This window comes from Cupriavidus malaysiensis (genome assembly GCF_001854325.1).
GTDB classification, from domain to species: domain Bacteria; phylum Pseudomonadota; class Gammaproteobacteria; order Burkholderiales; family Burkholderiaceae; genus Cupriavidus; species Cupriavidus malaysiensis.
In genome coordinates this window covers 4063623-4119798 of record NZ_CP017754.1, presented here as the reverse complement: position 1 = coordinate 4119798, position 56176 = coordinate 4063623, and the positions used below count along the sequence as shown (strand labels likewise).

The following is a 56176-nucleotide window of genomic DNA, read 5'->3' as shown; positions in this document are numbered from 1 at the left end:
GCCGCGGTGCTGCGCGCAGGTTTCGTCGTGGTCAACGTCAATCCGCTGTACACCCCGCGCGAGCTGGAGCACCAGCTCAAGGACAGCGGCGCCGAGGCCATCGTCATCCTGGAGAATTTCGCCACCACGCTGCAGCAGGTGCTGGCCAGCACGCCGGTCAAGCATGTCGTCGTGGCCAGCATGGGCGACCTGCTCGGCGGCCTCAAGGGCGCCATCGTCAATTTCGTCGTGCGCAACGTCAAGAAGATGGTGCCGGCCTGGGAGCTGCCCAACTGCGTCCGCTTCAACGACGTGCTGCGCGAAGGCAGCCGCATGCAGCGCAAGCCGGTCTCGACCGGCCCGGACGATGTCGCCTTCCTGCAATACACGGGGGGGACCACCGGCGTGTCGAAGGGAGCGACGCTGCTGCACCGGAACATCGTTTCCAATGTGCTGCAGTCGGAGGCCTGGATGCAGCCGGCGCTGAACAAGGGCGGCCAGATCGACCAGGTGATCACCATCACCGCGCTGCCGCTCTACCACATCTTCGCGCTGACGGTCTGCTGCCTGCTGGGCATGCGCAGCGGCGGCATGAGCGTGCTGATCCCGAATCCGCGCGACATCCCGGGCTTCGTCAAGGAACTGCAGAAGTACCGCTTCCACATGTTCCCGGCGGTCAACACGCTGTACAACGCGCTGCTCAACAGCCCGGACATCGGCAAGGTCGACTTCTCCAACCTGCGCGTCGCCAACGGCGGCGGCATGGCGGTGCAGGAGGCGGTCGCCAAGCAATGGCTGGCCAAGACCGGCTGCCCGATCATCGAGGGCTACGGCCTGTCGGAGACGTCGCCCTCGGCCACCTGCAACCCGACCGACACCGATGCCTTCTCCGGCACCATCGGCCTGCCGCTGCCTTCCACCGATATCGCCATCCGCGACGACGACGGCCGCGACCTGCCGCTGGGCCAGCCCGGCGAGATCTGCATCCGCGGGCCGCAGGTGATGGCCGGCTACTGGAACCGTCCGGACGAGACCGCCAAGGTCATGACGCCGGACGGCTTCTTCAAGACCGGCGACATCGGCGTGATGGACGAGCGCGGCTACACCAAGATCGTCGACCGCAAGAAGGACATGATCCTGGTGTCGGGCTTCAACGTCTATCCGAACGAGGTCGAGGGCGTGGTGGCGGAATGCCCGGGGGTGCTGGAAGTGGCAGCGGTCGGCGTGCCGGACCAGCACTCCGGCGAGGTGGTCAAGCTGTTCGTGGTGAAGAAGGATCCGGCGCTGACCGAAGCGGACGTGATCGCCTTCTGCAAGGAACGCCTGACCGGCTACAAGCGGCCGAAGTATGTCGAGTTCCGCAGCGAGCTGCCCAAGACCAATGTGGGCAAGATCCTGCGCCGCGAGTTGCGCGACAACCGCCAGGCGGCCTGACCGGTACGTCGGCGCCGGCATCGCGCCGGCGCCGCCTGCAGCCGCGGCCTCGGGTCAGGGCGCGGCCAGGCTGGCCTTCAGGCGGCCGAGCAGCTTGAACAGCGCGCGGCGGTCGGATTCGCCCAGCCCGCCGAACAATTCCTCGACCCACTGTTCGTGGGCCCGCGCCATGCCCGAGAATGCCGTGCGGCCGGCCGGGGTCAGCCGGATCAGGTAGGCACGGCGGTCGCTGGGCAGCGCTTCGCGCGAGACCAGTCCCTCCTGCTGCAACTGGTCCGTGATGCCGGTCACGTTGCCGCCGGTCACCATCAGGCGGCGCGACAGCTCTCCCATTTTCAAGCCTTCGGGGTGGCGGTCCAGCTGGGCCATCAGGTCGAAGCGCGGCAGCGTGCAGGCGAACTCCTGGCGCAGGCGGGAGCGGATATCCCCTTCCAGCAGGTTGGTGCAGGTCAGCAGGCGCAGCCACAGGCGCAGCGCCTCATGGCCACTGTCGTCGGCACGGGTTTCGAGGTCCAGCGCCGGTTCGGCGCTTGCCTCGATATCGGGAGGATTGGGCATCTTGTACGGCAAGAGGGCACCGCCGGCCGCCAGGCGGCCGCGTGCTTATTTGATGCCTCAAGTATATATGCGCCGACGGCGCAGGCGCGTCAATCCACCTTCGCGCCGGAGTCCTTCACCACCTTGGACCACTTGGCCAGCTCGGCGCGGATGAAGGCGGCGAACTGCTCGGGCGTGTTGCCGACCGGATCGGCGCCCTGGGCCTGCAGCTTGTCGCGCATCGCCGGCGTGGCCAGCGACCTGGCCACCTCCTGCTGGATGCGCACCACGACCTCATGAGGCGTGCCTGCCGGTGCCAGCAGGCCGAACCAGGAACTGGCTTCGTAGTTCGGCAGCTTGGCCAGCTCCGCGATCGTGCCCACGCCCGGGAGCGCGGCCGAGGGCTTGGCGCTGGTCACCGCCAGCGCCTTGAGCTTGCCCGCCTTGATCAAGGCGATCGAGGAGGGCAGGTTATCGAACATCAGCTGCATGGTGCCCCCGGCCAGGTCGGTCAGCGCCGGTCCGCTGCCCTTGTAGGGGAAGTGCACCATATAGGTATGGGTCTGCGTCTTGAACAACTCGCCGGCCAGGTGAATCGAGGTACCGTTGCCGCTCGAGGCCATATTCAGCTTGCCGGGATGGGCGCGCGCGTAGGCGATCAGGTCGTTGACCGTGTTGATCTGGTTCTGCTGCGCGAAAGCCGGGTTCACGACCAGCACATTGGGTACGGCGGCCACCTCGGTGATCGGCGCGAAATCCTTGACCGGGTCGAAGGGCAGCTTGCCGTAGAGCGACTGGTTGATGCCGTGCGTGCCGACGGTGCCCATCAGCAGCGTGTAGCCGTCGGGCGGTGCCTTGGCCACCAGGTCGGCGCCGATATTGCCGCCCGCGCCGGGGCGGTTGTCGACCACGACGTTCCAGCCTGGCAGCTTGGACAACTCGGCCGCCACCGCGCGCGCCAGGATGTCGGTGGTCCCGCCCGCCGGGAAGGGCACCACCAGCCGGATCGGCTTGCTCGGATAGGCGTCGGCCGCCGCCGGGCCCGACACCCCGGCGAGGCTGGCGACGGCGCCGAGCATCACCGCCAGGATGGTTCTGCGACTGCTGCGCATAGGTCTGTCTCCGGAATCGGTCTCTTCGGACCGGGTTGTGGATGCACAGCATTGTAGGCAGCCCGGCGCACGGCGCGGATGCGGTGATGCCCTAGGTGGCCTTGCCGGCCGCGCCATGAAAAAAGGCACCCGAAGGTGCCTTGCAGGATGAAGCGATGGTTCTTGTTAGAACTTGTGGCGCAGGCCGACGGCGACGCCGACCATGCTGTCCTTGCCCGTGGCGGGTGTATAGCCGTTGGCGAAGTTGATCGACAGGTTGTCCAGGCCCAGGCCGGCGTTCTTGGCATAGGCGCCCATCACGTAGACGTCGGTGCGCTTGGACAGGTTGTAGTCCGCGACCAGCTGCACTTGCCAGGGATTGGGCGGATTGACCGAGGTGGTGGCACTGGTGGCCATGCTCTTGAAGTTGTCGTAAGAGTAGCCCAGCGTCAGGCCCAGCGCGGCGGTTGCCTGGTAGTTGATACCAGCCCAGTAGTAGTCGTCGCGGTACTGCGAGAGGGCCGATGCCAGACCAGCGGGTGCCTGGGCCTGGCCCCAGCGGTAGCCGGCCATGACCTTGATGGCGCTGCCGAAGGAGTAGCTGGCGGCCACGGCTGCCTTGCGGATCGTGCCAGTGGCGCCGCCGGCGCCGTTGAGTGACGGGTTGTACTGGTCGTAGGCCACGCCGACGCCGAGCGGGCCGGCGATGTAGGAGGCACCGAGACCGTAGCCGCTGTCACGGCGGAACTGGCCCGGCGCTTCGCCGGCGCCCAGCGCGCCATTGCCGAACGACCAGTGGCCCTCGGCCGTGACCGGACCGAAGGTGCCGGTGTACTTGGCGGTGTTGTCCGAGCGGAAGTTCAGGCCCAGTTGCTGCACCACCGGTTCCCACATCGTGGCGTAGCCGGTCGGCGAGAAGTTGGCGAGCACGTCGAAGATCGTGGTGTACTGGCGGCCCAGGGTGATCTTGCCGAACTGGTTGTTGTTCAGGCCGACGAAAGCTTGGCGACCAAACAGGCGGTTGCCCTGCTGGCTGGCGCCGTTGTCAATGCCGAAACCGCTTTCCAGCACGAACAGTGCCTGGTTGCCGCCGCCCAGGTCTTCCGTGCCGCGCAGGCCCCAACGCGAACCGGACAGGCCGCCGCCGCTGGCCATGCGGAACAGGTTCGCCGAGCCGCCGCCGGCCTTCGGCATGTTGCTGACGTACTCGATCGGCGCATCCACCACGCCGTACAGGGTCACGCTGGATTGCGCTTGAGCCGCACCGGCACATGCGCACAGCGCCGCTGCCGCGATAAGCGATTTCTTCATGCTCGATGATCTCCATTTAAGAATTATTGGTGTCATACGGCGAGACCTCCTGTTTCCTCTCCACTCGCCGGCACGACAAACTTCGTAAGAAGTTGCCAAGTAATGTAACAAACAACCCCTGATTCACCAGTAGAGGCTCCCCTCCCTTGTCTGCTTTTCACAACTCAGGGTTTTGGAGCACCGGGCGGGGCAGGGCTCGGCCCGGTGCGGGCTGCGCGCCAGGCGGCGCGCGCTGGCGACGCGCTACAATACGGGTAATCCCGAGGAATGACCGGGCCCTCACGACGGCCTGGATCCCCCACGCTGGTGGGGCGGTCCCGCGGCAAGCACAACGACAATGGACACCCTGATTCGAGAATTCGACGTCGCGCTGCGAGCGATCGCCGGCGTGACGCGGGCCGCGCGCCCGAACCCCGCTGATACCCTGGCGCCGGACGACGCGGCCCTGTCCGAGGACGAGCGCCGCCATGTGGCCGGCCTGATGCGCATCAACCATGTCGGCGAGGTCTGCGCCCAGGCCCTCTACCAGGCGCAGAAGCTGACCGCGCGCACGCCGGCGGTGCGCACGCAGATGGATACCGCGGCGCGCGAAGAGGAAGACCACCTCGCCTGGTGCGCCGATCGCCTGCGCGAGCTCGGTTCGCGGCCCAGCCTGCTGAATCCGCTCTGGTATGCGGGCGCCTTCGCCATCGGCTGGGCGGCCGGCCGTGCCGGCGACCGGGTCAGCCTCGGCTTCGTCGCCGAGACCGAGCGCCAGGTCGAGCAGCACCTGAGCGGCCACCTCGAGCGCCTGCCCGCGGCCGACTCGCGCTCGCGGGCCATCCTCGAACAGATGCGCGACGACGAGGTGCGCCATGGCGACGCCGCCAGGGAGGCGGGCGGCATGCCGCTGCCCGACCCCGTGCGGGCCGTCATGCGCCTGGCCTCGCGCGTGATGACCACGGCCGCCTACCGTCTCTGACGGCGCCCGGCCGGTGTCCCTGCGGGCGTGCCGGCCAGGACGCCCGCCGGGGTGAATTGCAAAACGTTGTATCCTTCCAATCGGCCCGCGGACCCGGATTCCGCCGGCCAGCCGCAGTTTCTCCCTCGGCAGTTCTCAGGTGGTTTCTCCGCATTCCTCCCTAAGACCTTCATTTCATTAGGAATTCACCATCAAGGTGCGTGAAGTGTGCGCGCTAAGTCATTGTTCTGATTCAGAAAATCCGTGTTTGCTGCGGCACGGCGAGCCTTGACCCGCCAAAACGCTTCCTCTAAAGTGGGAAATAGTGTGAGGAAGTGTATTTTTGTGTGAGGGATCGAGGGGTTTGTGGGATCATTTCCTGCAAGCTGAACCCGGAGAGCTTGGGCGGTAGCCGGCGAAAAGGGCGCCGGTAACATTCGGGGGCGAAATTGTTTCAGGGAGCTTCGGCGCTGTCGCTGGATGCCAAGGGCCGGATGTCGATTCCGGCGAGGCATCGCGAGGCGCTGCAACAACAGGCCGAGGGCCGGGTGACGCTGACCAAGCACCCGGATGGCTGCCTGCTGCTCTTTCCTCGTCCCGAATGGGAAACCTTCCGTAGCCGGATTGCGGCGCTGCCGATGGATGCGCACTGGTGGAAGCGCATCTTTCTGGGCAACGCCGCCGACGTGGACATGGACGGCGCAGGCCGCGTGCTGATCGCACCGGAACTGCGCAGTGCCGCCATGCTCGACAAGGAAGTGATGCTGCTCGGCATGGGCAGCCACTTCGAAGTCTGGGATGCCGCGACATACGCCGCCAAGGAACAGCAGGCGATGGCGCAGGGCATGCCGGAAGCATTGAAGAATTTCTCTTTCTGATTAGGTCATGAGCCCAACCGCAACGCCGGGAACCACCGCCCTGCGCCATCGCACCGTGATGCTGGACGAAGCCGTCGAGGCTTTGCTCTGGCGCTCGGATGGCGTCTATGTGGACGGTACCTTCGGGCGCGGGGGGCATAGCCGGGCCGTGCTGGCCCGGCTCGGACCAGCCGGCGCCCTGGTCGCCTTCGACAAGGATCCGGCAGCAATCGCAGAAGCGGGCACCATCCAGGATGCCCGCTTCTCCATTGAGCATGCGAGCTTCGCGGAGATGGGCGCGTGCCTGTCCGGCCGCGCACCGGTGGCGGGCGTGCTGCTCGACCTCGGCATCAGCTCGCCGCAGATCGACGAGGCGTCACGGGGATTCTCCTTTCGTTTCGAGGGGCCGCTGGACATGCGCATGGACACCACGCGCGGCATCACCGCCGCCGAGTGGCTGGCGCAGGCGGATGAGAAAGACATCGCGAGGGTGATACGGGACTATGGGGAAGAACGGTTTGCTGTACAGATTGCAAAGGCGATTGTTGCTCGCCGGAGCGAACCCGGCGATGGCGGACCCATTGCCACTACATCCGACCTTGCCGCGCTCGTGGCGAAAGCCGTCAAGACTCGCGAGAAGGGTCAGGACCCTGCGACCCGCACCTTTCAAGCTCTACGGATTCACGTCAATCAAGAGCTTGCGGACCTCGAAAGAGGCCTGAGCGCGGCGTACGAGTTGCTGGAGGTCGGAGGGCGCCTGGTGGTGATCAGCTTTCACTCGCTGGAGGATCGCATCGTCAAGCGGTTCATGCAGGCGCACGCCCGCCCCCAGCAGGACGCCGATCCGGCCCTGCGGCGCGCGCCGCTGCGCGCCGCCGACCTGCCCCAGCCCACGCTCAAGCTGCTCGGCCGCTACAAGCCCAGCGAGGCCGAGGTCGCGGACAACCCGCGCGCGCGCTCGGCGGTGATGCGCGTGGCGGAGAAACTGCCGCCGGCGGGAGTGCGCGCGTGAACCGCCTGGCCTTCTTCCTGCTCGTGGCCCTGATGCTGTGCGCGCTGTCCCTGGTCGGCGCGCAGCACCAGGCTCGCACGCTGTTCGTTGCACTCGAGCGGGCGCAGAGCGAGGAGAAGCAGCTCGACGTCGACTGGTCGCGCCTGCAATACCAGCAGAGCGCGCTCAGCAAGAGCGCGCGCATTGCCGATGCGGCGCGCAGCCAGCTGCAGATGTCCCCGGTCACCCCCGGGCGTACCCAGTACCTGTCCGGCATCGTGCTGGCGCCCGCCAGCGGCGTTGCGGCGGCGCCGGCCAGCAGCGCGGAGGGCCGGCCATGACCATCGCCCGTTCCGGCCAGGGCGTCGGCGCGCGTGCGCGCGCCGACGGTGCCAACGGCCGCGCGCGTCCGCGCAGCGGCCAGTTCTCGGCCAGTCCGGTGCTCGGCCTGAGGCTGCCGATGTGGCGTTCCAAGTTCGTCGTGTTCCTGATGTTTGCCGCCTTCGTGGCGCTGGCCGCGCGCGCGCTGTGGATCCAGGGGCCTGGCAACCAGTTCTACGAGGCGCAAGGCAAGAAGCGTTTCCAGCGCACGCTCGAGCTGCCGGCCACGCGCGGCAAGATCCTCGACCGCAACGGCCTGGTGCTGGCCACCAGCCTGCCGGTGCGGGCCATCTGGGCGGTGCCGGAGGACGTGCCGGAGCAGGTCGAGCTGGACAAGATCCAGCGCCTGGCCAAGCTGCTCGGCATGTCCGAGAAGGAATTGAGCAAGAAGCTGTCCGAGGACAAGAGCTTCGTCTACCTGAAGCGCCAGGTGGAGCCCGACGTGGCGGACAAGATCGCCGAACTGAAGATCGACGGCATCCACCAGATGCGCGAGTACAAGCGCTTCTATCCCGAGGGCGAGGCGATGGCCCACGTGGTCGGCTTCACCAATGTCGAGGACAAGGGGCAGGAGGGCGTCGAGCTGTCGCAGGAGTCCGTGCTGGCGGGCAAGCCCGGCGCGCGCCAGGTGATCAAGGACCGGCTCGGCCGGGTGGTCGAGGACGTCGGCGTCCTGAAGACGCCGCGCGACGGCGCCGACCTGCAGCTCTCCATCGACGCCAAGATCCAGTACCTGGCCTTCAACGAGGTCAAGGCGGTGGTCGAGCGCAACAAGGCCAAGGCCGCCAGCGCCGTGGTGCTCGACGCGCAGACCGGCGAGATCCTGGCGCTGGCCAACTGGCCTACCTATAACCCGAACGACCGCACCCGCCTGTCGGGCGAACAGTTGCGCAACCGCGTGTTGACCGACACCTTCGAGCCGGGCTCGATGATGAAGCCGATCACCGTCGGCCTGGCCCTGCAGCTCGGCCGCGTGACGCCGTCGACCGTGATCCAGACCAGCGGCAAGTTCACCTACGAAGGCGCGACCATCTCCGACACCCATAACTACGGCGCCCTGACCGTGGCCGGCGTGATCCAGAAGTCGAGCAACATCGGCACGATGAAGATCGCGATGCAGCTCAAGCCGCAGGAGATGTGGGACATGTTCACCAGCGTCGGCCTCGGCCAGGCGCCCAAGATCGGCTTCCCCGGCGCGGTGGCCGGGCGCGTGCGGCCGTGGAAGAGCTGGCGCCCGATCGAGCAGGCGACCATGTCCTACGGCTACGGCCTGTCGGTCTCCCTGTTGCAGATGGCCCATGCCTACACCATCTTTGCCCATGACGGCGAGCTGATCCCGCTGTCGATCTTCCGCACCAGCGGTCCGGTGGGCGGCGAGCGCGTGCTGTCGCCGGAGGTGGCGCGCCAGGTGCGCGCCATGCTGGAAACCGTGACGGCGCCGGGCGGCACCGCGCCGCAGGCGCAGGTGATGGGCTACCGCGTCGGCGGCAAGACCGGCACGGCCTACAAGCACGTCGGTCGCGGCTATGACCGCAGCAAGTACCGCGCATCCTTCGCCGGCCTGGCGCCGATGTCCAACCCGCGCGTGATCGTTGCGGTCAGCGTGGACGAGCCGTCCGCCGGCAGCCACTACGGCGGCGCCGTCGCCGGCCCGGTCTTCGCCGCGCTGACCAGCGGCGCGCTGCGCGCGCTGAACGTGCAGCCGGACTCGCCGATCCGCCAGCTGGTGGTGACCGACGGGGTGCAGGAAAGCGAACCCTGGAGCGGATCCCAATGAGCGGCAAGGCCATGCTTCCCATCGAACTGGCGGCCGAGGCCGACAACGCGCTGGCCTGGCTGCGCGCACATGCGCCCGCCACGGCCAGGTTGACCGGCGACACGCGCCGCCTGGCGCCGGGCGATGTGTTCTTCGCCTACGTGCTCGGCAACCAGCGCCTGTCCACCGACGGCCGGCCGCATATCGCCCAGGCCATTGCCGCCGGCGCCTCGGCGGTGATCTACGAGGCCGACGGCTTCGCCTGGCAGCACGGTCAGGCGGTCGCCCATCTCGGCGTCGACGGCCTGCACCGCCTGGCCGGCCCGGTTGCCGCCGGCTGGTACGGCAACCTGGCGCAGCCGCTGGCGGTGACCGGCATCACCGGCACCAATGGCAAGACCTCGTGCAGCCAGTGGCTGGCCCGGCTGCTGCAGGCGGCCGGCACCCCCTGCGCGGCAATCGGCACGCTCGGCACCGGTTTCCCCGGTGCCCTGAAGATGACCGGCTTCACCACGCCCGATGCGGTGCAACTGCAGGCCAGCCTGGCCGAGCTGCGCACAGCCGGTGCGCGCGCCGTCGCCATGGAAGTGTCGTCGCACGGCCTCGAGCAGGGGCGCGTGGCCGGGACCTGCTTCGATGTGGCGGTGTTGACCAACCTGACCCAGGACCATCTCGACTACCACGGCACCATGGCCGAGTACGAGGCGGCGAAGGCGCTGCTGTTCCAGTGGCCCGGCCTGCGCACCGCAGTGGTCAACCGCGACGACGCCATGGGGCGCCGCCTGCTGGCCGGCGGCGGCGCCAAGCTGTCGGCCCCGCAGGTGATCGAGTACGGCATCGACGGCCCGGCCGGCGCCAGCCTTGCCGGCCCGCGCGGCCAATGGCTGCGCGCCAGCGCCGTGCAGGCCACCACCGGCGGCACCAGTTTCCACATCGACGGCAGCTTCGGCAGCGCCGAGGTGGTGACGTCGATGATCGGCGCCTTCAATGTCAGCAACCTGCTGGCCGTGCTGGGTGCCGCGCTCGCCAACGGCGTGCCCTGGGACGCCGCGCTCGCGGCGCTGCGCGGGCTGACCCCGGTCGAGGGGCGCATGGAGCTGTTCGGCGGCCACGACGGGCCGCTCGCCGTGGTCGACTACGCACATACGCCGGACGCGCTGGAGCAGACGCTGGCCGCGCTGCGGCCGGTGGCGCAGGCACGCGGTGGACGGCTCTGGTGCGTGTTCGGCTGCGGTGGCGACCGCGATCCGATCAAGCGTCCGCTGATGGGCGCCGTGGCCGAACGGCTGGCCGACGAAGTGGTCCTCACCAGCGACAACCCGCGCAGCGAAGACCCGCAGGACATCCTGGAGGCCATTGCCGACGGCATGCGGGAGCGCGCGCGCGCGCGCCTGATCGAGGACCGCGCCGCCGCCATCCTCCACGCCATCCGCCATGCCGGCGCCGCCGACGTGGTGCTGGTGGCCGGCAAGGGCCATGAGGCCACCCAGGAAGTGAATGGCCGCAAGCGGCCTTTCTCCGACCGCGAGCATGTGCGCCTGACCCTGGGCGCGCGCGGAGTCTCGGCATGAGCAGCATGAACACCGAACGTACCGAACCCAGCGAAGCGATGTGCTCGCTGGCCCAGGCCACTGCCTGGATCGACGGCGCCAGCGTGCGCGGCGATGCCGCGCGCGCCTTTACCCGCGTCCATACCGACAGCCGCACCGCGGCGCCCGGCGACCTCTTCGTCGCACTCAAGGGCGAGCGTTTCGATGCGCACGATTTCCTGCCCGAGGTGGTGGCGCGCGGCGTGGCCGCGGTGCTGGTCGCGCGCGAGCCCGGCCTGGACGTGCCGGCCATCGTGGCGCCCGACACGCGGCTGGCGCTGGGTGCGCTCGCCGCGGGCTGGCGCCGCCGCTTCCACCTGCCGACCGTGGCGGTGACCGGCAGCAACGGCAAGACCACGGTCAAGGAGATGATCGCGGCGATCTTCGCCGCCGCGGTCGGCGCCGAGCAGCGCCTGGCTACCGGCGGCAACCTGAACAACGATATCGGCCTGCCGCTGACCGTGCTGCGCCTGCGTGCGCAGCACCGGCTGGCCGTGCTCGAACTGGGCATGAACCATCCGGGCGAGACGGTCTACCTGGCCGGCATCGCCCAGGCCACGGTGGCGGTGATCACCAACGCCCAGCGCGAGCACCAGGAATTCATGGTCAGCGTCGAGGCGGTGGCGCGCGAGCATGCCGCAGCCATCGCCGCGCTGCCGGCCGACGGTGTCGCCGTGATCCCGCACGACGCGGAAGGCGGCAGCACGCATGCGCCGATCTGGCGCGAAGCTGCCGGCGCGCGCCGCGTGCTGAGCTTCGGCCTGGCGACCGGCGCCGACGTCGGCGCGGAGATCCGGCTCGAGGACGGCGTGCAATGCCTGCAGGTACGCTCGCCGGCCGGCGCATTCGAGGTGCGCCTGCCGCTGCTCGGCGCGCACAACGCCCGCAACGCGCTTGGCGCGATCGCGTGCGCGCTGGCCGCCGGCGTTGAAGTGGCGGCGATCCAGCGTGGCCTGGCCGGCTTCAGCGCGGTCAAGGGACGCCTGCAGGTCAAGCATGGCCGGCGCGGCGAACTGGTGATCGACGACAGCTACAACGCCAATCCGGACTCGGTGCGGGCGGCGATCGACGTGCTGGCCGGCTTCGCCACCCCGCGCCTGCTGGTGCTGGGGGACATGGGCGAGGTCGGCGACCAGGGCGTGCCGTTCCACGCGGAGGTCGGCGCCTTTGCGCGTGAGCGCGGCATCGGCGCGCTGTGGGCGACGGGCGAACTGGCGACCCATGCGGTGCAGGCCTTCGGGCCGGGTGGACGCCATTTCGCCCGCGCGGAAGACCTGCTGCAGGCGCTGGCGGCGGATGAGGAAGGGGTGGTGACGCGGGCAGCCGCGGTGCTGGTGAAAGGATCGCGCTTCATGCGCATGGAACGGATGGTGGATGCGCTGGTCGGATCCCCCATCGCACAGTGAGACGCCGGATCCACCGGCGGCTGGCGAAAGGAATACGGAAACACGATGTTATTGGCTCTGGCCCAGTGGCTGCAAGACGACTACGGCTTCCTGCGGGTCTTCAACTATCTGACCTTCCGCGCGGTGATGGCCAACCTCACCGCGCTGGTGATCGGGCTCGCGCTCGGCCCGTGGGTGATCCGCAAGCTGACCGACCTGAAGATCGGCCAGGCGGTGCGCACGATCGGCCCGCAGACCCACCTGGTCAAGGCCGGCACGCCCACCATGGGCGGCGTGCTGGTGCTGCTGTCGATCGCCATCTCCACGCTGCTGTGGTGCGACTGGGGCAACCGCTTCATCTGGGTAGTGATGCTGGTCACGCTGGGCTATGGCGCGATCGGCTGGGTCGATGACTACCGCAAGGTGGTCTATCGCGATCCGCGTGGCATGTCGAGCCGCGAGAAGTTCTTCTGGCAGACTCTGATCGGCCTGGTGGCGGCGGTCTACCTGGCCTTCTCGGTCTCGGAAAGCAGCAACGTGAAGGTCTGGCACCTGTTCCTCGGCTGGGTCGAGGGTGGGATGTCGCTGGACATGCCGTACAAGTCCAACCTGATCGTGCCCTTCTTCAAGGAGGTGAGCTACCCGCTGGGCGTGGCCGGCTTCATCGTGCTGACCTACCTGGTGATCGTCGGCTCGAGCAACGCGGTCAACCTGACCGACGGCCTCGACGGGCTGGTCATCATGCCGGTGGTGCTGGTCGGCGGCGCGCTGGGTGTGTTCGCCTACGTGATGGGCAGCGCGGTGTACAGCAAGTACCTGTTGTTCCCGCACATCCCCGGCGCCGGCGAACTGCTGATCTTCTGTTCGGCGATGGCAGGCGCGGGGCTGGCCTTCCTCTGGTTCAACGCCCATCCGGCCCAGGTCTTCATGGGCGACGTGGGCGCGCTGGCGCTGGGCGGCGCGCTCGGCACGGTGGCGGTGATCGTGCGCCAGGAAATCGTGCTGTTCGTGATGGGCGGCATCTTCGTGGTGGAAACGCTGTCGGTGATGCTGCAGGTGACCTGGTTCAAGATCACCAAGCGGCGCTACGGCGAAGGACGGCGCTTGTTCCGCATGGCGCCGCTGCATCACCACTTCGAGCTGAGCGGCTGGAAGGAGACGCAGGTCGTCGTGCGCTTCTGGATCATCACCATGCTGCTGGTGCTGATCGGCCTGTCCTCGCTGAAGCTGCGCTGAGCGGCGCAGCGGGACGGAAATTCAGGTAATCAACAGGAACGAAGGCAGGGAAACAAAGTGTTCGGCGAGTTGCAACAACCTCATGTGCTGGTACTGGGCCTGGGCGAATCGGGCCTGGCGATGGCGCGCTGGTGCGGCCGCCACGGCTGCGCCGTGCGCGTGGCCGACACGCGCGAGGCGCCCGCCAACCTTGTCTTCCTGCAAGCCGAGCTGACCGGCGCGGAGTTCGTCGGCGGCGCTTTCGGCGAGACGCTGCTCGACGGCATCGGCCTGGTGGCGATCAGCCCCGGCCTGTCGCCGAACGAGGCCGGTACGGCCGCCCTGCTGGCGGCGGCGCGCGCGCGCGGCATCCCGGTGTGGGGCGAGATCGAGCTGTTCGCCCGCGCCCTGGTGCAGTTGCAGGCCGACACCGGCTATACCCCGAGCGTGATCGCCATCACCGGCACCAACGGCAAGACCACCACCACCGCGCTGACCGGCCGTCTGGCCGAGCGCGCCGGCAAGAGCGTGGCCGTGGCCGGCAATATCAGTCCTTCCGCGCTCGACAAGCTGGCCGCCTGCATCGCCGCCGGGGCGCTGCCCGAAGTCTGGGTGCTGGAACTCTCCAGCTTCCAGCTCGAGACCACCCACACGCTGGCGCCGCACGCGGCCACCGTGCTCAACGTGACGCAGGACCACCTCGACTGGCACGGCAGCATGGAGGCCTATGCCGCCGCCAAGGCCCGCATCTTCGGCACCTCGGGCCGTTGCGTGCAGGTGCTGAACCGCAATGACCGCGTGACCATGGCGATGGCACGGCCCGGCTCGGTGCCGGTCAGCTTCGGCACCGACCTGCCCGAGACGGCCGGCAGCTACGGCATCCTGCGCGAGGGCGGCATGCCCTGGCTGGTGCTGGCGGAGGCCGACAGCGAGGCCGAGGAGTCCAGGCCGCGTCGCCGCAAGTCCGCCGCGGGCGCGCCGGAGGAGGCGCTGCCGGTTCGCCACAAGCGCCTGATGCCCGTGGACGCGCTGCAGATCCGCGGCCTGCACAATGCCACCAATGCGATGGCCGCGCTGGCACTGTGCCGCGCCATCGGCCTGCCGCTCAATGCCCTGCTGCACGGGCTGCGCGAGTACCAGGGCGAACCGCATCGCGTCGAGCACATGATGACGCTGGACGAAGTCGAGTACTTCGACGACAGCAAGGGCACCAATGTCGGCGCCACCGTGGCCGCCTTGTCCGGGCTGGACAAGCGCGTGGTGCTGATCGCGGGCGGCGAGGGCAAGGGGCAGGATTTCTCGCCGCTGGCGGCGCCGGTCGCGCAGTACGCGCGTGCGGTGGTGCTGATCGGGCGCGCCGCCGGTGAATTGCGCGCGGCGCTGGAGCAGAGCGGCGCGCAGCTGGTCGACGCCGGCACGCTGGAAGAGGCGGTCACGCTGGCCGCGCGCCTGGCCCAGCCGGGCGACGCCGTGCTGCTGTCGCCCGCCTGTGCCAGCCTCGACATGTTCCGCAACTACGTGCACCGCGCCGAGGTGTTCCGCGCCGCGGTGGAGGAACTCGCCCTGTCCCGGGGGATCATGCCATGAGCGATTCGCAGGTCAAGCGCAGCGGCTTCATCGGCGCCACCATCGGCAATGCCTGGGGTGGCCTGCGTGACGCGGTATCCGGCGTCAAGCCGACGCGCTCGCGCATGATGGAATACGATCAGCCCCTGCTGTGGGTGTCGATCGTGCTGCTCGCCTTCGGCCTGGTGATGGTCTACTCGGCCTCGATCGCGCTGCCCGATGCGCCGCGCTATGCCAACTACGGCGAGGGCCACTTCCTGCTCCGCCACGCCTTCGCGCTGTTCATCGGCCTGTCGTGCGGCCTCGTCGCCTTCCAGATCCCGGTCAAGGTGTGGGACCGCTACGCGCCCAAGCTCTTCATCCTCGCCCTGCTGCTGCTGGTGGTGGTGCTGATCCCCCACGTCGGCAAGGGCGTCAACGGCGCGCGCCGCTGGATTCCGCTGGGCGTAATGAACTTCCAGCCCTCCGAGCTGATGAAACTGGCGGTGGTGCTGTACGCGGCCAACTACACCGTGCGCAAACAGGAGTGGATGCAGACCGTCGCCAAGGGCTTCCTGCCGATGGGAGTGGCGGTGGTCGTGGTGGGCATGCTGCTGCTGCTGGAGCCGGACATGGGGGCCTTCCTCGTGGTGGCCGCGGTGGCGATGGCCATCCTTTTCCTGGGCGGGATCAACGGCAAGCTGTTCGCCGGCCTGGTCGGCGTGGCGATCGGCGCCTTCGCGCTGCTGATCACGGCATCGCCCTGGCGGCGCGAGCGGATCTTTGCCTACCTGAACCCATGGGAAGAGAGCAACGCGCTGGGCAAGGCCTACCAGCTCACCCACTCGCTGATCGCCTTCGGGCGCGGCGAATGGGCCGGCGTCGGACTGGGCGGCAGCATCGAGAAGCTGCACTACCTGCCCGAAGCCCACACCGACTTCATCCTCGCCGTCATCGGCGAGGAATTCGGTTTCATCGGCGTGCTGGTGGTGATCGTGCTGTTCTACTGGCTGGTGCGGCGCGCCTTCGGCATCGGCCGCACCGCGCTGCAGCTCGACCGCACCTTTGCCGGCCTGGTGGCCAAGGGCATCGGCGTGTGGGTCGGCTGGCAGACCTTCATCAATATGGGCGTGAACCTCGGCCTGCTGCCGACCAAGGGCTTGACGCTGCCGCTGGTCAGCTACGGCGGCTCGGGCATCCTGATGAACTGCGTGGCGCTCGCGATCCTGCTGCGCATTGATTATGAAAACCGTGTATTGATGCGCGGAGGGAAGGTATGACCGGAGCGCGGCAATACACGGTTTCGGTGGAGGCTAACTTCCTGCGTGAGCAGGAAGTTAAGCGCAGCGGCCGTAGCCAAAACCTCGTTGCGATGCGCGGAGGGAAGGTATGACCGGAGCGCAGCAATACACGGTTTCGGTGGAGGCTAACTTCCTGCGTGAGCAGGAAGTTAAGCGCAGCGGCCGTAACCAAAACCTCGTTGCGATGCGCGGAGGGAAGGTATGAGCGCGCAGCGCACCCTCCTGGTCATGGCCGGCGGCACCGGGGGGCACGTCTTCCCCGGGCTGGCGGTCGCACGCACGCTGCGCGAGCAGGGCTGGCGCGTGGTCTGGCTGGGCAACCGTACCGGCATGGAGGCGACGCTGGTGCCGAAGCACGATATCCCGATGGAGTTCGTGCAGTTCGGCGGCCTGCGTGGCAAGGGCCTGGTGACCAAGCTGCTGCTGCCGCTGAACCTGCTGCGCGCCTTCTGGCAGAGCCTGGGTGCGCTGCGCCGGGTACGCCCGGACGTGGTGCTGGGCATGGGCGGCTATATCACCTTCCCCGCGGGCATGATGGCGGCGCTGATCGGCCGGCCGCTGGTGCTGCACGAGCAGAATTCGATTGCCGGCCTGGCCAACAAGGTGCTGGCCAAGGTGGCGGACCGTGTGCTGTGCGCTTTCCCCGGGGCACTGCCCGGGGCCGAGTGGACCGGCAATCCGGTACGCGCGGAGGTGGCCGGCCTGCCGGCACCCGAGGCGCGCTATGCGCAGCGCACCGGTCCGCTGCGCGTGCTGGTGGTGGGCGGCAGCCTGGGCGCGGCCGCCCTCAACGAGGTGGTGCCCAAGGCGCTGGCGCTGCTGCCGGCGGCCGAGCGGCCGCGCGTGACGCACCAGGCCGGCGTCAAGCAGATCGACACCCTGCGCGCGAATTACGCGGCGGCAGGCGTCGAGGCCGAGACCGTGCCCTTCATCGACGACATGGCACGAGCCTACGACGAGGCAGACCTGGTGATCTGCCGCTCGGGCGCAATGACCGTATCGGAAGTCGCGGCGGCGGGCGTGGCGGCGCTGTTCGTACCGTTCCCGCATGCCGTGGACGACCACCAGACCACCAACGCGGAATTCCTCTCGCGGCAGGGCGCGGCCCTGCTGGTCCAGCAGCAAGACCTGAACCCCGAGGGGCTGGCGCGCACGCTCGCCGGCCTGCAGCGGCCGCAACTGAAAGACATGGCGCGCCTGGCGCGCGGCCTGGCCAAGCCGGATGCGACCCGGCGCGTGGCCGAGGTCTGCGCCGGCATGGCCAGGCATTGAAGCAATGGATTCATGAAGCATATCGTCAAGAACATTCACTTCGTGGGCATCGGCGGCGCCGGCATGAGCGGCATCGCCGAGGTCCTGCTGAACCTGGGCTACAAGGTCTCCGGTTCCGACATGGGCAGCAACGCTGCCACGCAGCGCCTGAGTTCGCTCGGCGCCAAGGTGATGCACGGCCATGATGCGGCCAATGTCGACGGCGTCAATGCGGTGGTGATCTCCACCGCCGTGGGCGACGACAATCCGGAAGTGATCGCCGCGCGCGCGCGCCGCATCCCGGTGGTGCCGCGCGCCGTCATGCTGGCCGAGCTGATGCGCCTGAAGCAGGGCGTGGCCATCGCCGGCACGCACGGCAAGACCACCACCACCAGCCTGGTCGCCTCGGTGCTGGCCGAGGGCGGCCTCGATCCCACCTTCGTCATCGGCGGCCGTCTGAATTCGGCCGGCGCCAACGCGCGCCTGGGCACCGGCGACTTCATCGTCGCCGAGGCCGACGAGTCCGATGCTTCCTTCCTGAACCTGTTCCCGGTGATGGAAGTCATCACCAATATCGATGCCGATCACATGGCCACCTACGGCCATGACTTCGCGCGCCTGAAGCAGGCTTTCATCGAGTTCACGCAACGGCTGCCCTTCTATGGCATCGCCGTGCTGTGCGTGGACGATCCCAATGTGCGCGAGATCCTGCCCTTCGTCTCCAAGCCCATCGTGCGCTACGGCTTCGCCGAGGATGCGCAGGTGCGGGCGGTCGACGCGCGCGCGGTCGACGGGCAGATGCACTTCACCGTGCTGCGCCAGCTCAACGGCCATGCCGAGCCACCGCTCGAGGTGGTGCTGAACCTGCCGGGCCTGCACAACGTGCAGAACGCGCTGGCCGCGATCGCCATCGCCACCGAGCTGGAGGTGCCTGACGCCGCCATCGTGAAGGCGCTGCGCGAGTTCCACGGCGTGGGCCGGCGCTTCCAGCGCTACGGAGAAGTGGCCACGGCCGACGGCACCGGCACCTTCACGCTGGTCGACGACTACGGCCACCATCCGGTCGAGATGGCGGCGACCCTGGCGGCGGCACGCGGTGCCTTCCCGGGCCGCCGCCTGGTGCTGGCCTTCCAGCCCCACCGCTATACGCGCACGCGCGACTGCTTCGAGGACTTCGTCAAGGTGCTGGGCAGCGTCGACGCGCTGCTGCTGGCCGAAGTCTACGCGGCCGGCGAGGCCCCCGTGGTGGCGGCCGACGGGCGCGCCCTGACCCGCGCGCTGCGCGTGGCAGCCAAGGTCGAGCCAGTCTTCGTCGAGCACATCGAGGAGATGCCGGCCGCCATCCTGGGCGCGGCGCGTCCCGGCGATGTCGTGATCACCATGGGCGCCGGTTCGATCGGCGCCGTGCCGGGCCAGGTGGTATCGCGCCAGCAGCCGGCAGGAGGCCAGGCATGAGCTTCGTCGCCCATCCCCAGATCGATCCCCGCTCCCTTGGCAAGGTCGGCGTGCTGTTCGGCGGCCGCTCGGCCGAACGCGAGGTATCGCTGATGTCCGGCCGCGGCGTGCTGGCGGCGTTGCAGTCGCGCGGCGTGGATGCCCATGCCTTCGATCCGGCCGTGCAGGGCGTGGCCGAGCTGGCCGCGGCGGGATTCGACCGCGTCTTCATCGCGCTGCACGGCCGTTACGGCGAGGACGGCACCATGCAGGGCCTGCTCGAGCAGCTCGGCATTCCCTATACGGGCAGCGGCGTGCTGGCCTCGGCCTTGTCGATGGACAAGCAGGCCACCAAGCGGCTGTGGATGACCCACGGCCTGCCGACGCCGCGCTTCGCCATGCTGCGGGCCGGCTCCGACTTCACCGCCGTGGTGGCCGAGCTGGGGCTCCCGCTGATCGTCAAGCCGGCGCGCGAGGGTTCGTCGATCGGCCTGACCAAGGTGACCGACGCGGCGCAGATGCGCGAGGCCTACGAGAAGGCGGCGGCGCTCGACCGCGATGTCATCGCCGAGACCTTCATCGATGGCGCGGAGCTGACCTGCCCGCTGGTAGGGGAGGGCGATGACGCCGCGGCGCTGCCGGTCATCCGCATCGTCGCGCCCGGCGCCAACTACGACTATCAAAATAAGTACTTTACTGACGATACCCAATACCTGTGCCCGTCGGGCCTGCCGGAGGCGCTCGAGCGCGAAGTGCAGGACCTGGCGGTCAATGCCTACCGCGTGCTGGGTTGCCGCGGCTGGGCGCGTGCCGACGTGATGCTGCGCGCCGACGGCAAGCCCTTCCTGCTGGAGATGAACACCTCGCCGGGCATGACCGGCCATTCGCTGGTGCCGATGGCGGCGCGTGCCGCGGGCATCAGCTACGAGGACTTCGTCATGCAGGTGCTGGCCGCGGCGACGCTGGACCTGCAACCGAACGAACACTGGAAGCCCGAGTAGGGCAGGGGGCGCCGGCCGGCGGACGGCGGCGCGCAGACGAAGCCGATATGACTGGAACCGAAGCCGCGCGACGCAAACGGACCGAGCAACGACAGCCGACCAACACCTGACCGAATCTGACCGACACCTGACATGTGGCACAACGCACGCCTGCTCAACCTGATCGCTTCCACGCTCTATGTGCTGGTGGCGCTGATGGCGCTCGCGGCCGGCCTGCTGTGGCTGGCCCAGCGGCCGGTGTTCGCCATCACCCATGTCGACGTGAGCGGTCTGGACGGCGCGGTGCTGCGCCACGTCAACGCGCCCAGCGTGCGCACCAACGCCCTGGGCAAGCTGAACGGAAACTTCTTCACGCTGGACCTGAACGCGGCGCGCCAGGTGTTCGAGTCGGTGCCCTGGGTGCGCCGCGCCAGCGTGCGCCGCGAATGGCCCAACGGCCTGGCGGTCGAGGTCGAGGAGCACGAGGCGCTCGGTACCTGGGGCGGCGCCGACAGCGGCAGGCTGATCAATACCTACGGCGAAGTCTTCGTGGCCAACACGGCCGAGGCAGAGGAGGATGCCCAGCTGCTGGCGCTGGAAGGCCCGACCGACAGCGAGGAAGACGTGGTCGAGAAGCTGGAGACCATGCGCGAGTGGTTCAAGCCGCTGCAGGCAGAGCCGCTCGCGGTGTCGCTGTCCGCCCGCTATGCCTGGCGCGCCAAGCTCTCCAACGGCATGGTGGTGGAGCTGGGGCGCGAGCAGAACGAAGAGGATCGCGCCGCCATGGAGCAGCGCGTCAAGCGTTTCGTGGCGGCGTGGCCGGAGGTCACCAGGCAGTGGGGCAAGCAGGTCGAGTACGCCGACCTGCGCTATCCCAACGGTTTTGCCATCCGTGCCGCCAATATCCGCTTCCTGACCGATGCCCAGGTGGCGGCCGCGGCGAAGGCCAAGGCATCGCCGGCGAAGGCGGGCACTACCAATAGCAGCAACCCCAACAATACGACGCGACTGAAGAGCAAGAACGCGGAGAAATCGCGATGAGCAAGGAATACAAGGACCTCCTGGTCGGTCTCGACATCGGCACCTCGAAGGTGGCGGCGGTGGTCGCGGAACTGCGCCCCGACGGCAGCTACGAAGTGATCGGGATGGGCCAGGCCGAGTCCAAGGGGCTGAAGAAGGGGGTCGTGGTCAACATCGAGGCCACCGTGCAGTCGATCCAGCGGGCGCTGGAAGAGGCCGAACTGATGGCCGACTGCAAGATCTCCGAGGTCTTCACCGGCATCGCCGGCAGCCATATCCGCAGCTTCAACTCGAGCGGCATGGTGGCGATCAAGGACAAGGAAGTCACGCAGACGGACGTGGCCCGGGTGATCGAGACGGCCAAGGCGGTCAACATCCCGACCGACCAGCAGATCCTGCACATCCTGACCCAGGAATTCATCATCGATGGCCAGGAGGATGTGCGCGAGCCGATCGGCATGAGCGGCATCCGCCTGGAAGTGAAGGTGCACATCGTCACCGGCGCGGTCAGTGCGGCGCAGAACATCGTCAAGTGCGTACGCCGCTGCGGCCTGGAAGTGCACGACCTGATCCTGCAGCCGCTGGCTTCCAGCCTGGCGGTGCTGACCGAGGACGAGAAGGAACTGGGCGTGGTGCTGGTCGACATCGGCGGCGGCACCACCGATATCGCCATCTTCAGCGAAGGGGCGATCCGCCACACCGCGGTGATTCCCATCGCCGGCGACCAGATCACCAACGACATCGCGATGGCGCTGCGTACGCCGACGCCGGATGCCGAGGACATCAAGATGCAGTACGGCATCGCCAAGCAGGCGATCGCCGATCCGGACGACATGATCGAGGTGCCGGGCGTCGGCGACCGCGGCACGCGCACGCTGTCGCGCCAGGCGCTGGCGGCGGTGATCGAGCCGCGCATCGAGGAACTGTATTCCCTGGTGCACCAGGTGGTGCGCGAGTCCGGCTATGAAGAACTGCTGTCGTCGGGCGTGGTGATCACCGGTGGCACGGCGATGATGCCGGGCATGGTCGAGCTGGGCGAGGACATCTTCCTCAAGCCGGTGCGTGTCGGTGTGCCCGAGTATCGCGGCAACCTGCACGAGGTGGTCAAGAGCCCGCGCTACTCGACGGTGATGGGTCTGTTGCTCGAAGGGCGCGTGCAGCGCATGCGCGGGCGCAAGGTCGCCGTGCAGAGCGGCTCGGTCAAGCAGGTATGGGGCCGCATGAAGGAATGGTTCGTCGGCAACTTCTGAGTTGCCGCGGCCGGCAGTACGCAACAGGTTCGCAAGGTAGAAGTTTTCTTTTCAATCTTTGGTTTCTTGTTCAGGAACCAAGGGCTGCGGCGGGGAGGCCGCAGCGTTTGGGGACTGATTCTTCTTGGAGGCAGTGATGGACTTTGACATGATCGAAACGGAAATGCAGGACGGCACCATCATCAAGGTGGTTGGCGTGGGCGGCGCGGGCGGCAACGCCGTGCAGCACATGATCAACCGCGGCGTGCAGGGTGTGGAGTTCATCTGCATGAATACCGATGCCCAGGCGCTCAAGCGCTCGTCGGCGGAGCGCGTGCTGCAGCTCGGCAACAGCGGTCTCGGCGCCGGCGCCAAGCCTGAGGTCGGCCGCAACTGCGCCGAGCAGGCGCGCGATCAGATCGCCGATGCCCTGCGCGGCGCGCACATGGTCTTCATCACTGCCGGCATGGGCGGCGGCACCGGTACCGGCGCCGCACCGATCGTGGCGCAGGTGGCGAAGGAAATGGGCATCCTGACCGTGGGTGTCGTCAGCAAGCCGTTCGAGTTCGAAGGTGCCCGCCGCGCCAAGGTCGCCGAAGCCGGCTCGGGCGAGCTCGAGGCCTGCGTTGACTCGCTGATCGTCGTGCTCAACGAGAAGCTGTTCGAAGTGATGGGCGACGACGCCGAGATGGACAAGTGCTTCCAGTGCGCCGACGACGTGCTGCACAACGCCGTGGCCGGCATTGCCGAGATCATCAATGTCGATGGCCTGGTCAACGTCGACTTCGAGGACGTCAAGACGGTCATGGGCGAGCAGGGCAAGGCCATGATGGGCACGGCCACCGTGTCCGGCGTGGACCGCGCCCGCCTGGCCGCCGAGCAGGCCGTCGCCAGCCCGCTGCTGGAAGGCGTGGACCTGTCGGGCGCGCGCGGCGTGCTGGTCAACATCACCGCCAGCCATTCGCTGAAGCTGTCGGAGACCAAGGAAGTCATGAACACCATCCGCAGCTACGCGGCGGAAGATGCCACGGTGATCTTCGGCACGGTGTACGACGACTCCATGGGCGACGCACTGCGCGTGACCGTGGTGGCGACCGGCCTGGGCCGCTCGGCGAAGAAGCAGCAGCCGATGACGCTGCTGAAGACCGGTACCGACAACATGCCGGTGCAGATGATGGCCAGCATCGCCCCGACCGTGACGCAGACGCCCGACTACAGCGGCCTCGACACGCCGGCGGTGTGGCGCAGCTCGCGCGAGTCGGCGTCGGCTCACGTGGCGGCGCTGCAGGAAAAGGGCGTCGACACCTACGACATCCCGGCCTTCCTGCGCAAGCAGGCTGACTGAGCCGGCCCGGCAGGGCGGCATGCTCGCCAGCCGGCCGGCTGGCCAGCGATCCGATGCGGCGATGCACGCAGGCGCTCCCTCGCCCGTGCCTGGCCCGGATCGTACTGGCCCGCCTCGCCAGCGCGGCGGCACCCGCTTGTGCTGAAGCCTGCCTCCTGAGCCATCCCGTCGCCGGGACAGGCGTGCCACGGCCGCCTCCCCGGATCCGGTTTCCCGCCTTCCTGGCCGGGATGGGCCGCTGTCCGCGCGCCGCACCGAGAGGTGCGGCGCGCGGCGCATTCCGGACCTGCACATTGCCTGCGTATGCGCTCCGCGCCGCAGGTGGGATGCCGTCCTTGCTGCTTTGAGCGCGGCCAGCAGCGACCTACTATGATGCAGACTGTCGCTTCACGACAAAGCTGTCGTGCGCGCCCGTTTTCCGTCTCGTCGCGCCGGCAATTCCGATCCACACATTGATGAACAGAGTTGAGCGCATGATTGCCATCGGAGACCGCGTACCCGACGCGACCCTGACCGAATTCCTGGACGCCGAGCGCGAAGGCTGCAGCCTCGGTCCCAATGCCTTTGCCGTGTCCGATCTGGTGCGCGGCCGCAAGATCCTCGTATTCGGACTCCCGGGTGCGTTCACGCCGACTTGTTCGGCCAAGCACGTGCCCGGCTATGTGGCGCAGGCCGAGGCCTTGCGTGCGGCCGGTGTCGACGAGGTCTGGTGCGTGTCTGTCAACGACGCCTTCGTGATGGGTGCCTGGGGCCGTGAGCAACAGGTCGGCGGCAAGGTCCGCATGATGGGCGACGGCAGTGCGCACTGGACGCGGGCGCTGGGCCTGGACCAGGACCTGGATGCGCGCGGCATGGGCGTGCGCTCGAAGCGCTACGCGATGCTGATCGATGACGGCGTGGTCAAGGTGCTCCAGGTGGAAGCACCGGGCGAGTTCCGTGTCAGCAGCGCTGAGGCCATGCTGGAGGCGTTGCGCGGGTAAGACACCGGCGGGGCGGTCAGGACATGAGTGTGCCTGATATGCTACATGTCCGAGCCGCCTAACACGACGAAACAAAATGGTGCAGCGCGGGAGGCGAAGCAGTGGTAAGATTACTTATTGAATCAAATAGTTGATAGATTTTAATAATAACTGAGGCCGTCATGCTCAAACAGCGCACCATCAAATCCCTGGTGAAGACGGTCGGCATCGGTTTGCACTCGGGGCGCAAGGTCACGCTGACGCTGAGACCCGCTGCCGCCGATGTCGGCATCGTGTTCACCCGCGTCGATCTGCCCGAGCCGGTGGAAATCCCCGCTTCGGCCATGGCGATCGGCGACACGCGCCTGGCCTCGGTGCTGCAGAAGGATGGTGCGCGCGTTTCCACGGTCGAGCACCTGATGTCGGCCTGCGCCGGCCTGGGCATCGACAACCTCTATGTCGACGTCGATGCCGAAGAGATCCCGATCCTGGATGGCAGCGCCTCCTCCTTCGTGTTCCTGCTGCAGTCGGCCGGCATCGAAGAGCAGCCGGCGGCCAAGCGCTTCATCCGGGTCAAGAAGCCGGTGGAAGTGCGCGAAGGCGACAAGCTGGCCCGGCTGGAGCCCTATTTCGGCTTCAAGCTGAGCTTCACCATCGACTTCCGCCACCCGGCGGTCGACAAGACCGGCCAGACCTTCTCCATCGATTTCGCCGATACCAGCTACGTGCGCGAGATCGCGCGCGCGCGCACCTTCGGCTTCGCCCACGAGTTCGAGGCCCTGCGCGAGATGGGCCTGGCGCGCGGCGGCAGCCTGGACAACGCCATCGTGCTGGACGAACATCGCATGCTCAACAACGAGGAGTTGCGCTACGGCGACGAGTTCGTGCGCCACAAGATCCTCGATGCGATCGGTGACCTGTACGTGGTGGGCCATCCGGTGATCGGCGCCTATGTAGCGCACAAGTCCGGCCACGGCATGAACAACCAGCTGCTGCGGGCCTTGCTGGCGGACCAGGAGGCCTACGAGATCGTCACCTTCGATCGTGTGGAGGATGCGCCGCACGCCTTCCTGCCGCAGGCGCAGCCGGCCTTCGGCTGAAGCGTGTGCCGGGCGGGTCCCGGTACACAGAACTCGCAAAAGACAAAGGCCGATCCTGCGATCGGCCTTTTTTGCTGGCGGGCGGCGCCGGCGGTTCGATGCCGCGCGGTGGACCGGCAGCGGATCAGCGATGCTGCGACAGCAAGGTCTGCAGCGCATCGCGCAGCGGCGATGCCGGCAGCTGACCGGCCAGCTCGCCGAGGCTGGCCAGCCCCGCGGCCGACATGCGGCCGGTGCGCGGCCGTGCGACCGGCGGAGCGTCCCACTCATCGCGGCGCCCGACCTCGGGCTGGACCCGCACGCGGATGGTGGTGATGGCCGAGCCGCGTTCCTGCAGCCGCGTCAGCAGCGTCGGCACGATCTGGCGTACCCGCGCCGCGGCCGCGCCGTGGGCGGCCAGCAGCAACAGGGCCTGCTCCTGCGGATTGCCACGGTTGTCCCGTTTGACGCCGGCCACGGCGATGCCGGCCCGCAGGCCGGGGGGGAGCAGCGCCAGCACCTCGCCCTCCAGGTCGGCCAGTTCACGTGCGGTCCGCATCAGCACCGAGACGGGGCCGGCCTTGTCCAGCCAGTCGTGGAGCGGCTTGGCGGCGGGTGTCTTGACGGCGTGGTGGGTGAACAGGCGCATGCGTACATTCTAGCGCGAGCGGCAGTTCGCCAGGCGCGGGCGGGACGGGCGCGGGTGCACTTGAACCCTGGCGGCGCGCCCCGATCTGAGCTAGTGTCCTGATTCTTCAGTTCGTGGCATCACTCAGTCTGACGAGAAGACCCGAGAAGACCCGAGAAGACGTGCGAGGCCAGCAACGAAGCGCAACCCGGCTAGGGCCTTGCGAACATTCGTGACGACGCATCGCGCGGCTTATCGGCGGATTTGCTCAACGGATTTGTGCATCGGGACACCGCAGCGGCAGGCGCCGCGGGGCCGTCCCGGCAAGGGCCGCGGCCCCCGGCGGCGCGCCTGTGGCGGCCTGGGCGCGCGGGCCGCCGGCTGCCCAGGAATTGCCACGCGCGCATGATAAACTCGGCGTTTTGCGCCAACTCTCCATATCCTCGCGCGGCCAACCCCCCGGTCCAGCCGTCGTGCCGGCGGCCAGGCCGGTTCCGCGCAGGTGAAAGCAATCGATGATCACGGGCCTCCTGAAGAAAGTCTTCGGCAGCCGCAACGAGCGGCTGATCAAACAATATCGCCGGACCGTCGCGCAGATCAATGCGCTGGAGCCCCAGTTCGAGAAGCTGTCGGACGAGGCGCTGCGGGGCATGACGGAGACTTTCCGCCAGCGCCACGCCGCCGGCGAGTCGCTGCAGGCGTTGCTGCCCGAAGCCTTCGCGGTGTGCCGCGAGGCCAGCAAGCGCGTGATGAAGATGCGCCACTTCGACATGCAGCTGATCGGCGGCATGGTGCTCAACGACAACAAGATCGCCGAAATGCGCACCGGCGAGGGCAAGACCCTGACCGCCACGCTGGCGGTCTACCTGAACGCCATCACCGGCAAGGGCGTGCACGTGGTCACGGTCAACGACTACCTGGCCCAGCGCGACGCGGAGTGGATGGGGCGCCTGTATAACTTCCTCGGTCTGTCGGTGGGCGTGAACCTGTCGCAGATGCCGCACGACCAGAAGCAGTCGGCCTACAACGCCGACATCACTTACGGCACCAACAACGAGTTCGGCTTCGACTACCTGCGCGACAACATGGTCTACGACCCGTCGCAGCGCGTGCAGCGCCCGCTGCACTACGCCATCGTCGACGAAGTGGACTCGATCCTGATCGACGAGGCGCGCACGCCGCTGATCATCTCGGGCCAGGCGGAGAACCATACCGACCTGTACCAGCGCATGAACGGCATTCCCAAGCTGCTGGAACGCCAGATCGGCGAGGAGAAGGCCGACGGCACCGGGGTGGAGAAGCCGGGCGACTACTATGTCGACGAGAAGGGCCACCAGGTCTACCTGACCGAGTCCGGGCACGAGAAGGCCGAGCGCATCATGTCCGAGATGGGCCTGATCGGCGAGGGCGAGTCGCTCTACGCGCCGCAGAACATCACGCTGATGCACCACCTGTACGCCGCGCTGCGCGCCTACAGCCTATTCCACCGCGACCAGCACTACGTGGTGCAGAACGACGAGGTCATCATCGTCGACGAATTCACCGGCCGCCTGATGACCGGCCGCCGTTGGTCCGATGGCCTGCACCAGGCGGTCGAGGCCAAGGAAGGCGTGACCATCCAGCAGGAAAACCAGACGCTGGCCACCATCACCTTCCAGAACTACTTCCGCATGTATGAGAAGCTGGCCGGCATGACCGGCACGGCCGACACGGAAGCCTACGAATTCCAGGAGATCTACGGCCTGGAAGTGGTGGTGATCCCGACCAACCGCCCGGCCCAGCGCAAGGATCTGCAGGACCAGATCTACAAGACCTCCAAGGAGCGCTACGACGCGGTGGTGCGCGACATCCGCGACTGCTACGAGCGTGGCCAGCCGGTGCTGGTGGGTACCACCTCGATCGAGACCTCGGAGTACCTGTCGGACCTGCTGAACAAGGAAAAGCTGCCGCACCAGGTGCTCAACGCCAAGCAGCACGCGCGCGAGGCCGAGATCGTCGCACAGGCGGGCCGGCCCAAGATGATCACCATCGCCACCAACATGGCCGGCCGCGGTACCGACATCGTGCTGGGCGGCAACGTGGAGAAGCAGTCCGGCTTCATCGAGGCGGACGCCGGCCTGTCGGACGACGAAAAGGCGGCGCGCATCGCCAAGCTGAAGGACGAGTGGAAGTCGCTGCACGAGCAGGTCAAGGCTTCCGGCGGCCTGCACATCGTCGGCACCGAGCGCCACGAGTCGCGCCGTATCGACAACCAGCTGCGCGGCCGTGCCGGCCGCCAGGGCGATCCGGGCTCCTCGCGCTTCTACCTGTCGCTGGATGACCAGCTGCTGCGCATCTTCGCCGGTGATCGCGTGCGCGCGATCATGGAACGACTGAAGATGCCCGAAGGCGAACCGATCGAGGCCGGCATCGTGACCCGTTCGATCGAATCGGCGCAGCGCAAGGTGGAAGGCCGCAACTTCGACATCCGCAAGCAGCTGCTGCAGTACGATGACGTCGCCAACGACCAGCGCAAGGAAATCTACAAGCTGCGCAACGAGGTGCTCGAGGCGCAGGATGTCGGCGAGATGGTGCGGAACCTGCGCGAGAGCGTGCTGGAGGAGCTGTTCCACGAGCACGTGCCGGCCGACACCATGGAAGAACAATGGGACATCAGCGGCCTCGAGACGCGGCTGCGCGATGACTGGGGGCTGGAGCTGCCGCTGGCGAAGACCATCGAGGCCGCGCAGAGCATCGAGGACGAGCAGCTGCTGACCATGGTGATGGGCGCCGCCAACGAGCGCTACGACGGCAAGGTCGCGCAGGTCGGCCGCGAGGCCTTCGCCGGCTTCGAGCGCTCGGTCATGCTGCAGAGCATCGACACGCACTGGCGCGAGCACCTGGCGGCGCTGGATCACCTGCGCCAGGGCATCCACCTGCGCGGCTACGCACAGAAGGATCCCAAGCAGGAATACAAGCGCGAATCGTTCGAACTGTTCGGCCGCCTGCTGGACGTGATCAAGAACGAGGTCACGCGCGTGATCTTCAACGTGCAGATCCAGTCGCCCGAAGAGCTGGAACAGGCATCGGAGCAGATCGAGGAGGGCCTGTCCCACCTGGAGAACCTGCAGTTCAAGCACGAAGAGCTGGGCGAAGGCGGCGAGCCGCTCGAGGACGGACAGCCGGCGCGCTCGGCGATTGCCGCCGGGGCCGCGGCAGCGGCCGCCGGCCAGCCGAAGGTGGGCCGCAACGATCCCTGCCCCTGCGGCTCGGGCAAGAAGTACAAGCAGTGCCATGGCAAGCTGAGCTGAAGCCAGGCGCACGGCAGGACCGATATGCCCGCGCAAGCGGGCATATTCGTCAGGCGGGCCGTATCGCTGCCGTGCCGCCGCGCCGATGCGGCCGCAGCCCGGCAGCAGGAGGGCGGGGCGCGGGCGCGTGCCGCCGCATTCGACACATCGAGCATCACAGCACACAGAGGAAACATCATGGCCGTCAACCTGCCGCTGCCCCGCGCGGAAGACCTGAAACCCGTAGCCGGCTTCGAGCTGGGCTGGGCCGAGGCGGGCATCCGCAAGGCCAACCGCAAGGACGTGCTGGTCGCGCGCGTGGCCGAGGGCAGCACCGTGGCCGGCGTGTTCACCCGCAACCGCTTCTGCGCGGCACCGGTGCAGGTCTGCCGTGAGCACCTTGCCGCCGGCAAGGGCATCCGTGCGATCGTGGTCAATACCGGCAATGCCAACGCCGGTACCGGCGAGCCCGGCCTGGCCAATGCCCGCGCCACCTGCGAAGCGCTGGCCAAGGCACTGGGCATCGCGCCGGAACAGGTGCTGCCCTTCTCGACCGGGGTGATCCTCGAGCCGCTGCCGGTCGACCGCTTGGTCGCGGGGCTGCCGGCCGCCATCGCCAACGCGCGCGCCGACAACTGGCTGGCCGCGGCCGAATCGATCATGACCACCGACACCCAGCCCAAGGCGGCTTCGCGCACGGTGCAGATCGACGGCAAGACGGTCACGCTGTCCGGCATCAGCAAGGGCGCCGGCATGATCCGCCCGAACATGGCCACCATGCTGGGCTTCATCGCCATGGACGCCGCCGTCGCGCAGCCGGTGCTGCAGGCCCTGGTGTCGTATGCGGCCGACCATTCCTTCAACAGCATCACCATCGACGGCGACACCTCGACCAACGACTCCTTCGTGCTGGTTGCCACCGGCAAGGCCGGCGTCGCCGTGGAGCGCGCCGACGGCGCGGCCTTCGAGGCGCTGCGCGAAGCGGTCACCTCGCTGGCGCAGGAACTGGCGCAGATGATCGTGCGCGACGGCGAAGGCGCCACCAAATTGATGACGATCCGCGTCGAAGGCGGTGCGAACGTCGCCGAATGCCGCCAGATCGCCTATGCAGTGGCGCACTCGCCGCTGGTGAAGACGGCCTTCTATGCCTCCGATCCCAACCTGGGCCGCATCCTGGCCGCAGTCGGCTACGCTGGCGTGGACGACCTGGACGTCGATCGCGTCAACCTGTGGCTGGACGACGTCTGGGTCGCCCGCGATGGCGGCCGTCATCCGGAATACCGCGAAGAAGACGGCCAGCGCGTGATGAAGCAGGCGGAGATCACCGTGCGCATCGCGCTCGGCCGCGGCGATGCCAGCGCGACTGTCTGGACCTGCGACCTGTCGCACGACTACGTTTCAATCAACGCCGACTACCGTTCCTGAGCCCCGCCCTCCACTGCCAACGGAATCCACGCTGCCATGTCAGACCTCGCCACACGCCTCGATCACTTCCTGTCCCGACTCGAACAATGGCTGCCGCCGCAGCTAGGCGAGGCGGACTGGAAAGAGGCGGTAGCGTTCCGTTGGCGCAAAAGGGAGAGCCTGTTCGGCAAGATCGGCTATCTGCAGGCTATCCGCCAGCTGCCGCCGATCCACCTGGACGACCTGAAGAACATCGAGCGCCAGAAGGACGCGATCGTCGCCAATACGCGCCAGTTCGTGGGTCGCCTGCCGGCCAACAACGTACTGCTGACCGGCGCGCGCGGTACCGGCAAGTCCTCGCTGATCAAGGCTTGCCTGAACGCCTTCGTGGCCGACGGCCTGCGCCTGGTCGAGGTGGACAAGGACGATCTCGGTGACCTCGGCGACATCGTCGAACTGCTGTCGCAGCGTCCCGAGCGCTTCGTCATCTTCTGCGACGATCTCTCTTTCGAGGAAGGCGAGTCGGGCTACAAGTCGCTGAAGTCGGCGCTGGATGGCTCGGTGGCCGCGCAGTCGGACAATGTGCTGATCTACGCCACCTCGAACCGGCGCCACCTGCTGCCGGAGTACATGAAGGACAACGAAAGCTACCGGCATACCGCGGATGGCGAGATCCATCCGGGCGAGGTGGTCGAAGAGAAGATTTCGCTGTCCGAGCGTTTCGGCCTGTGGCTGTCGTTCTACCCGCCCAAGCAGGACGAGTACCTGGCCATCGTCGGCCACTGGCTCAAGCACTTCGGCTGCAGCGACGAAGATATCGCCGCGGCGCGCGGCGATGCGCTGGTGTGGGCACTGGAACGCGGCTCGCGTTCGGGCCGCGTGGCCTGGCAGTTCGCGCGCGACTGGGGCGGCAAGCACGGCCGCCGTGCCGTCGACGAGGCGCAGTGATGGGTGCTGGGACGGACATCGCGCCGGACGGCGTGCGCAAGGTGACCGAAGTGGCGGTCGGGGTGCTGATGCGCCCCGACGGCAGCTTCCTGCTGGCGCAGCGCCCTGCCGGCAAGCCCTACGAGGGCTACTGGGAGTTTCCGGGCGGCAAGCTGGAGCCTGGCGAATCGGTTGAGGCGGCGCTGGCCCGCGAACTGCACGAGGAACTCGGCCTCGACGTGACCCGCTGCGAGCGCTGGAAGGTACTCGAGCACGACTATCCGCACGCCTATGTGCGGCTGCACTTCTGCAAGGTGGTCGGCTGGCGCGGCGAGCCCCACGGCCGCGAGGGCCAGGCCTTCGCCTGGCAGCAGGCGCCGGTGTCGGTCGGCCCGCTGCTGCCGGCGACCATCCCGGTGGTGGACTGGCTGGCCGCCGAGGCCGGCTGAGCAGGGCGCCGATTCACGCCCCAGGCGGCCACTGCGGTGCCTAGCGGTCCTGGTCGTCCGGCAGGTCCGGCGACGGCGTTTCCTCGGGCTTACCCCCGATCACATATTTCTCCGCAGCCCAGGCGCCCAGGTCGATCTGCTTGCAGCGTTCGGAGCAGAACGGGCGGAAGCGGCTTTCCGGCACCCAGGCCACATCCTTGCCGCAAGTGGGGCATTTGACGATGGTCGGCATGGTGGTGTGTCTTGTGAGTCGTGTACGACAGGATGGTGCGTCGCGGCCGCTCCCTGCAGGGCAGGGCGGCGCATGACGCCGTGGTCAGAAATTGCAGAGCTTGAGCAGGAAGGGGATGTCCGCGTCGACCGACTTGGGCCTCAGGTCCCCGTCCTGTTGCGTGAAGCGCACCCACAGCATGTACTTGTTGGCGCTCATTTCGGGGATGAAGGCCAGCAGTGATTCATCCAGCAGCACCTGCATCAGCTGGTAGCTGCGTCCGGACAGCATCTGCTGGTAGCTCCCGCCGGTGGCGATCACCTTGCCGCTCTGGCTGGATTCGCGCAGCAGGCGCAGCACAGTGGTCGTGCCCTGCCGCAACGGCATCAGCGGGCGTGCCCACTTGGCCACATCGATGCGCCGGTCTTCGGCCGGGCGTTGCTGCCAGGCATAGTAGGCGGGCAGGTCGAACTCGCAGGTGCCGCCGGGGATGATGGCGCGGCTGCGGATACTGGTCAGCCACTCATTGTCGACCAGCAACTGGCCGGCCTTGCCCACGGTCTGGTTCAGCAGCGCCATGGCCTGCTCGATCTCGCCGATCACTGCGTCGAGCGCCTTCTGGTCGATCTGCGGATTGCTGCGCAGCGACGACAGCGCCTGGCGCTGGCGCTCGAGTTCCTTGATCAGGTCGGTCTTCAGGTCGGCCCTGCCGGCTACGTCGATGATCTCGAATACCGTGGTCAGGGCGACGTGGTGCTGCAGCGCATGATCCTGGGCGAGGAAGAAATCCAGGCGATCGAACAGGTCTTCCAGGCGCAGAAGTGTCCTGATGCGTTCGTTGAAAGGATATTCGTACAGAATCAAGGGAATGTCCGTGCAGCGCGCGGGCTGGCGTGCCGTTTGCGGCGCGGCGCCCGCGTGGAAAACCATTCGGCGCGGGGAACATTCCCGGCGCCGGTCTATCCGGTACAGGTACCGGCGGCTGGCCGGCCCTTGCCTGCCATGATCAGCGCATTCTATGCGAGTCCGCGCTGCGCGACAATGCAGGCTGCCCCAGGGGGGACGACTGTTTCAGTCGGCCGTATGGAGCGGTGCCGCCGCCGCTTGCGAGCGGTACAGCCGGTCCAGCCGCTCGACTTGCGGCGCAAGCGCCTCGGGCCGGCCCTCGTTGTCGATCACGTCGTCCGCCTGCGCCAGGCGCTGCGCACGCGTGGCCTGCCGCGCCATGATGGCTTCCACCTGGGGCCGGGTGAAGCCGTTGCGGGACATCACCCGAGCCACCTGGGTCGCTTCGCTGCAATCGACCACCAGGACGCGCCCGACCCGCTGGCGCCAGCTTCCCGACTCGACCAGCAGCGGCACCACATAGATCAGGTAGGGATGGCGGCCGCCGGCGCGCACGGCGGCGGCGCGGCTCTCGGTGAGCTGGCGGATCAGCGGGTGGGTGATGGCTTCCAGGCGCGCTTTCGCCGCCGGGTCGGCAAAGACCAGCGCGCGCATCGCGTCGCGGTCCATGGCGCCGTCCGGGCGCAGGCACTGCGGCCCGAAGGCCTCGACCAGGGCGGGGATGGCCAGCCCATGCGGCGCCGTGATCTCGTGGGCGAGCAGGTCGGTATCGATGATCGCGGCGCCGCGCGCGGCGAACAGGTCGGCCACGCGGGTCTTGCCAGAGCCGATGCCTCCGGTCAGTCCGATTTCTAGCATGGTGATGTGCGGTGTGTACTGTGTATGCCGAGCAAGGAGCCCGTGGCAGTGAGTCTAGCCCGGCACGCCCAGCGCGAGCGGCAGCGCGCCGGCCCCCAGGAACAGTACCAGCAGGCCCGCTCCGGCGATGAACGGACCGAAGGGGAAGGGCGTGTCGCGATGCTGCCGGCGCAGTGCGATGCGGACGAGGCCGAACAGCAGGCCGACCACGGAGGACAGCAGCACCAGCGCGGGCAGCGCCTGCCAGCCGAACCAGGCACCGAGCGCCGCCATCAGCTTGAAGTCGCCGTAGCCCATGCCCTCCTTGCCGCGCACCAGCTTGAAGAGCCAGTAGACGCTCCACAGCAGCAGGTAGCCGGCTGCCGCGCCGATCACGGCGTCGGCCAGCGAGGCGAACACGCCCGCCAGGTTGAGCAGCAGGCCGAGCCACAGCAGCGGCTGGGTCAGCTGGTCGGGCAGCAGCTGGGTATCGGCGTCGATCATGGTCAGCGCCAGCAGCGTCCACACCAGGACCAGCGCCGCCAGGCCCTGCCAGGTCGGCCCGAAGTGCCAGGCGGCCAGCACGCTCAGCACCCCGCTGGCGAGTTCCACCAGCGGATAGCGCGCCCCGATCGGTGCGTGGCAGGCCGAACAGCGCCCGCGCAGCAGCAGGTAGCTGAGCACGGGGATGTTCTCCCATGGCGCCAGCGTGTGCCCGCAGTGCGGGCATGCCGATCCCGGCACCGCCAGGTTGTAGCGCGACGGATGGGGCAGCGGCTCGCCGCGCAGCTCGGCGATGTAGTTCGCCTCGTCGTGCTCCATCATGCGCGGCAGGCGGTGGATCACCACGTTGAGGAAGCTGCCGACCGCCAGGCCCAGCAGGCCGGCCGCCAGCATCAGGAACCAGCCGGGCAGGGCGGCCAGCGTGGCGATGGTGAAGGCGCCTTGCGGCGAGAATGCGGACACCATGCTTCAGACCACCTGTCCCAGCTTGAAGATCGGCAGGTACATGGCAATCACCATGCCGCCGATCAGTACCCCGAGGATCACGATGATCAGCGGCTCGATCAGGCTGGAGATGGCCGCGACCGCGTCGTCGACCTCGCGCTCGTAGAATTCGGCCACCTTCAGCAGCATATTGTCCAGCGCGCCCGATTCCTCGCCGATCTGCGTCATCTGCAGCACCATATTGTCGAACACGTGGGTGGCCTGCATGGCGTTGGTCAGGCTGGTGCCGATGCGCACCGCCTGTTCGACCTCGCGCGTGGCGTCGTGGTAGACCCAGTTGCCGGCCGCGCCCGCCACCGACTCCATCGACTCCACCAGCGGCGTGCCCGCGGCGAACATGGTGGCCAGGGTGCGCGTCCAGCGCGCGATCACCGCCTTGCGGAACAGGCTGCCGAAGATGGGCATCTTCAGCAGCGCGCGGTCGGTGGCGCGCTGCACCTTCTCCGACTTGCGCAAGGCGCGCAGGTACAGTGCGATGGCCGCCACCGGCACGCCGATGACGATGTACCAGTAGGCCACGAAGAAGTCGGAGATGGCGATCACGAACAGCGTCGGCGCCGGCAGGTTGGCGCCGAAGCTGGCGAACACGCCCTTGAAGGCAGGGATCACGAACAGCATCAGGATCACGGTGACGGCGAAGGCCACGGTCAGCACCGCGATCGGGTAGATCATGGCCGACTTGATCTGGCTTTTCAGCGCGATCGTCTTCTCCATGTACATCGACAGTCGTTCGAGCAGCGCATCCAGGATGCCGCCCTGTTCGCCGGCGTCGATCAGGTTGCAGTAGAGCGTGTCGAAGTAGCGCGGATGGCGCCGGAAGGCCTGCGCCATGCTGCTGCCGGCCTCGATGTCGAAGCGGATCTGCGCCAGCAGCTGGGTGAAGTTCGGGTTGGCATGGCCGCGCGCGATGATGTCGATCGACTGCAGCAGCGGCACGCCTGCCTTGAGCATGGTGGACAACTGGCGCGTGAAGTAGGCGATGTCCTTCTCGGTGATCTTGCGACCGCGCGCCGCGCGGCGGCGCTTCATCTTGACCACCGTCAGGCCCTGCTTGCGCAGCATGGCATTGACTTCGGCCTGGTCCTCCGCGCGCTGTTCCCCGGTGAAGGTCTTGCCCTTGCGGTCCTTGCCTTCCCACTCGAAGATGTACTGCGTCGCCGCCTTGCGCCCCGGCTTGCTCCGCGACGGCGCTGCCGTGCGGGCCGCCGCGGCTGGTGCACGCGTTGCCATGATTGACCCCCGACTGATTGCTTTTGTTTTACATATTGGTCGTCGCCAGCACTTCTTCCAGCGAGGTGACGCCTTGCTTCACCTTCAGCAGGCCGGCTTCCCGCAACGATAGCACGCCGTCGCGGCGCGCCTGCTCGGCGATCTGCAGCGCCGTACCGTGAGACAGGATGATCTGCTGCATCGCCTCGGAGATGGGCATCACCTGGTAGATGCCGCAACGCCCCTTGTAGCCGCTGCCGCTGCAGCGCTCGCAGCCGGCCGGGTGGTAAGGCTGCCAGCTGCCGTCTAGTTCGCTCTCGTGGAAGCCGGCGTCAAGCAGCACGTCGCGCGCCAGGGCGCCCGGCCGCTTGCAGTTGCACAGCCGGCGCGCCAGCCGCTGGGCGGTGATCAGCAGCACGCTGGAGGCGATGTTGAACGGCGCCACGCCCATGTTCATCAGCCGCGTCAGCGTGGTCGGCGCATCGTTGGTATGCAGCGTGGACAGCACCAGATGGCCGGTCTGGGCGGCCTTGATGGCGATGTCCGCGGTCTCCAGGTCGCGGATCTCGCCCACCATGATGACGTCCGGGTCCTGGCGCAGGAAGGAGCGCAGCGCGGCGGCGAAGGTCAGGCCGGCCTTCTCGTTGACGTTGACCTGGTTGATGCCGGGCAGCTGGATTTCGGCGGGATCCTCGGCCGTCGAGATATTGATGTCGCCCTGGTTGAGCAGGTTGAGGAAGGTGTAGAGCGAGACCGTCTTGCCGCTGCCGGTCGGGCCGGTGACCAGGATCATGCCGTAGGGGCGCTTGATGGTCTCGAGCAGCAGCGCCTTCTGCGCGGGCTCGTAGCCGAGCCGGTCGATGTCGAGCTTGTCGGTCGAGGAGTCGAGGATCCGCATGACGATCTTCTCGCCGAACAGTGTCGGCAGCGTCGACACACGGAAATCGATGGCCTTCTCGACCGTCTCCTTGCTGTCCTTGCCGTCCTTGTCCTTTTCCTTCGGCAGCGCGATCAGCAGCTTCATGCGGCCGTCCTGCGGCACGCGTTTCTCGGAGATGTCCAAGCGCGACAGCACCTTGATGCGGGTGGCGATCTTGTCGCGAATGTCCAGCGGGGGGCGGGCCACCTCCAGCAGCACGCCGTCGACGCGGAAGCGCACGCGGTAGAAGGTCTCGAACGGCTCGAAGTGCAGGTCGGATGCGCCCCGGTGGAAGGCCTCGGTCAGCAGCTTGTGCAGGAAGCGCACGACCGGTGCGTCGTCGATGTCGTTGGGCGCCTTGTTGCGCTGGGCTCCCGCCGAGGCGACCGGGTCGTACTCGATCAGCTTGTGCTCGGCCGCCACCGGGCCGGCGGCGCGCAGCGTACTGCTTTCCTCGCCGGCCGAGCGCACGTGCTTCAGCAGCTTGTCGTGCTCGACCACGACCGCGTCGACCGGCAGGTTCAGTTTCTGGCGGATGGCATCGAGGCCGGCCTGGTTGGACGGATCGGAGGTTGCCACGACCAGACGGTTGTCGCGCCGGCCCAGCGGCAGCAGCCGGTGGGCGTGGAACTCGCGGTTGCCGACCAGGGCCGGCGGCACCGTGGCGAAGTTGAACTGGCTGAGGTCCAGCAGCGGGAGCTGGTACTTGTCGGCGGCGAAGGTGGCGAGGTCGCGCGCGCTCATGGTGCCGCTGCCGACGATCTCGTCGATCAGTTGCGACTTCTTTTCCCGCGCGGCCTGTTCGAGCTGGGCGAGAAGGGCCGGAGCGATGCGGCGGCTTTGCGCGAGAGCGAGACCTAGTGTCATGGCGAGGCAGGACGGCCCGCGAGGGCTGCGAGGCAGGGAGCGGGCCCTGGACCGCGGCAGTTTGCAGCCGGGGTCACTTTTTGTAAAGGCAGCCGCCGGTCCTCGTCGGCATTTGCGCGACAGCAGCGCAACCCCGCTTGGGTGGGGGGGGCATCCCGTGCCGCATTGACTGTAGCGGGGCGTGCCTGCCGCGCAGGACACGGATGGCAATGCCGGACGCAGAAAACAAAAAGGCCGCACTGTCGTGCGGCCTTTTTGCGGTCTCGATGACCAGAAACTGGTCGGGGTGAGAGGATTCGAACCTCCGGCCTCTACGTCCCGAACGTAGCGCTCTACCAGGCTAAGCTACACCCCGTTTTCTTGTTTTTCTGCGCTACGACTGTCGTTGCAGCGAGAAAGAACATAAGTCTATCAGCGTTTCCTTCAGTTGGGAAGGGGGAAATTGCATTGCCGCTTTTTCCGCCGCTGCGGCCTCGCGCTGCGCGGCCTGGAAGGTGACCTCCAGCGCGCCGCTGTCGTGGATGGCGGAGAACACGGCATCGAAGTGTTCGGTGCCGCCCTGCACGATAGCTTCGCGCGCGAGCGCGCGCTGCTCGGGCGTGCCGTGCTCGATCAGGTGCAGCAGCGGCAGCGTCGGCTTGCCTTCGCGCAGGTCGTCGCCGGCATTCTTGCCCATCTGCTCGGCGCTGGCCGTGTAGTCGAGCATGTCGTCGATCAGCTGGAAGGCGGTGCCGATGCGCCGGCCGTATTCGGCGGCGGCCTCTTCCAGCGCCGCGTCGGCGCCGGACAGGACCGCGCCGATCTGCGCCGAAGCTTCGAACAGCTTGGCGGTCTTGTAGCGGATCACCTTCAGGTAGCGCTCGACGGTGACGTCCGGGTCGTGCATGTTCAGCAGTTGCAGCACTTCACCTTCGGCGATCACGTTGGTGGCGTTGGAGAGGATCTCCATGATGCGCATGCTGCCGGCCTCCACCATCATCTGGAAGGCGCGCGAATAGAGGAAGTCTCCCACCAGCACGCTAGCGGCATTGCCGAAGGCCGCGTTGGCGGTCTCGCGGCCGCGGCGCAGCTCCGACTCGTCGACCACGTCGTCGTGCAGCAGGGTGGCGGTGTGGATGAACTCCACCACGGCGGCGAGGTCATGGTGGCGGTGGCCATCGTAGCCCAGGGCCCGCGCGACCAGCAGCAGGATCACCGGGCGCAGGCGCTTGCCGCCTGCGCCGATGATGTATTCGCCGATCTGTTCGATCAGGGGCACTTCCGAGGCGAGGCGCCGGCGGATGACTGCGTCGACGGCGCGCATGTCGGCAGCGACCGGGGCAAGCAGGGCAGTGGCGGAAGACTGGGACAAGATGATCACCGTTGCGCAAAACCGGACGATTATATGCGATGGGCGTGTATGTATGTCCGTCTCCAGGCGGGTGTCCCGGTTGCTGTGCGGCGCTGGCGGCGCGGGTGCGAGGGGCGTCGGCGGGCGTGGCTATAATCGGCGCATGGACAAGTCCCGCGACACGACCCGCCGCACCCGCCGCGCCGCCTGGTGGTGCGCCTTCGCCGCGCTGGCCGGCTTCCTGCTGGCCGATCTGGCCTGAGCGGCACAGCCTCGCCGGCGACGCCATGTGCGTGGATCGTCGCTGCCGGGCTATGTACCTGTTTTCTTTGCGCTTTTCTTCATTCTCGTATAGAATGCGCAGTTCTCTCCGGTAGCTTTCGCGAGCTGCGCCGGCCGCGCCACCTCCGTCACGGCGGAGCAGCGTGTCCTGTCCGGCGCGGAGCCTGGCCTCGCGCCAGGATGCGGCTGGTTCGTGCGCAGGTCATGCGCCGATCGTGCACCGGCGGGAGATAACCGGGCCAGCCGGCCGGCACCTCGACCTGTCGATGACAGTGGCATGGTGCAGTGGCACCGGTCTGGCATTCGGCGTTTTATACACATCGAGAGGTTCGACAATGTACGCGGTCGTAAAAACCGGCGGCAAGCAATACAAGGTTGCTGCTGGCGAAAAACTGAAAGTAGAACAGATACCGGCTGACATTGGCGCTGAAATCACGCTCGACCAGGTGCTCGCAGTGGGCGCAGGCGACCAGATCAAGTTTGGTACGCCGCTGGTGAGCGGGGCTTCCGTCAAAGCTACCGTTATCTCCCAAGGTCGTCACGACAAGGTGAAGATCTTCAAGATGCGCCGTCGTAAGCACTACCAGAAGCGTCAAGGCCATCGTCAGAATTACACCGAACTGCGTATCGAAGCCATCGTTGCCTGAGCATCGGCTCAGTCTGCATCGAATTCGAACGTAACCCGGTAAAGCGACAGGAGTTAAGTCATGGCACAGAAAAAAGGCGGCGGTTCTACACGGAACGGCCGCGATTCCGAATCGAAGCGCCTCGGCGTGAAGGTGTTTGGCGGCCAAGCCATCAATGCAGGCGGCATCATCGTGCGCCAGCGCGGTACCCGCGTGCATGCCGGCGACAACGTCGGCGTGGGCAAGGACCACACCCTCTTCGCCCTGGTTGACGGCCACGTGCAGTTCGCCGTCAAGGGCGCTGCGAAGAAGCAGCAGGTCAGCGTCGTTCCGGCAGCCTGATCTCCGCCTTTGCAGCAGGAAGGCCCCGCAACGCTTGCGGGGCTTTTTCTTTTCTGGCGACAATATTGCCGATGTCCGCCATCCGCCGTGGCCGCCTGGTGCCGAAAGGCAGGGCGGCCCGCACCAGCCACGGAAACCCATCATGAAGTTCATCGACGAAGCCCGCATCGAAGCCATCGCCGGCAACGGCGGCAATGGCAGCGCCTCGTTCCGGCGCGAGAAGTTTGTGCCCTTCGGCGGTCCGGATGGCGGTGACGGCGGGCGCGGCGGCAGCGTGTTCGCCGTGGCGGACCGCAACATCAATACCCTGATCGACTTCCGCTACGCCAAGAAGCACGTGGCGCGCAACGGCGAGAACGGCCGCGGCTCGGACTGCTATGGCGCGGCCGGCGAGGACGTCACGCTGCGCATGCCGGTGGGCACCCTGATCACCGACCTCGACAGCGGCGAACTGGTCGCGGACCTGACCGAGCATGGCCAGAAGGTCTGCCTGGCCGAGGGCGGCATGGGCGGCTGGGGCAACCTGCACTTCAAGTCCAGCACCAACCGCGCGCCGCGCCAGCAGGTGGACGGCAAGCCGGGCGAACGCCGCATGCTCAAGCTGGAGCTGAAGGTGCTGGCCGACGTCGGCCTGCTCGGCATGCCCAATGCCGGCAAGTCGACCTTCATCTCGCACGTCTCGAACGCGCGCCCGAAGATCGCCGACTATCCCTTCACCACGCTGCACCCCAACCTGGGCGTGGTGCGCGTCGACCATGAGCAGTCCTTCGTGGTGGCCGACATTCCCGGCCTGATCGAGGGGGCCGCCGAAGGCGCCGGCCTGGGTCACCAGTTCCTGCGCCACCTGCAGCGCACCGGACTGCTGCTGCATATCGTCGACCTGGCCCCCTTCGACGACGCGGTCGACCCGGTCGCCGAGGCGCGCGCGATCGTCAACGAGCTGAAGAAGTACGATGCGACGCTGTACGAGAAGCCGCGCTGGCTGGTGCTGAACAAGCTCGACATGGTGCCGGAAGACGAGCGCGAGGCCCGCGCCAAGGACTTCATCAAGCGCTACAAGTGGAAGGGGCCGGTGTTCCGCATCTCCGCGCTGACCGGCGAAGGCTGCCGTGAGCTGATCTACGCGATCAAGGACCACCTGGCCGCGATCAAGGCCGAGGAAGCTGCCGCGCTGGCCGAGCCGGACGTCCGCCTCGACGATCGCCTGCACAACGTCGAGCGGGACGGCGGCGGGCCGGTCTGAGCCGGGCCGCGCGGCGCAGGCGACGACACCACCAACATAACCATTCCGGGGGAATACGGGCGGCGCCCCGGCGCCTGCCCGGCGGCAGCGTCCCCCACTCCTCGAGACAGGAAGCTCACCATGCAATCGGTCATCGCGCAGGCAAAGCGCATCGTCGCCAAGGTCGGATCCAGCCTGGTGACCAATGATGGCAAGGGCCTGGACCACGACGCCATCGCCCGTTGGGCGGCGCAGATCGCCAGCCTGCGTGCCAGTGGCAAGGAAGTGGTGCTGGTCAGCTCTGGCGCCATCGCGGAAGGCATGCAGCGGCTGGGCTGGAGCAAGCGTCCGAGTGAGATCCACGAGTTGCAGGCGGCCGCCGCAGTCGGCCAGATGGGCCTGGCGCAGGTCTACGAAAGCCAGTTCGGGCTGCATGGCATCCGCACCGCGCAGGTACTGCTGACGCACGCCGACCTTGCCGACCGCGAGCGCTACCTGAATGCGCGCTCGACGCTGGTGACCCTGCTCGGCCTCGGCGTGGTGCCGATCATCAACGAGAACGATACCGTCGTCACCGATGAGATCAAGTTCGGCGACAACGACACGCTGGGCGCGCTGGTGACCAACCTGATCGAAGGCGACGCGCTGGTGATCCTGACCGACCAGCGTGGCCTCTACACGGCCGATCCGCGCAAGGACCCGGCGGCCGAGTTCGTGCACGAGGCGCTGGCCGGTACGCTCGAGCTGGAGGCCATGGCCGGCGGCGCCGGCACGGCCATCGGTCGCGGCGGCATGCTGACCAAGATCCTGGCGGCCAAGCGCGCGGCCAAGTCGGGCGCCCATACCGTGATCGCTTCGGGGCGGGAGCCCCGCGTGCTGGAGCGGCTGGCGGCCGGCGAGGCCATCGGCACCCAGCTGCTGGCGCCGACCGGCCGGCTGACCGCGCGCAAGCAATGGATGACGGATCACCTGCAGCTGCGCGGGCGCCTGGTCATCGACGCGGGCGCGGTGGCCAAGCTGACCGCCAGCGGCACCTCGCTGCTGCCCATCGGCGTGGTCGAGGTGCAGGGCGAGTTCGTGCGCGGCGAAGTGGTTGCCTGTGTCGACCAGGCGGGGCGCGAGGTGGCGCGCGGCATGAGCAACTACTCCAGCGCCGAGGCGCGCCTGATCGCGCGCAAGCCCTCCGCGGAGATCGAGGCCGTGCTCGGGCACGTCAACGAGCCCGAACTCATCCACCGGGACAATCTGGTCCTGATGTAAGGCTGCCGCCGGCTGGGCGGCTCAGCCTCGCGGGCGCGGCGACGCGCCTGGTGTCCTGGATCGCAGATTCATCGGCAGCCCCTGCGGGGCTGCCGAGGGGCCGCTAGCGGAAGCCGTTCTGCGCCGGCTGGTCGCTGCGCAGGCGCTTGACGATGTCCTTGGCGCTGCCGTAGGCCGAGCGGCCGTCGCACAGGTAGTCGCGGCCCAGTGCGTCGGCGTAGTTGTTGCGGCTGCTCTGGCTGAGGCGGATCCATCCCTCGCGGCCGTCGCTGCGGTTACGCACCCAGCCCTTGGCGCCGGGCGGCAGCGTCGCGTACAGCTTGCGCTCGAAGGTATCGCAGCGCAGCGCCTCGAAGCTGGTATTGCGCACGCCGCTGGCGCTGGTGATCACCACGGTGTAGCGCACGGCGCCGTCTTCTCCGACCAATACCGACTTGGCGTCGACCGCGAACTTCAGCGTGGTGTTGGTCGGGCCGAATTCGAAGGGAATCAGGTCGGCGTCGCTGGGCAGCGCGGGCAGGGAGACCTCGACCTCCTTGAACGGCTTGCCGCCGAACAGGTCGTCGATCAGGTCGCCTTTCTTGTTGGGGAGCTCTTCCTCTTCAGCGTTGGCGGTCTGCGGCTTGCTGGGCGTGCTGCTGCACGCGGCCAGTCCGAGGCAGGCGGCGGCGGCCGCCAGCAGGCAGGCGGCACGCAGGCGCGGGCGAAGGCCGCGCCCGGCGAATTCAGTCATCGGTACTCCGTTCAGGGTTTGCCGGCAGCGCCGGCTGGATCGGGCCCGGATTGCCGCGGCCCGCGTTTTCCTGGCGCGCCTGTCCGTGGCGGCCGCCGTGGTGGCCGAGGTGATGGCCGTGTCCACCGTAGGGGCCGGCCATGCGGCCACGCTGCAGGAAGCGCGACAGCTCCGTCAGCGCCATCTGGTAGACCTCGCGCTTGAACTCGATCACCGCTTCGAGCGGCACCCAGTACTGGCTCCAGCGCCAGGCGTCGAACTCGGGGTGGTCGGTGGCGCGCAGGCGGATATCGCAATCCCGCGCGGCCATGCGCAGCAGGAACCAGATCTGCTTCTGGCCCCGGTAGTGGCCGCGGATTTCGCGGCGGATGAACTTGTCCGGCACCTCATAACGCAGCCAGTCGCGGGTACGACCCACGATTCGGACATGTTCGGGCAGCAGTCCGACCTCTTCATGCAGTTCGCGGTACATCGCCTGTTCCGGCGTCTCGCCGTATTTGATGCCGCCTTGAGGAAACTGCCACGAATGTTCGCCGATACGTTTGCCCCAGAACACCTCGTTCCGTGCGTTGATGAGGATAATGCCGACGTTCGGGCGAAAGCCTTCACGATCGAGCATGACTGCACCTCGAATCCTTTAGAATTACGTCGATTATAAAGCGCGCGGTACGGCCTGAGTGGGCAGGTGCTGGTTTTCCCCAGCGGAAGCGTCGTTTCAGGCGCGTGCGTACAGGATTTGGTGCGGTGGCACTCCGGAATCGGCCGGGGGGGCCGGACCCTAAGAGAAAGCTACGGATGAAAGCCTCGCAATTCTTCATTTCCACCCTCAAGGAAGCCCCTTCCGACGCGGAAATCGTCTCGCACAAGCTGATGATGCGCGCCGGCATGATCAAGAAGCTGGGCGCGGGCATCTACAACTACATGCCGATCGGCCTGCGCGTGATCCGCAAGGTGGAGAACATCGTGCGCGAGGAGATGAACCGGGCCGGCGCGGTCGAGTTGTCGATGCCCGTGATCCAGCCGGCCGAGCTGTGGCAGGAGACCGGCCGCTGGGACAAGATGGGCCCGGAGCTGCTGCGCCTGAAGGATCGCCACGAGCGCGATTTCGCCGTGCAGCCGACCTCGGAGGAGGTCGTGACCGACATCGCGCGCAGCGAGATCCGCAGCTACAAGCAGCTGCCGATCAACTTCTACCAGATCCAGACCAAGTTCCGCGACGAGCGCCGGCCGCGCTTCGGCATCATGCGCGGCCGCGAGTTCACCATGAAGGACGCCTATTCCTTCGACCGCGACCTGGACGGCATGAAGGCCTCGTACCAGAAGATGTATGACGCCTACGTGCGCATCTTCCAGCGCTTCGGCCTGGAATTCCGCGCGGTGGCGGCCGACAACGGCGCCATCGGCGGTTCGGGCTCGCATGAGTTCCACGTGATCGCCGACACCGGCGAGGACGCCATCGTCTACTGCCCGGACTCCGACTACGCCGCCAACATGGAGGCGGCCGAGGCGCTGCCGCTGCTGGCCAGCCGCGCTGCCGCCGCCGAGCCGCTGGTGAAGGCGTCGACGCCGGAGAAGGCCAAGTGCGAGCACGTGGCCGAGTTCCTCGGCATCCCGCTGGAGCGCACCGTCAAGTCGATCGTGCTGGCCACCGACGGCGAGGCCGGCACGCAGGTCTGGCTGCTGCTGATCCGCGGCGATCATGAGCTGAACGAGATCAAGGCATCGAAGGTGCCCGGCCTGGCCGACTTCCGCTTCGCCACCGAGAACGAGATCGTTGACACCTTCGGTTCGCCGCCGGGCTACCTGGGCCCGGTGGGCACCAGGAAGCCGGTCAAGCTGGTGGTGGACCGCACCGTCGCCAATATGAGCGATTTCTGCTGCGGCGCCAACGAGCGCGACTACCACTACACCGGCGTCAACTGGGGCCGCGACCTGCCCGAGCCGCAGGTGGCCGACCTGCGCAACGTGGTCGAGGGCGACGCCTCGCCCGACGGCAAGGGCCGCCTGTCCATCTGCCGCGGCATCGAGGTGGGCCACGTGTTCATGCTCGGCACGCGCTACTCGGTCGACATGAACGCCAACTTCCTCGACGAGAACGGCAAGACCCAGCCGATGCAGATGGGCTGCTACGGCATCGGCGTCACGCGTATCCTCGGTGCCGCCATCGAGCAGAATTTCGACGAGCGCGGCATCATCTGGCCGGCCGCCATCGCGCCCTTCGAGGTGGTGGTGTGCCCGGTCGGCTACGACCGCAACGAGGCGGTCAAGGCCGAGGCCGACCGCATCCATGCCGAGCTGCTCGCGGCCGGCGTCGACGTGATCCTGGATGACCGCGGCGAGCGTCCCGGCGTGATGTTCGCCGACTGGGAGCTGATCGGCGTGCCGCACCGCGTGGTGGTGGGCGATCGCGGCCTGAAGGAGGGCAAGGTCGAGTACCAGGGCCGGCGCGACGCGCAGGCGACCGCGGTGGCGGTGGCCGACGTGGTCGGCCACGTACGCGGCCTGCTCGCCGGCTGACGCGGCTGACGGTGCGCGCGCCACGCCCAGCTTCCAGCCTGTCCGCTACCCGGCTCGGCGCCGGGCGGCTGGCGCGCGCGGGCGGCGCCCTGTTCCTGGTGGTGGCGGCAGCCGCCGCCCACGCCGGCGCACAGAAGGAAGAAGATCTCGCCGACTCGGTGCGCGGCGCGCTGGCCGCCGCCATCGCCGACGGCCGCCCGGTGCGGCCCGTCTTCGCCAGCGGCGGGGAGCGGCTGGCCTACCTGAAATGGCTGGACGAGATGTCGCGCCGGCTGGAGAGCCGCATCCCCGAATCGCAGACGCGCGTCGAGCTGATCGAGACCGCTTACTACGAAGCCAAGCGTGCGGGACTGGAGCCGGCGCTGGTGCTCGGCCTGATGCAGGTCGAGAGCAATTTCCGCAAGTACGCCATCAGTGCCGCCGGCGCGCGCGGCCTGATGCAGGTGATGCCGTTCTGGACGCGCAGCATCGGCGACAGCGATTCCCGCAAACTGTTCCACCTGCAGAGCAACCTGCGCTACGGCTGCACCATCCTGCGTTACTACCTCGACCGCGAGCAGGGCGACCTGTTCCTCGCCCTGGGCCGCTACAACGGCAGCCGCGGCCGTCCTGAATACCCGAATGCCGTGCTGGCCGCGTGGAAGCGCTGGCAGTATTCCGAAGTCTCGGTCACCGTGGCCGGCGATCCGGCGCCTGCCGCGCCGCGCGCCGCGCCGGGCGGCCTGGCCGAGCGCCCCGCCGGCAACCCCTTCTCTGCGCGGCGCCTCGCCAATCCGTCATGAGCGCGCAGCCCGGCAATGCGGCCGGCGCCACCGGCCACACGGTCTCGTCGCCGGAGCTGGAGCGCTGGCTGGTGCGCCACATTGCACTCGGCTTCGGTGTCGAAGCCCTGGTGCGCTCGATGTGCCTGTCCGGCTACGAGGCCGGCTTCGCCCGCACCACCGTGCTGGCGGCCCTCGCCGTGGCACCTGCGCGCGACGCCGCCGCATCCGCGCCGGCGGCCGGGGCTGCGGGCGATGCCATGCAGAACGTGCACCGGCATGGCGCCCACGACACGCGGCTGCTGTTCTCGCTGCAGGCGCCGCGCGTTTCGCTCTACCAGGGTTTGCTGGATGCCGCCGAGTGCGACGCCCTGGTGGCGCTGGCGCGCGGGCGGCTGGCGCGCTCGCCGGTGGTCAATCCCGACACCGGCGACGAAAACCTGATCGATGCGCGCACCAGCATGGGCGCCATGTTCCAGGTGGGCGAGCACCCCCTGATCGCCCGCATCGAAGCGCGTATCGCCGCGCTCACGGGCGTGCCGGCCGAGCATGGCGAAGGCCTGCAGATCCTCAACTACAAGCCCGGCGGCCAGTACCAGCCGCACTACGACTATTTCCATCCGGAGCGGCCGGGCGAGGCGCGCCAGCTGCGCGTCGGCGGCCAGCGCATCGCCACCCTGGTGATCTACCTGAACAGCCCGCCGGCCGGCGGCGCCACGGCCTTTCCGCGCCTGGGCCTGGAGGTGGCGCCGGTGCAGGGCAATGCGGTCTACTTCGCCTACCGCTTGCCGGACGGACGTCTCGACGAGCGGACCCTGCACGCGGGCCTGCCGGTGACAGCGGGCGAGAAATGGATCGCAACCAAATGGCTGCGCGAGCGTCCGTACCGGAACCTGCCTTGAGTCCGGCCAGGCCGGCCGCGCGCCTCTGGTTCGATGCCGCGCTCCCGTTCGCCGAGTACCGGTGCGCCGGCGACGGCGGCGCCGCCTACCTGCCGCATACGCATCCGACCCTGTCGATCGGCGCGGTTGACGGCGGCGGCAGTGTTTTCCGCTGGACCGGCGGTGTCGAGCACCTGGCGCCCGGTACGGTGGTGGTCGTGCCCGCCGAACGCGTGCATGCCTGCAATCCCTTGCCGGATGGCCGCTGGAGCTACCAGATGCTGCACCTTGAACCGTGCTGGGTGCGGGGCGTGCTGGCGGAGATTGCCGCCCACGGCGGCGCGATCGACGCTCTGGACGAAGTCGACGTGCGGCGCGAGGCGGCCAGCTACCGGGCGCTGCGCACCCTGGGCGGGATCCTGTTCTCCCCGGCCGATGCCGAGACCAAGGAGGCGGCCCTGGTGGGCGTGGTCGGCGACCTGCTTGCCGGCCGCGGCGCCTTGACACGCCAGCCGGCGCCGACCGCCCCCATGCTGCCGGCCGCGCGGCTGGCGCACCTGAAAGCGCTGCTGCAGGCGCGTCACGCCGAGCGCCTGCCGCTGGCCGAACTGGCGCGCGAAGCCGGCATGAGCCGATATCACCTGATCCGCGCCTTCCGCGCCGGGACCGGCCTGACGCCGCACGCCTACCAGCTCGACCAGCGCATCAACCAGGCACGCCGGCTGCTGCGCGCGGGCGGTGTCCTGGCCGACGTCGCGCTGCAACTGGGATTCGCCGACCAGAGCCACTTCCAGCGAGCCTTCAAGCAGCGCGTGGCGATGACACCGCTGGCCTACCAGCGCGGCGGGCGTGGCGCCGCGGCAGACGCCGCGCCCGCCGCGCGCGACATGCGGCCATGACCGTGGCGCTGCCGCCGCGCCGGGGCGGGCCAGCCACGCCAGGTGCCGAGCCGGGCATCGCCGGCGTGACCGGATGCTATCGCGAGGCGCCGCCGGACCTGGCGCTGCGCGGGCATTTTTCCTGCCTCTGGAGCAGCACGCTGCCGCCCGGGCCTGCCCGCGCGGTGGCGGTGCTGCCCGATGGCTGCGTGGATGTCCTCTGGCGCGATGGCGCGCTGCGTGTGGTCGGTCCGGATGTGACGGCTGCACACCCGGACCTGGCGCCGGGCGCGCACGTGCTGGGTGCCCGCTTTCGTGCGGGCGCGGCGCGCGCCTGGCTCGGCCTGCCGCTGTCGGAACTGGTCGGGCGCGCCGTGGCCCTGGAGGATCTATGGGGGAGGGCCGCCGCGGACATGGCGGCGCGCGTGCAGGAAGCCAGGGATCCGCTTGGCCAGGCGCGCGCCTTCCACCAGGAACTGCTTGCGGCAAGCCGCCGCGTGGCACCGGCCGAGGCGCGCGCGGCCGAGCTGTTCCGCCTGTGCGGGCTGCCCGTCGAGGACGGCGCGCGCGCGTTGGCGATACGGAAGCGGCTGGATCTCAGCGAACGTAGCGTGCGGCGTCTATGCCACGATCATTTCGGCTACGGGACCAAGACGCTGGAACGTATCCTGCGCTTCCAGCGCTTCTTTGCCCGCCTGCGCGGGCTGCCGGGCGCGGCATCGCTGGCGGTCCTCGCCGCCGAGGCGGGCTATGCCGACCAGGCCCACCTCGGCCGCGAGGTTCAGGCGCTTTGCGGCATCACGCCGGCGTGCCTGCGGCAGCAGTTGCGGGCGGATCAGGCGCTCTAGCGGCAACGCTGCGGGGGGAGCCGCGAGGCGGCGCGATCTGCACGTGCCGTTCCCGCCGCTGGCCGTTTCGTTCAAGACGGCGGCGCGCACTGCCCTCATGCTGTAGCCTGCACTTCCAATTGATTCAATCCATTCCATTCCATTCCACAGGAGGCAGCCATGGGAATCCGGGGCAAGGACAGCCAGATCGACAACATCGAATTCAACGTGGGCGACATCGCACGCAGCAAGCGTTTCTACGGCGAGGTGTTCGGCTGGACCTTCACTGACTATGGGCCGGCCTATTGCGAGTTCAGCGATGGCCGGCTGACCGGTGGCTTCACCACCGGCGCGGCGGTCCGGCCGGGCGGGCCGCTGGTCATCCTGTACAGCGAGGACCTGGCTGATGCCCGGCAGCGCATCGTGGCCGCCGGCGGGCGCATCAGCCAGGAGGTATTCGAATTCCCGGGAGGCCGGCGCTTCCATTTCACCGACCCGGACGGCTACGAGCTGGCCGTCTGGACGGCCGCCTGAGTCTTCCGCCCGCGCTCCCCGGCCGCGCAATTTCCTTCAATACGGCGCGGCGCGGCGGGCCGACACTGCCATCTTCCGATGGAGGACGGAGATGGATCTGCTGAATGCGCCCGGCGGCCTCGCGCCGCAATTCGCCATGGTGGCCGGCGCTCACCTGCTGGCCCTGCTGAGCCCGGGCCCCGATTTCCTGCTGGTGGTGCGCAGCGGCCTGCTGCATGGCCCGCGCCGGACGGCCGCGGTCTGCCTGGGCATCGCCCTCGGCAACGGGGTCTTCATCCTGCTGGCACTGGCCGGACTGGCTGCCAGCCGGGCCAGCCAGGCTTGGCTGGACGGCCTGCAATGGGCCGGTTGCGCTTACCTGGTGTGGCTGGGCTGGCGCTTCCTGCGCGTGCGCGGCGGCTTCGCTCTGCCCGATGGGGTGCAGCCGGGGCAGGGCGGGGCGACGGTCCCGGTTGCCTGGGCTGCACAGCTCGGCACGGGCCTGCTGTCGGCGCTGCTCAATCCCAAGAACGCCCTGTTCTATGCCAGCCTGTTCGCCATGCTGGCCGCACAGCACACGCCGCCGGCCATCCAGGCCGCCTACGGGGCCTGGATGTTCTGCGCCGTGTTCGGCTGGGACCTGCTGGTGGCGTACGGAGCCGGACACCCGGCCGTGGCCTCGCGTTTCGCCCGCTCGACCACTGCGGTCGGCCGCTGCACGGGATTGGCCTTGTGGGGCCTGGCCACCGTCGTGGCGGTGCGCTCTTGGCGGAGCTAGGCCGAACCCGGTCGCATCCGATATCCATGCCGGTACATTTGTGGAAAAGTGTACCGGTACTGTGCTGGTAACCGTCGCTAGACTGAGCAGGTCGTTTTCATCCCTGCTTTTCGCCCCTAAGACGGAGTCCTCTCATGGCACTGCTTCAGCTCGCTGCCGGCTCCGGCGTCTTCGCCGCCTTCTGCGGCTTCGCGCTGGTGTCCTCGGTCACCCCCGGTCCCAACAATACGATGGTGCTGGCCTCCGGCGTCAACTTCGGCTTCGCCCGCACGGTTCCGCACCTGCTCGGCATCAGCCTGGGCTTCTCGCTGATGGTAGCCCTGGTGGGCCTGGGCCTGGGCTCGCTGTTCACGGCATTGCCGTGGACCTGGCAGGTCCTGCGCGTGGCGGCTGCGCTGTACCTGACATGGCTGGCCTGGAAGCTCGCGACGGGCGGCGGCGTGCAGGAACGCAGCGTGGCGCGGCCGATGGGCTTCCTGCGCGCGGCGGCCTTCCAGTGGGTGAATCCCAAGGCCTGGGTGATGGCGGTGGGCGCGTGCAGCACCTATGTGCTGCACGGCAACCTGTGGGTCAACGTCCTGCTGCTGTCGGGGATCTTCGCCGTGATCAACCTGCCCAGCGTGGCCATGTGGGCGGTGTTCGGCTCGGCGCTGCGCCGCTGGCTGGCCGACCCGCGGGTGCTGCGGGTCTTCAATGTGGCGATGGCGCTGCTGCTGCTCGCCTCGCTGTGGCCTATCCTCAGCGCAAGGCCCTGATGGCGCCGAGATTGCGCCAGTAGCCCTTGGCATCCATGCCGCAGCCGAACACATAGCGGTCCGGCACGGTGAAGCCGCAGAAGTCCGGATGCATGGGCTTGGCCTTGGCCAGCGTCTTTTCGCACAGCACGGCGGCGTGGAACTCGCGCGCGCCCATGTCCATGATGCGCTGGCGGATGGCCGCCATGGTCTCGCCTTCGTCGAGGATGTCGTCGAGCACCAGTACCACGCGGTCCTTGACCGATTCGCGCGGCGCCACGCGCCATTGCATTTCCCCGCCCACCGTCTTGTTGTTGTAGCGGGACAGGTGGATGTAGTCGAATTCCAGCGGGAAGGCCAGCTTGGGCAGCAGCATGCCGGTGAAGACCACGGCGCCTCCCATCACGGACAGCACCAGCGGGAAGGTGTCGCCGATCTTGGCGGTGATCTCGGCTGCCATGCGGTCGAGTGAGGCCTGCACGGCTTCTGCGCTGACGATTTCCTCGGAATTGGCCCACAGTTCGCGGGCCTGTTCGGCGGTCATCATGATGGTTCTTCCTATCTCGTTTCTTGGCGTGGGGGCGTGGGGGCGGTGCGCGGGGAGCGGCCCCGCGCGGGCAGGGAATCAGCGGTTGAACAATCCTTTCATGCCGCCTTTCATGGCGCCCATTGAGCGCATCAGCTTCATCATGCCGCCGCCCTTGAGCTTCTTCATCATGCCCTGCATCTGATCGAACTGGTTGAGCAACCGGTTGACTTCCTGCACCGGCACACCGGCGCCGGCGGCGATACGGCGCTTGCGGCTGGCCTTGATCAGGTCCGGCTTGGCGCGCTCGGCGGGCGTCATGCTGTTGATGATGCCCTCCATGCGGCGCACCTGCTTCTCGGCCTGGTCCATGTTGGCGCCCTGGGCCTGCTGCGCGAACTGGGCCGGCAGCTTGTCCACCAGGCTGCCCAGTCCACCCATCTTCTTCATCTGGCCGATCTGTGCCTTGAAGTCTTCCAGGTCGAAGTCGCCGGTCTTCTTGATCTTCTTGGCCAGTTTCTCGGCCGCTTCCATGTCGACGCCGCGCTGCGCCTCCTCGACCAGGGCGAGGATGTCGCCCATGCCCAGGATCCGCTGGGCCATGCGATCGGGGTAGAAGGGCTCCAGGCCGTCGAGCTTCTCGCCGACGCCGACGAACTTGATCGGCCTGCCGGTGATGTGGCGCACCGACAGCGCAGCGCCGCCGCGTGCGTCGCCGTCGAGCTTGGTCAGCACCACTCCGGTCAGCGGCAGCGCGTCATTGAAGGCCTTGGCGGTATTGACCGCGTCCTGGCCCAGCATGGCATCGACCACGAACAGGGTCTCGGCGGGCTTGAGCTCGGCGTGCAGCGCGGCGATCTCCTGCATCATCGCCTCGTCGATGCCCAGGCGGCCGGCGGTGTCGACGATCAGCACGTCGGCATAGTGCTTGCGCGCCCAGTCCAGCGCCGCGCGTGCGATGTCGACCGGTTTCTGGTCCGGCTGGGAGGGGAAGAACTCCGCGCCGACCTGCTCGGACACCGTCTTCAACTGGGCGATCGCGGCGGGGCGGTAGACGTCGCAGGAGACCGTCAGCACCTTCTTCTTCTTGTTCTCCTTGAGCCACTTGGCCAGCTTGCCCACCGTGGTGGTCTTGCCCGCGCCCTGCAGGCCGGCCATCAGGATGATGGCGGGCGGCTGCACTGCCAGGTTCAGTTCGGCGCTCTTGCCCTGCAGGCTTTCCTCGCCGCCGATCACCGCGGTCAGCTCGCGCTGCACCACCCCGACCAGGGCCTGGCCCGGCGTGAGGCTGGAGACCACCTCCTCGCCCATGGCCTTTTCCTTCACGCGCGCGATGAACTCGCGCACGACGGGCAGGGCGACGTCGGCCTCGAGCATGGCGAGGCGCACTTCGCGCAGCATTTCGGCGGTATTGGCCTCGGTCAGGCGAGCCTCGCCGCGCATGGTCTTGACGACCCGCGCCAAGCGTTGAGTGAGATTGTCCAGCATGGCAGAAAAGGGGGAGGTTTGGCGCCCGGGCGCGGCGTTACCGCGGCGCCACCAGTACAGGGCGCTAGGGTAAACTGTGCAAATGGCCATTGTACTGTATGCCTTGACGGCACTTCTCTATTGCGGCCTGGCCTATCACGGCTGGGCGGCGCGTCATGCCCAGCTGGCCGCCCTGGCCCAGGGCGGTGGCGGCTCGGCCCTGCTGATGGCGGGTGCATCCGGCGCGGGAGAGGCGCAGCCGCCCTGGTGGCACCTGCTGATGGTGGGGGCCCTGGCCAGCCACGGCCTGCTGCTGCACGAGACCATCTTTCCCGCCGACCACATGATGTTCGGCTTCGCCTACGCGCTGTCGGCCATGCTCTGGCTGGGCGTGGGCATCTACTGGATCGAGAGTTTCTTCTTCTCGCTGGCCGGGCTCGGCCTGATCGTGATCCCGGTGGCCCTGCTGGCCAGCCTGATGCCGCTGGTCTTTCCCGGCTCGCAGATCCTCGGCTATGCGGCCAAGCCGCTGTTCAAGCTGCATTTCATCATCGCCAACGTGGCTTATGGGCTGTTCACCCTGGCCGCCTTCCATGCTTTCCTGATGCTGCTGGCCGAGCGCCGCCTGCACGGCTTCAACCGTCCGGTGGGCGGGGGCGCGGGCGAGCCGCGCTGGCTCGGCCGCTGGCTGGACCTGCTGCCGCCGCTGCTGACGCTGGAGAAGCTGCTGTTCCGCCTGATCGGCGCCGGCTTCGTGCTGCTGACGCTGACCATTGCCTCGGGCCTGCTGTTCTCCGAGCAACTGTTCGGGCGGGCCTTCCGGCTCGACCACAAGACGGTCTTCGCCCTGCTGTCCTGGGGCATGTTCTGCGGCATCCTGATCGGCCGGCGCTTCTACGGCTGGCGCGGGCGCGCCGCGCTGCGCTGGGTGATCGCCTCCTTCGGCATCCTGCTGCTGGCCTACGTCGGCAGCCGCTTCGTCATCGAAGTGATCCTGCATCGCGTCTGAGGCCCGGCATGGCACGCATCTTCCTTCTCCTGGCCGTGGTGCTGGGCATGTTCTGGTGGCTGCGCAACCGCGCCGAGGAACGCCTGCGCGCGGAGCGCCGGGCGGCGCGCTCGGCCAGGCCCTCCCCCGATGACGGCAGTGCCAGCGAGGCGATGGTGCCGTGCGCGAGCTGCGGGGTGCACCTGCCGCGCAGCGAGGCGATCGCCTATCGTGGCCTGCACTATTGCCGGCGCAGCCACCTGCCGGACGACAGCGGCCCGCCCGCATGAAGACCCGGCAGCCCGCCGCGCCGCCAGCCGGCGTGCTGCATGCCATGCTGCAGACCTGGCAGCAGGCCGAGCCGCCGGAATTCCACTGGCGCTTGCTGCACTACTTCTGCTGGACGCGTCTGGCCGTCGGGCTGCTGCTGCTCGGCTACATCTGGCTGCCCTCCCAGCGCGGCGAGATGCTGCAGGCCCTGCCGGAGGCGCCGTGGACCTGGGCCAGCCCGATGCGCCTGGTGCTGTCCTACCTCGCGCTGGCGCTGGCGATGGCTGCCGCCGCGCTGTGGCGCCGCCGCTTTCATTTCCGCGTGCGCTTGCAGGTGCTGGCCGACCTGCTGCTGCTGGCGCTGCTGTTCCACGCCCTGGGGCGCCATGGTGACGGGCTGGCCATGATCTTCCTGCTGCCGGCGCTGGAGGCCGGTGCGCTGACCAGCCTGCCGTTCGCGCTGTTCGCCGCCGCGGTGTCGGCGCTGACGGTGCTGGGCGAGCCGATGATGCAGACGCTGGTGGCGCGCCAGACCGCGCCCGCGCTGCTTGGCGCCGGCCTCTACGGGCTGGTGTTCATGATCGCGGCGCTGCTGATGTACCTGCTGGCCAACCGCCAGCTGGCACAGGAGCAGCTGGCCCTGGCGCGCGAGCGCGAGCTGCGGCTGCAGCAGCTGGTCAACCGGCTGATGGTCAACGACATGCAGGACGGCGTGATGCTGCTGCGCGCCAATGGTGCCGTGGTAGCGGCCAATCCGGCCGCCGTGGTGCTGCTCGGCGTGCAGCCCGCCGAGCGCGGCGGCGATCCGCGCGCGGCGGGCGCACAGCGCGAAGCCATCCTGTTCGACCTGCGCCGCATCCCGCGGCTGCAGCCGCTGGCGGAAATGCTGCGCGACTGGCTGCGCAGCCGCGACGACGCGCCGCGCATCCTGCAGTTGCTGCCCCTGCCGCTGCGGCCTTCCTCGGGCGGCGGGCCCATCCTGCACACCCGCCTGCGCCTGCGTTTCCTGCTGCCGGGCGTGGCCGGCCTGCGCTCCACCTTCGCCGCGTCCCTGTCGA

The 56176-nt window shown here is 68.1% G+C and carries 53 protein-coding genes and 1 tRNA gene (2 of these 54 only partly in view); 38 read left to right on the top strand and 16 right to left on the bottom strand.

Annotated features, from left to right (window positions below):
* A protein-coding gene (locus BKK80_RS18655; RefSeq protein ID WP_071015615.1) for a long-chain fatty acid--CoA ligase crosses the window boundary here: on the top strand, positions 1–1413 show its 3' portion. It extends 270 nt beyond the left edge of the window; 1413 of the gene's 1683 nt are visible here — the last part of the coding sequence; the start codon falls outside the window, past its left edge; it ends in the stop codon at positions 1411–1413.
* A gap of 54 nt (positions 1414–1467) precedes the next feature.
* On the opposite strand, the gene BKK80_RS18650 is transcribed toward BKK80_RS18655, so the two are convergent.
* The 3 genes from BKK80_RS18650 to BKK80_RS18640 all read right to left on the bottom strand — a co-directional run bounded on the left by BKK80_RS18650 (position 1468) and on the right by BKK80_RS18640 (position 4352).
* Positions 1468–1971 (bottom strand): MarR family winged helix-turn-helix transcriptional regulator, encoded by a 504-nt coding sequence (locus tag BKK80_RS18650; RefSeq protein ID WP_071037863.1) that lies wholly within the window; start codon positions 1969–1971, stop codon positions 1468–1470.
* Between the two features lie 89 nt (positions 1972–2060).
* Positions 2061–3062 (bottom strand): Bug family tripartite tricarboxylate transporter substrate binding protein, encoded by a 1002-nt coding sequence (locus BKK80_RS18645; RefSeq protein ID WP_071070438.1) that lies wholly within the window; start codon positions 3060–3062, stop codon positions 2061–2063.
* A 165-nt stretch (positions 3063–3227) separates the two neighbouring features.
* The gene (locus BKK80_RS18640; protein ID WP_071070436.1) at positions 3228–4352 is read right to left on the bottom strand and encodes a porin; all 1125 of its coding nucleotides are present in this window, start codon (positions 4350–4352) and stop codon (positions 3228–3230) included.
* Between the two features lie 337 nt (positions 4353–4689).
* Here BKK80_RS18640 and coq7 point away from each other — a divergent pair, with 337 nt between their 5' ends.
* The 18 genes from coq7 to lpxC all read left to right on the top strand — a co-directional run bounded on the left by coq7 (position 4690) and on the right by lpxC (position 25630).
* Positions 4690–5313, top strand: a complete 624-nt coding sequence (gene coq7, locus BKK80_RS18635; protein ID WP_071015610.1) for a 2-polyprenyl-3-methyl-6-methoxy-1,4-benzoquinone monooxygenase — start codon at positions 4690–4692, stop codon at positions 5311–5313.
* 428 nt (positions 5314–5741) lie between these two features.
* The gene (mraZ, locus tag BKK80_RS18630; protein ID WP_071015608.1) at positions 5742–6170 is read left to right on the top strand and encodes a division/cell wall cluster transcriptional repressor MraZ; all 429 of its coding nucleotides are present in this window, start codon (positions 5742–5744) and stop codon (positions 6168–6170) included.
* Between the two features lie 7 nt (positions 6171–6177).
* Positions 6178–7161, top strand: coding sequence for a 16S rRNA (cytosine(1402)-N(4))-methyltransferase RsmH (gene rsmH, locus BKK80_RS18625; protein WP_071015606.1), 984 nt, complete (start codon positions 6178–6180; stop codon positions 7159–7161).
* Entirely contained in the window at positions 7158–7481 is a 324-nt protein-coding gene (gene ftsL, locus BKK80_RS18620) for a cell division protein FtsL (RefSeq protein ID WP_071015604.1), read from the top strand. The genes rsmH and ftsL overlap by 4 nt, the downstream gene beginning before the upstream one ends.
* Positions 7478–9298 carry a peptidoglycan D,D-transpeptidase FtsI family protein gene (locus tag BKK80_RS18615; protein ID WP_071015602.1) on the top strand — a complete coding sequence of 607 codons (1821 nt, stop codon included), beginning with the start codon at positions 7478–7480 and terminating at the stop codon, positions 9296–9298. The genes ftsL and BKK80_RS18615 overlap by 4 nt, the downstream gene beginning before the upstream one ends.
* Positions 9295–10848 (top strand): UDP-N-acetylmuramoyl-L-alanyl-D-glutamate--2,6-diaminopimelate ligase, encoded by a 1554-nt coding sequence (locus BKK80_RS18610; RefSeq protein ID WP_071015601.1) that lies wholly within the window; start codon positions 9295–9297, stop codon positions 10846–10848. Before BKK80_RS18615 ends, BKK80_RS18610 begins: the two co-directional genes overlap by 4 nt.
* Complete coding sequence (locus BKK80_RS18605) at positions 10845–12272, top strand: UDP-N-acetylmuramoyl-tripeptide--D-alanyl-D-alanine ligase (protein WP_236903694.1); 1428 nt, start codon at positions 10845–10847, stop codon at positions 12270–12272. Before BKK80_RS18610 ends, BKK80_RS18605 begins: the two co-directional genes overlap by 4 nt.
* A gap of 45 nt (positions 12273–12317) precedes the next feature.
* Positions 12318–13487 carry a phospho-N-acetylmuramoyl-pentapeptide-transferase gene (gene mraY, locus BKK80_RS18600; RefSeq protein WP_071015599.1) on the top strand — a complete coding sequence of 390 codons (1170 nt, stop codon included), beginning with the start codon at positions 12318–12320 and terminating at the stop codon, positions 13485–13487.
* A 57-nt stretch (positions 13488–13544) separates the two neighbouring features.
* On the top strand, positions 13545–15053 hold the full coding sequence (gene murD, locus BKK80_RS18595) for a UDP-N-acetylmuramoyl-L-alanine--D-glutamate ligase (protein WP_071070433.1): 1509 nt from the start codon (positions 13545–13547) through the stop codon (positions 15051–15053).
* Positions 15050–16291: a putative lipid II flippase FtsW gene (gene ftsW / locus BKK80_RS18590; protein ID WP_071015596.1), complete on the top strand. Its 1242-nt coding sequence runs from the start codon at positions 15050–15052 to the stop codon at positions 16289–16291. The genes murD and ftsW overlap by 4 nt, the downstream gene beginning before the upstream one ends.
* A 222-nt stretch (positions 16292–16513) precedes the next feature.
* Complete coding sequence (gene murG, locus BKK80_RS18585) at positions 16514–17584, top strand: undecaprenyldiphospho-muramoylpentapeptide beta-N-acetylglucosaminyltransferase (RefSeq protein ID WP_071015594.1); 1071 nt, start codon at positions 16514–16516, stop codon at positions 17582–17584.
* A gap of 12 nt (positions 17585–17596) precedes the next feature.
* Positions 17597–19018, top strand: coding sequence for a UDP-N-acetylmuramate--L-alanine ligase (gene murC, locus BKK80_RS18580; protein ID WP_071015592.1), 1422 nt, complete (start codon positions 17597–17599; stop codon positions 19016–19018).
* Positions 19015–19998, top strand: a complete 984-nt coding sequence (locus tag BKK80_RS18575) for a D-alanine--D-alanine ligase (RefSeq protein ID WP_071070432.1) — start codon at positions 19015–19017, stop codon at positions 19996–19998. The genes murC and BKK80_RS18575 overlap by 4 nt, the downstream gene beginning before the upstream one ends.
* Before the next feature lie 132 nt (positions 19999–20130).
* A complete protein-coding gene (locus BKK80_RS18570) occupies positions 20131–21018 on the top strand; it encodes a cell division protein FtsQ/DivIB (protein WP_071015588.1) in 888 nt (295 codons plus the stop codon).
* Positions 21015–22247, top strand: a complete 1233-nt coding sequence (gene ftsA / locus BKK80_RS18565) for a cell division protein FtsA (RefSeq protein ID WP_071015587.1) — start codon at positions 21015–21017, stop codon at positions 22245–22247. Before BKK80_RS18570 ends, ftsA begins: the two co-directional genes overlap by 4 nt.
* A gap of 136 nt (positions 22248–22383) precedes the next feature.
* Complete coding sequence (gene ftsZ / locus BKK80_RS18560) at positions 22384–23571, top strand: cell division protein FtsZ (RefSeq protein WP_071015585.1); 1188 nt, start codon at positions 22384–22386, stop codon at positions 23569–23571.
* Between the two features lie 473 nt (positions 23572–24044).
* Positions 24045–24551, top strand: coding sequence for a peroxiredoxin (locus tag BKK80_RS18555; RefSeq protein WP_071015583.1), 507 nt, complete (start codon positions 24045–24047; stop codon positions 24549–24551).
* A gap of 161 nt (positions 24552–24712) precedes the next feature.
* Positions 24713–25630: a UDP-3-O-acyl-N-acetylglucosamine deacetylase gene (lpxC, locus tag BKK80_RS18550; RefSeq protein WP_071070430.1), complete on the top strand. Its 918-nt coding sequence runs from the start codon at positions 24713–24715 to the stop codon at positions 25628–25630.
* A gap of 124 nt (positions 25631–25754) precedes the next feature.
* Here lpxC and BKK80_RS18545 read toward each other — a convergent pair whose 3' ends face one another.
* Positions 25755–26258 (bottom strand): DciA family protein, encoded by a 504-nt coding sequence (locus BKK80_RS18545; RefSeq protein WP_071070428.1) that lies wholly within the window; start codon positions 26256–26258, stop codon positions 25755–25757.
* 494 nt (positions 26259–26752) lie between these two features.
* On the opposite strand from BKK80_RS18545, the gene secA reads away from it, so the two are divergent.
* The 4 genes from secA (at position 26753) to BKK80_RS18525 (ending at position 32286) form a co-directional block, all read left to right on the top strand.
* On the top strand, positions 26753–29527 hold the full coding sequence (gene secA / locus BKK80_RS18540; protein WP_071015578.1) for a preprotein translocase subunit SecA: 2775 nt from the start codon (positions 26753–26755) through the stop codon (positions 29525–29527).
* A 177-nt stretch (positions 29528–29704) separates the two neighbouring features.
* On the top strand, positions 29705–30931 hold the full coding sequence (gene argJ / locus BKK80_RS18535) for a bifunctional glutamate N-acetyltransferase/amino-acid acetyltransferase ArgJ (RefSeq protein WP_071070426.1): 1227 nt from the start codon (positions 29705–29707) through the stop codon (positions 30929–30931).
* A gap of 36 nt (positions 30932–30967) precedes the next feature.
* Positions 30968–31858: an ATP-binding protein gene (locus tag BKK80_RS18530; RefSeq protein ID WP_071015574.1), complete on the top strand. Its 891-nt coding sequence runs from the start codon at positions 30968–30970 to the stop codon at positions 31856–31858.
* Positions 31858–32286, top strand: coding sequence for an NUDIX domain-containing protein (locus BKK80_RS18525; RefSeq protein ID WP_071015573.1), 429 nt, complete (start codon positions 31858–31860; stop codon positions 32284–32286). The genes BKK80_RS18530 and BKK80_RS18525 overlap by 1 nt, the downstream gene beginning before the upstream one ends.
* Positions 32287–32326: 40 nt before the next feature.
* Here the strand turns inward: BKK80_RS18525 and BKK80_RS18520 are convergent, their stop codons facing one another.
* The 8 genes from BKK80_RS18520 to ispB form a co-directional block, all read right to left on the bottom strand.
* Positions 32327–32518, bottom strand: a complete 192-nt coding sequence (locus BKK80_RS18520) for a DNA gyrase inhibitor YacG (protein WP_071015571.1) — start codon at positions 32516–32518, stop codon at positions 32327–32329.
* 84 nt (positions 32519–32602) lie between these two features.
* On the bottom strand, positions 32603–33361 hold the full coding sequence (gene zapD / locus BKK80_RS18515; protein ID WP_071016592.1) for a cell division protein ZapD: 759 nt from the start codon (positions 33359–33361) through the stop codon (positions 32603–32605).
* A gap of 207 nt (positions 33362–33568) precedes the next feature.
* The gene (gene coaE, locus BKK80_RS18510; protein ID WP_071015570.1) at positions 33569–34201 is read right to left on the bottom strand and encodes a dephospho-CoA kinase; all 633 of its coding nucleotides are present in this window, start codon (positions 34199–34201) and stop codon (positions 33569–33571) included.
* Positions 34202–34255: 54 nt separating this feature from the next.
* Entirely contained in the window at positions 34256–35149 is an 894-nt protein-coding gene (locus tag BKK80_RS18505) for a prepilin peptidase (RefSeq protein ID WP_071015568.1), read from the bottom strand.
* A 3-nt stretch (positions 35150–35152) separates the two neighbouring features.
* Positions 35153–36418, bottom strand: coding sequence for a type II secretion system F family protein (locus BKK80_RS18500; RefSeq protein ID WP_071015565.1), 1266 nt, complete (start codon positions 36416–36418; stop codon positions 35153–35155).
* Between the two features lie 28 nt (positions 36419–36446).
* Positions 36447–38183 carry a type IV-A pilus assembly ATPase PilB gene (pilB, locus tag BKK80_RS18495; protein WP_071070424.1) on the bottom strand — a complete coding sequence of 579 codons (1737 nt, stop codon included), beginning with the start codon at positions 38181–38183 and terminating at the stop codon, positions 36447–36449.
* A gap of 278 nt (positions 38184–38461) precedes the next feature.
* Positions 38462–38538 (bottom strand) — tRNA-Pro (locus BKK80_RS18490).
* A gap of 18 nt (positions 38539–38556) precedes the next feature.
* Entirely contained in the window at positions 38557–39486 is a 930-nt protein-coding gene (ispB, locus tag BKK80_RS18485) for an octaprenyl diphosphate synthase (protein WP_071015561.1), read from the bottom strand.
* A gap of 644 nt (positions 39487–40130) precedes the next feature.
* Between ispB and rplU the strand changes: the two genes are divergently transcribed.
* The 4 genes from rplU to proB all read left to right on the top strand — a co-directional run bounded on the left by rplU (position 40131) and on the right by proB (position 43245).
* Complete coding sequence (rplU, locus tag BKK80_RS18480; RefSeq protein ID WP_006576525.1) at positions 40131–40442, top strand: 50S ribosomal protein L21; 312 nt, start codon at positions 40131–40133, stop codon at positions 40440–40442.
* 60 nt (positions 40443–40502) lie between these two features.
* On the top strand, positions 40503–40763 hold the full coding sequence (gene rpmA, locus BKK80_RS18475) for a 50S ribosomal protein L27 (protein WP_071015560.1): 261 nt from the start codon (positions 40503–40505) through the stop codon (positions 40761–40763).
* Between the two features lie 142 nt (positions 40764–40905).
* On the top strand, positions 40906–42006 hold the full coding sequence (gene obgE / locus BKK80_RS18470; RefSeq protein WP_071015558.1) for a GTPase ObgE: 1101 nt from the start codon (positions 40906–40908) through the stop codon (positions 42004–42006).
* Between the two features lie 120 nt (positions 42007–42126).
* Positions 42127–43245 (top strand): glutamate 5-kinase, encoded by a 1119-nt coding sequence (gene proB, locus BKK80_RS18465; RefSeq protein ID WP_071015556.1) that lies wholly within the window; start codon positions 42127–42129, stop codon positions 43243–43245.
* A gap of 103 nt (positions 43246–43348) precedes the next feature.
* Here proB and BKK80_RS18460 read toward each other — a convergent pair whose 3' ends face one another.
* Both BKK80_RS18460 and BKK80_RS18455 read right to left on the bottom strand, forming a co-directional pair.
* The gene (locus tag BKK80_RS18460) at positions 43349–43978 is read right to left on the bottom strand and encodes a CNP1-like family protein (RefSeq protein WP_071015554.1); all 630 of its coding nucleotides are present in this window, start codon (positions 43976–43978) and stop codon (positions 43349–43351) included.
* Positions 43971–44597 (bottom strand): RNA pyrophosphohydrolase, encoded by a 627-nt coding sequence (locus BKK80_RS18455; RefSeq protein WP_071015552.1) that lies wholly within the window; start codon positions 44595–44597, stop codon positions 43971–43973. Before BKK80_RS18455 ends, BKK80_RS18460 begins: the two co-directional genes overlap by 8 nt.
* A gap of 176 nt (positions 44598–44773) precedes the next feature.
* Between BKK80_RS18455 and BKK80_RS18450 the strand changes: the two genes are divergently transcribed.
* The 8 genes from BKK80_RS18450 (at position 44774) to BKK80_RS18415 (ending at position 51888) form a co-directional block, all read left to right on the top strand.
* Positions 44774–46495, top strand: a complete 1722-nt coding sequence (locus tag BKK80_RS18450; protein ID WP_071070422.1) for a proline--tRNA ligase — start codon at positions 44774–44776, stop codon at positions 46493–46495.
* A gap of 68 nt (positions 46496–46563) precedes the next feature.
* A complete protein-coding gene (locus BKK80_RS18445) occupies positions 46564–47277 on the top strand; it encodes a lytic transglycosylase domain-containing protein (RefSeq protein ID WP_071016591.1) in 714 nt (237 codons plus the stop codon).
* Positions 47274–48158: a 2OG-Fe(II) oxygenase gene (locus BKK80_RS18440; RefSeq protein ID WP_071070420.1), complete on the top strand. Its 885-nt coding sequence runs from the start codon at positions 47274–47276 to the stop codon at positions 48156–48158. Before BKK80_RS18445 ends, BKK80_RS18440 begins: the two co-directional genes overlap by 4 nt.
* Positions 48155–49036, top strand: coding sequence for a helix-turn-helix transcriptional regulator (locus BKK80_RS18435; RefSeq protein WP_236903693.1), 882 nt, complete (start codon positions 48155–48157; stop codon positions 49034–49036). Before BKK80_RS18440 ends, BKK80_RS18435 begins: the two co-directional genes overlap by 4 nt.
* Positions 49033–49863, top strand: a complete 831-nt coding sequence (locus tag BKK80_RS18430; protein WP_084545609.1) for an AraC family transcriptional regulator — start codon at positions 49033–49035, stop codon at positions 49861–49863. The genes BKK80_RS18435 and BKK80_RS18430 overlap by 4 nt, the downstream gene beginning before the upstream one ends.
* A gap of 159 nt (positions 49864–50022) precedes the next feature.
* Complete coding sequence (locus BKK80_RS18425; RefSeq protein WP_071015544.1) at positions 50023–50376, top strand: VOC family protein; 354 nt, start codon at positions 50023–50025, stop codon at positions 50374–50376.
* Between the two features lie 91 nt (positions 50377–50467).
* The gene (locus BKK80_RS18420; RefSeq protein ID WP_071015542.1) at positions 50468–51133 is read left to right on the top strand and encodes a LysE family translocator; all 666 of its coding nucleotides are present in this window, start codon (positions 50468–50470) and stop codon (positions 51131–51133) included.
* Between the two features lie 134 nt (positions 51134–51267).
* Positions 51268–51888, top strand: a complete 621-nt coding sequence (locus BKK80_RS18415; RefSeq protein ID WP_071015540.1) for a LysE family translocator — start codon at positions 51268–51270, stop codon at positions 51886–51888.
* Here the strand turns inward: BKK80_RS18415 and BKK80_RS18410 are convergent.
* Both BKK80_RS18410 and ffh read right to left on the bottom strand, forming a co-directional pair.
* Positions 51872–52414 carry a hypoxanthine-guanine phosphoribosyltransferase gene (locus BKK80_RS18410; RefSeq protein WP_071015537.1) on the bottom strand — a complete coding sequence of 181 codons (543 nt, stop codon included), beginning with the start codon at positions 52412–52414 and terminating at the stop codon, positions 51872–51874. The genes BKK80_RS18415 and BKK80_RS18410 overlap by 17 nt on opposite strands.
* 78 nt (positions 52415–52492) lie before the next feature.
* Entirely contained in the window at positions 52493–53881 is a 1389-nt protein-coding gene (ffh, locus tag BKK80_RS18405) for a signal recognition particle protein (protein WP_071015535.1), read from the bottom strand.
* A gap of 82 nt (positions 53882–53963) precedes the next feature.
* Between ffh and BKK80_RS18400 the strand changes: the two genes are divergently transcribed.
* The 3 genes in view from BKK80_RS18400 to BKK80_RS18390 are tightly spaced (at most 8 nt apart) and all read left to right on the top strand, a layout consistent with a single transcriptional unit that may run on beyond the window.
* Complete coding sequence (locus tag BKK80_RS18400; protein WP_071015533.1) at positions 53964–54869, top strand: cytochrome C assembly family protein; 906 nt, start codon at positions 53964–53966, stop codon at positions 54867–54869.
* 8 nt (positions 54870–54877) lie between these two features.
* Positions 54878–55138 (top strand): PP0621 family protein, encoded by a 261-nt coding sequence (locus tag BKK80_RS18395; RefSeq protein ID WP_071015531.1) that lies wholly within the window; start codon positions 54878–54880, stop codon positions 55136–55138.
* Positions 55135–56176, top strand: partial view of a sensor histidine kinase gene (locus BKK80_RS18390; protein WP_071015529.1) — the 5' portion only. The gene runs 1022 nt beyond the window's last position; only the first 1042 of its 2064 coding nucleotides appear in the window; it begins with the start codon at positions 55135–55137; the stop codon falls past the right edge of the window. The genes BKK80_RS18395 and BKK80_RS18390 overlap by 4 nt, the downstream gene beginning before the upstream one ends.

Coding starts and splice junctions, on each gene's coding strand:
- BKK80_RS18650 (WP_071037863.1), bottom strand. CDS start 1,971: ATGCCCAATCCTCCCGATATCGAGGCAAGCGCCGAACCGGCGCTGGAC.
- BKK80_RS18645 (WP_071070438.1), bottom strand. CDS start 3,062: ATGCGCAGCAGTCGCAGAACCATCCTGGCGGTGATGCTCGGCGCCGTC.
- BKK80_RS18640 (WP_071070436.1), bottom strand. CDS start 4,352: ATGAAGAAATCGCTTATCGCGGCAGCGGCGCTGTGCGCATGTGCCGGT.
- coq7 (WP_071015610.1), top strand. CDS start 4,690: ATGGACACCCTGATTCGAGAATTCGACGTCGCGCTGCGAGCGATCGCC.
- rsmH (WP_071015606.1), top strand. CDS start 6,178: ATGAGCCCAACCGCAACGCCGGGAACCACCGCCCTGCGCCATCGCACC.
- BKK80_RS18615 (WP_071015602.1), top strand. CDS start 7,478: ATGACCATCGCCCGTTCCGGCCAGGGCGTCGGCGCGCGTGCGCGCGCC.
- BKK80_RS18610 (WP_071015601.1), top strand. CDS start 9,295: ATGAGCGGCAAGGCCATGCTTCCCATCGAACTGGCGGCCGAGGCCGAC.
- BKK80_RS18605 (WP_236903694.1), top strand. CDS start 10,845: ATGAGCAGCATGAACACCGAACGTACCGAACCCAGCGAAGCGATGTGC.
- mraY (WP_071015599.1), top strand. CDS start 12,318: ATGTTATTGGCTCTGGCCCAGTGGCTGCAAGACGACTACGGCTTCCTG.
- ftsW (WP_071015596.1), top strand. CDS start 15,050: ATGAGCGATTCGCAGGTCAAGCGCAGCGGCTTCATCGGCGCCACCATC.
- murG (WP_071015594.1), top strand. CDS start 16,514: ATGAGCGCGCAGCGCACCCTCCTGGTCATGGCCGGCGGCACCGGGGGG.
- murC (WP_071015592.1), top strand. CDS start 17,597: ATGAAGCATATCGTCAAGAACATTCACTTCGTGGGCATCGGCGGCGCC.
- BKK80_RS18575 (WP_071070432.1), top strand. CDS start 19,015: ATGAGCTTCGTCGCCCATCCCCAGATCGATCCCCGCTCCCTTGGCAAG.
- BKK80_RS18570 (WP_071015588.1), top strand. CDS start 20,131: ATGTGGCACAACGCACGCCTGCTCAACCTGATCGCTTCCACGCTCTAT.
- ftsA (WP_071015587.1), top strand. CDS start 21,015: ATGAGCAAGGAATACAAGGACCTCCTGGTCGGTCTCGACATCGGCACC.
- ftsZ (WP_071015585.1), top strand. CDS start 22,384: ATGGACTTTGACATGATCGAAACGGAAATGCAGGACGGCACCATCATC.
- BKK80_RS18555 (WP_071015583.1), top strand. CDS start 24,045: ATGATTGCCATCGGAGACCGCGTACCCGACGCGACCCTGACCGAATTC.
- lpxC (WP_071070430.1), top strand. CDS start 24,713: ATGCTCAAACAGCGCACCATCAAATCCCTGGTGAAGACGGTCGGCATC.
- BKK80_RS18545 (WP_071070428.1), bottom strand. CDS start 26,258: ATGCGCCTGTTCACCCACCACGCCGTCAAGACACCCGCCGCCAAGCCG.
- secA (WP_071015578.1), top strand. CDS start 26,753: ATGATCACGGGCCTCCTGAAGAAAGTCTTCGGCAGCCGCAACGAGCGG.
- argJ (WP_071070426.1), top strand. CDS start 29,705: ATGGCCGTCAACCTGCCGCTGCCCCGCGCGGAAGACCTGAAACCCGTA.
- BKK80_RS18530 (WP_071015574.1), top strand. CDS start 30,968: ATGTCAGACCTCGCCACACGCCTCGATCACTTCCTGTCCCGACTCGAA.
- BKK80_RS18525 (WP_071015573.1), top strand. CDS start 31,858: ATGGGTGCTGGGACGGACATCGCGCCGGACGGCGTGCGCAAGGTGACC.
- BKK80_RS18520 (WP_071015571.1), bottom strand. CDS start 32,518: ATGCCGACCATCGTCAAATGCCCCACTTGCGGCAAGGATGTGGCCTGG.
- coaE (WP_071015570.1), bottom strand. CDS start 34,201: ATGCTAGAAATCGGACTGACCGGAGGCATCGGCTCTGGCAAGACCCGC.
- BKK80_RS18505 (WP_071015568.1), bottom strand. CDS start 35,149: ATGGTGTCCGCATTCTCGCCGCAAGGCGCCTTCACCATCGCCACGCTG.
- BKK80_RS18500 (WP_071015565.1), bottom strand. CDS start 36,418: ATGGCAACGCGTGCACCAGCCGCGGCGGCCCGCACGGCAGCGCCGTCG.
- pilB (WP_071070424.1), bottom strand. CDS start 38,183: ATGACACTAGGTCTCGCTCTCGCGCAAAGCCGCCGCATCGCTCCGGCC.
- ispB (WP_071015561.1), bottom strand. CDS start 39,486: ATGCGCGCCGTCGACGCAGTCATCCGCCGGCGCCTCGCCTCGGAAGTG.
- rplU (WP_006576525.1), top strand. CDS start 40,131: ATGTACGCGGTCGTAAAAACCGGCGGCAAGCAATACAAGGTTGCTGCT.
- rpmA (WP_071015560.1), top strand. CDS start 40,503: ATGGCACAGAAAAAAGGCGGCGGTTCTACACGGAACGGCCGCGATTCC.
- obgE (WP_071015558.1), top strand. CDS start 40,906: ATGAAGTTCATCGACGAAGCCCGCATCGAAGCCATCGCCGGCAACGGC.
- proB (WP_071015556.1), top strand. CDS start 42,127: ATGCAATCGGTCATCGCGCAGGCAAAGCGCATCGTCGCCAAGGTCGGA.
- BKK80_RS18460 (WP_071015554.1), bottom strand. CDS start 43,978: ATGACTGAATTCGCCGGGCGCGGCCTTCGCCCGCGCCTGCGTGCCGCC.
- BKK80_RS18455 (WP_071015552.1), bottom strand. CDS start 44,597: ATGCTCGATCGTGAAGGCTTTCGCCCGAACGTCGGCATTATCCTCATC.
- BKK80_RS18450 (WP_071070422.1), top strand. CDS start 44,774: ATGAAAGCCTCGCAATTCTTCATTTCCACCCTCAAGGAAGCCCCTTCC.
- BKK80_RS18440 (WP_071070420.1), top strand. CDS start 47,274: ATGAGCGCGCAGCCCGGCAATGCGGCCGGCGCCACCGGCCACACGGTC.
- BKK80_RS18430 (WP_084545609.1), top strand. CDS start 49,033: ATGACCGTGGCGCTGCCGCCGCGCCGGGGCGGGCCAGCCACGCCAGGT.
- BKK80_RS18425 (WP_071015544.1), top strand. CDS start 50,023: ATGGGAATCCGGGGCAAGGACAGCCAGATCGACAACATCGAATTCAAC.
- BKK80_RS18420 (WP_071015542.1), top strand. CDS start 50,468: ATGGATCTGCTGAATGCGCCCGGCGGCCTCGCGCCGCAATTCGCCATG.
- BKK80_RS18415 (WP_071015540.1), top strand. CDS start 51,268: ATGGCACTGCTTCAGCTCGCTGCCGGCTCCGGCGTCTTCGCCGCCTTC.
- BKK80_RS18410 (WP_071015537.1), bottom strand. CDS start 52,414: ATGATGACCGCCGAACAGGCCCGCGAACTGTGGGCCAATTCCGAGGAA.
- ffh (WP_071015535.1), bottom strand. CDS start 53,881: ATGCTGGACAATCTCACTCAACGCTTGGCGCGGGTCGTCAAGACCATG.
- BKK80_RS18400 (WP_071015533.1), top strand. CDS start 53,964: ATGGCCATTGTACTGTATGCCTTGACGGCACTTCTCTATTGCGGCCTG.
- BKK80_RS18395 (WP_071015531.1), top strand. CDS start 54,878: ATGGCACGCATCTTCCTTCTCCTGGCCGTGGTGCTGGGCATGTTCTGG.